Genomic DNA, 55,763 nt, shown 5'->3' with positions numbered 1-55,763 from the left:
CGGTCGGCGAGCTCACGAAGCACCCGCAGACGCTCGACATCCATGTAGAAAAACTACAGCAATGCTGCATCAATATTCGATTGTCCTGATGTTTCTTCTCGCTCACGATGGACTGCATGACCAACCGCGACCGCCTGATCGGCCTGACCGTCGCAGTGCTGTGGGGGTTGAACTTCCTCGCCATCCGCGTCGGCCTCGACCACTTCCCGCCCTTCTTCTTCGCGGCCCTGCGGTTCCTGGTCATCGCGATCCCGGTGATCCTGTTCGTGCCCCGCCCGAACGTGCCGGTCCGATGGCTGCTGCTCTACGGAGTCGGCTTCGGCGTGCTGCAGTTCGCGTTCCTCTTCTGGGCGATGAACACCGGCATGCCCACCGGCCTGGCGTCGCTGGTGCTGCAGTCGTCGGCGCCGTTCACCGTGCTGCTCGGCGCGGTGCTGCTCGGCGAGCGGGTCGGTCGCAGGCAGTCGCTGGGGATACTCGTCGCGCTGGTGGGGATGGCGACGATCGGCTGGGACCGCATCCACGTCGGAGGAGCCGCGACCGCGGCCCTGCTGCCGGTACTGCTCACGCTGCTCGGCGGGCTCGGCTGGGCGCTGGGAAACATCGGCAGCCGCCAGGCCAGGCCGGAGAACCCGATGCACCTCACGCTGTGGATGGCGGTGATCCCGCCGCTGCCGCTGCTGGCGCTGTCGGCTGTCGTGGAGGGGCCGACCGCGGGTGTGCACGCCCTGCGCGACTCGCTGAGCACGACCGGCTGGCCCGCACTGGCCGCCCTCGCCTACATCGTCGTGCTCGCGACCGTGGTCGGGTCCGGGCTGTGGACCTACCTGATGAGTCGCCATCCCGCCGGGCTGGTCGCGCCCTTCTCCCTGTTGGTGCCGATCGTCGGGATCGGGGCGGCCTGGCTGGTACTCGGCGAGCGGCCGAGCGCGTTGTCCCTGGTGGGCGCCGCGGTCGTGGTCGTGGGCTGCCTCGGCGGGATGTCTCGCCCGGCCGCCGCGCCCGCGCCGGCCCCGATGCCCGCGACGGCCGTCGTGACGACGCCCACGCCGGTGGCGGCGCGCCCCTGAGCGCCGACGGCCGGTGTGGAAAACTCTGCCCGTGGCACTTAGCGATCATGGGGCGAGCAGCCCGAACAATCTCGGGGCGACCCGCCCGGGTACCCGATTCTCCGCGCGCGGGCGCCTCGCGCTGCGCGCCGCCGCACTGGCCGCCTGGGCCTCGCAGAAGGCGGGTCGCGGTAAGGGCTCGATGATCGGCGGCCTGATCGCGCTCAAGATCGACCCCACGCTCATGGCTCAGCTCGGACGCGGCAAGCGCACCGTGGTGATCACCGGCACCAACGGCAAGTCCACGACCACCCGGATGACGGCCGCCGCGCTGGCCACCCTGGGCGAGGTCGCCACCCAGGCCGACGGGGCGAACATGGACGCCGGCATCGTCGCGGCGCTGAGTTCCCACGTCGACGCCACGCTGGCCGCCATCGAGGTGGACGAGCTGCACGTGCCGCACGTCTCCGACGCGCTCGGGCCGCAGGCGATCGTGCTGCTGAACCTCAGCCGCGACCAGCTCGACCGGGTCGGCGAGATCAACATGATCGAGCGCAAGCTGCGGGCGGGCCTCGCCCGGCACCCGCACGCGGTCGTGATCGCCAACTGCGACGACGTGCTCGTCGCCTCCGCCGCCTACGACGCACCGAACGTGGTGTGGGTGGCGGCGGGCGGCGGCTGGGCGGGCGACTCGGTCAGCTGCCCGCGCAGCGGCGAGCCGATCGTCTGGGAGGAGCGGACGGGCGACGCGACCGGCATCGCCTACAACCATTGGCGCAGCACCGGCACCGACTTCGAGCGGCCCACCCCCGACTGGTGGCTCGACGGCGAGAACCTGTACGGCCCAGACGGATTGAAGATCCCGATGACCCTCACGCTGCCCGGGAAGGCCAACCGGGGCAACGCCGCCCAGGCCGTGGCCGCCGCCGTGACGCAGGGCGCGCGGCCGGAGGACGCGGTCGCCGCCGCCGCCGCGGTCCGCGAGATCGCCGGCCGCTACGCCGCCGTGCAGGTGGGTCCGCACTCGCTGCGCATGCTGCTGGCCAAGAACCCGGCCGGCTGGCAGGAGGCGTTGTCGATGATCGACCCGACCGTCGACGGACTGGTGATCGCCGTCAACGGTCAGGTGCCCGACGGCGAAGACCTGTCCTGGCTGTGGGACGTGCGGTTCGAGCACTTCGAGGGCGTCAAGGTGGTGGCTGCCGGCGAGCGCGCCACCGACCTGGCGGTCCGGCTGACCTACGCGGGTGTCGAGCACACGCTCGAACCGGATCCGTTGCGGGCCATCGCGTCCTGCCCGCCGGGTCGTGTCGAGGTGCTGGCCAACTACACCGCATTCCGCGACCTGAACACCGCCATCGCGAAGGAGAACCGGGATGTCTGAGTCCACCGTGCGGATCGGCCTGGTGCTGCCCGACGTGATGGGCACCTACGGCGACAGCGGCAACGCACTGATCCTGCGTCAGCGACTGCGGATGCGGGGCATCGACGCGGAGATCGTCGAGATCACCCTCTCCGATCCGGTACCCGACTCGCTGGACGTGTACACCCTTGGCGGAGCAGAGGATTCCGCCCAGCGGCTGGCCACCCGGCACCTGATCCGCTATCCCGGACTGCAGAAGGCCGCCGAGCGCGGCGCGCCGGTGCTGGCGATCTGCGCGGCCATCCAGGTGCTCGGACACTGGTACGAGACGTCCGCGGGCGAACGGGTCGAGGGCGTGTCCATGCTGGACGTCACCACCTCCCCGCAGGCGACGCGATCGATCGGCGAGGTGATCACCCGACCGCTGATCGACGGCCTCACCCAGCCACTGACCGGGTTCGAGAACCACCGCGGCGGCACCGCTCTCGGGTCCGACGCGCGACCGCTCGGCGCGGTCACCCACGGCGTCGGAAACGGGGTCGGCGACGGGCACGAGGGCGTGGTGCAGGGCTCGGTGATCAGCACCTACATGCACGGCCCCGCGCTGGCCCGCAACCCCGAACTCGCGGACCTGCTGCTGGCCCGCGCGCTGGGCGTGGCTGCACTCGAACCGCTGCGGCTCGACGAGGTGGACCGGCTGCGCCGCGAACGGCTCGCCGTCGGGCGCTGACCCGGGGGGGCCACGAATTCGCACGGCCGGCGCACCCGGATCGGTGTAATTTCCGAAGTACAGTCGATCCGGGAGGACACATGGCAACACAGAGCCCGTGGCCCGTCATCCACGCCGAACGAATCTCGCTCGCCGACGATCTCGCTTCCCTCACCGAGGAGCAGTGGTCCACCCCGTCACTGTGCTCGCAGTGGTCCGTCTGGGAGACGCTCGGCCACATGACGGCGACGGCCAAGATGACGCCGCCGAAGTTCTTCCTGAAGATGGCCGGGACCGGCTTCCGGTTCGAGTCGTTCGGCGCGAAGAACATCGCCGCGGAAACCGCGGGCACTCCCGCCGACACGCTCGCGGAGTTCCGCAGGGTCGCCACCGCGACGAGTTCCCCGCCGGGGCCGGTCGACACCTGGCTCGGCGAAACCATCGTGCACGCGGAGGACATCCGCCGACCGCTCGGCATCGCGCACGCCTACCCGCCGGACGCGCTGGTCCGGGTGGCGGACTTCTACAAGGGGTCGAACCTGTTGATCGGGAGCAAGTCCCGGATCGCGGGGCTAAGCCTCCGATCCACCGACACCGCCTGGACGATCGGGGCCGGCCCGGAGGTCGCCGGCCCCATGCTGGCGCTGGTGCTGGCGATGACCGGCCGCGCCGCGGGTCTGGACGAGCTGTCCGGCGAGGGCGTCGCGACGCTGCGCGAGCGGATCTGACGGCTGCGCACGCCGGACCTCGTGGCAGTGCCGATCGACCGCTCGGATTCAACGCCCCCAGACAGGGGTTCGGCCGGGGATGTAGCGATTAATCGCATCCTCGGCCGGATCTCTGCTTCTCAAGTTGTTCAGACCGTTACCGACCTGCTTTCCTTGATCCGCATCCCTCACGGTACGCCCGGGTCGACCTCGTCGCAATAGTCCTGACCAGCAATTTCAGCATAATTTCGCGACTGTCGGGCGTCACCGGTGCCCGCCCCGAACCCAGCCGGACGGGCACCGGAGAGCCCCGGGTCAGGAGTCCTGGATCTCGGTGATCTGGAACTGCGCCCCGAGCGGATCGGCCACCGTCGCCAGCCTGCCGAACGGCGAGTCCTCCGCCGGCCGGACGACGGTCCCGCCGAGCTCGACGACCTTCGCCAGTGCGGCGTCGGTGTCCTCGACGGCGATGTAGAACTGCCAGAACGACGGCGCGCCCTCGGGCAGGAATCCGGCGGCGTCCATGACGCCGGCGATGTTGTCGCCGCCGAGCCGCGCCTGTGAGTAGCGGAAGTCACCGGAGTCGGCGAGCGTGTTGTAGGTCCAGCCGAAGGTCTTCTCGTAGAACGGCAGCGCCGCCTGGTAGTCGCGCGAGAGGGTCTCGAACCAGGCCGGGGTGCCGGGCTCGCCCCAGCGGCCGTACCCGCTGTGCTGGTCGGGCTGCCACACACCGATCACCGCGCCGGCGGGGTCACCGAGGATGGCCATGGTGCCCTGCTCGCCGACCTGCATCGCCGGCATCATCACCTGTCCCCCGGCGGCCGACGCCCGTTCCGCGGTCGCCGCGGCATCGGCGGACTCGAGATAGACGGTCCAGACGTCGCCGTACGGGTTGCCGGGCTGCTGCGGGCCGAGCCCGGCGACCGGGGCGCCATCCTTGCTGAAGATCGAGTAGCCGCCGTACTGCGGGTCTTCGTTGGTATCCGAGGCCCAGCCGAACACGCCGGCGTAGAAGGGGATGACCCGCGACGGGTCGGAGCTGGTGAGGTCGACCCAACAGGGTGCGCCGACCTGGGACTTGCGTTCAGGCACGTCTGACTCCTTTGGCGGATTGCTGAGGACTGGTGCGCCGATCAACCTACGCGCAGCCACCGACATCCACCGGGGACCCGCGGCACCGCCGGCACGGTCAGCACTCGCTCGCCGGGACCCCGCGGAGCCGCTGGTGAGCCACTCCAGCAACCCCGCGAACCCGGTGACGGCCGCGATGCCGTGTTCGCCGAACACCTCTCGACAGACCGCCCGCACACCGAGACCGCACTGCTCCGAGTACAGGTTGCGGGCGCCCTGTGCGGGGATCTAGAACTCCTGGGCGCCGTTGTAGATGTAGAGCGGTCAGCGTCGCCGTCGCGTAGGACGGGGCTCCCGACGCGTCGGTCGTCCTCACCTTGAACTGGCGCACCTCGCGTACGGGAGCGGCGATGAGGGGGGGCGGCCTGCGTCGTCACGTCCCTCGACTCGAGAACCTCACCGTTGCGCTTGTCGCCCAGCGCATTCGGCCACGAGCCGAAGAACGGGTCGCCGACCGCCGACGGCATGATCGCGAGCCGCAGCGCCTGTATCGCGGCCGGTTCCCCAGGGACGACGCACCAGGCACCGGAGCGCGCGGAGCCCGGCGATTGCGTGGGCGTGCCACGCAAATCGCCGGACTGCGTCAGGAGACGGGGACGGGAACCCGTACCTCGGTCGGCACCTCCGACTTGATGACCTCGGTCTCGATCTCGTCGGGCACGGGTGCCGCCAGGACGGTCGGCTCCTGCGCGTAGTGGAAGTGCGGCCGACGGTGGCCGAGGAACGATCCGAACCAGGACATCACCGCGACGTAGCGGTTGCGGAAGCCCACCAGGTAGACCATGTGCACGGCCAGCCACAGCACCCACGCGACGAAGCCGGTGAGCTCGACGCTTTTCACCTTCGTCACCGCGCGGAAGCGGTTGATGATCGCCATGCTGCCCTTGTCGCGGAACTTGAAGGGCGTGCCGCGCTTGGTCTTGCCGAGGACGGTCCGGGCGACGTGGCGGCCACCCTGCATCGCGACCGGCGACTGCCCGGGCAGGTTGTTCAGCGAGGTCATGTCGCCGACGGCGAAGATGTCCGCGCGACCGCCGACGGTGAGGTCCGGGTTGACCAGCAGCCGTCCGGCCCGGTCGGTCTCGCATCCGGTCCGCTCGGCGAGCACGCCCGCGAAGTCGTTGGCCTGCACGCCCGCCGACCAGACGATGGTCTCGGCGGTGCGCCGCACCCCGGTCTCGCTGCCGTGCGCCTTGAAGGTGGCGCCGTGTTCGTCGATGTCGGTGACGAGGGTGTTCAGCACCACCTCGACGCCCGACTTCTCCAGCGAGGCCTTCGTGTACTCGCTGAGCTTGCCGCCGTACGCGGGCATCGCGACACCGGCGCCCTCGACCAGGGTGACGGTGACGTCGTCGACGGTGATGCCGCGGATCGACTGCTCGAAGTAGCGGCCGGCGAGCTCCTTGATCTGACCGGCGAGTTCGACGCCGGTCGCACCCGCGCCGATCACGATGAAGCTGAGCAGGTTCTTGGCGCGCTCGGGGTCGGTGGTGGTGTGCGCCTCCTCGAAGCAACGCACGATCTGGTCGCGCAACCGCTTCGCGTCGTTGACGGTCTTGAGCGCGTAGGTGACGTCGGCGAACTCGTCGCGGCCGAAGTACGACTGGCGCGCACCCGTGGCGGCGATCAGGAAGTCGTAGCCGAGGGTGTGCCGCTCGCCCGCGGCCTCGTAGACGAGTTCCTTGGCGTCGGGGCGCACGTCCACGACCCGGCCGAGGCGGACGTCGGCGTTCGGGTACTGCGCGAGGATTGCGCGGATGGAGGGTGCGATCTCGCCAGCCGACAGTACGCCGGTGGCCACCTGGTAGAGCAGCGGCTGGAAGAGGTGCTCGGTGGTCTCGGAAATGAGCACGAAGGGGGTACCGGCCTTGGCCAGCTTCTTCGCCGCCGCCAGGGCACCGAAGCCCGAGCCGACGATGACGACCTCGGTACGGTCCAACACTGTCTCGCTCACCACGACCTCCTGCTCGATCACAATCAGATGTATGAAAGCCACGCTAAGGATCACGAAGTGGTTTCCGCTAGTCAGCTGGGATATTCGGAATACAGTTATCTGGTTTGCTCATAAGTAGGATGGCGGCATGGACTTCCGTCAGCTGCGGTACTTCCTGGCCGTGAGCGAGGAACTGAGCTTCAGCCGCGCCGCGCAGAAGTGCTTCATCTCGCAGTCTGCGATCAGCCACCAGGTGTCGCGGCTCGAGCAGGAACTGGGCGCGGCGCTGTTCGAGCGGTCGACGCGGGTGGTCCGGCTGACGGACGCGGGTTCGCGACTGGTGCCGATCGCGCAGGAGGTGCTCAGCCTCGAGACGCAGGCGTACGCGGTCGCCAAGCAGCCGCGGAATCGGATCCGGATCACCGCGAACATGAGCTTCGCTCCGCAGTCCCTTGACGCGGTGGCACGGGTCCGTGACCTGCATCCCGATCTCGACATCGAGTTCGTGATCAAGAGCTTCGCCGAACGCATCGACGCCGTGGCCGCGGGCGACGCCGACATCGCGCTGGTCCGGGGAGCGGTGGACCGGCCGGGGCTGGAGACCGTCGAACTGGGCGTCGAGGACCTGCTGATCGTCACCTCGAGCCAGCATCCGTTGTCCGCGTTCTCCACCGTCGAGCTCGGCGAGCTGGCGCCCTATCCCCTGTTGCTGCCGCCACGGCACAGTCAGGTGCTGATCCACACGGTCGTCGAGGACGCCTTCGTCGAGGTCGGACGGCGGGTGCAGCTCGGGCCGCCGATCGCGAGGGACCACACCGCGACCCTCGACGTCATCAACCATCCGCGGGCCTGGACCGTCTTGTACTCCAGCACGGTGACCGGGGTTCCCCGGGCCGGCCTGCGGATCATGCGGGAGGCGCGCGGCAGGCTCCGAGTGCCGGTGTGCGGGGTCGTGCGCAGCGGCGCCGCCGGCTCACCCGCGATGGCCCATCTGGTGAACTCGCTGCGCGAGACCATGAATCTCGAGGCCGCGCCCGGCTCGGCGACGGACCAGGCCGGCTAGTCGCGCCACGGGACTACGCTTCGTCCATGACCGGCGAAACGCGGCGCGCGCGGGTCGAGGACGTGCACCGACTCGCCCAGGGCATGCCGCACGTGACCGTCGTGCCGGGACCGCGCGGCAACCCGGTCTATCAGGTCGGCGGAAAGTCGTTCGTCTTCTTCCGCGGACCGCGGCCCGATGCGTTCGACCCCGACACCGGCGAGCGCTACGACGACGTGATCGTGATCTGGGTCGACTCCGAGTCCGACAAGAAGGCCCTGATCCAGGATCCCGAGTCGCCGTTCTTCACGACGCCGCACTTCGACGGCCACCTCTCGGTCCTGGTGCGGGCGAGCCGGCTCCGCGAACTGACCCGGCGCGAGGTGGCCGAGGTCGTCCAGGATGCCTGGCTGTCGCGGGCGTCGGAGCGCAGGCGCCGAACCTGGCTCGAGGAGCATCCCGTCGAATAGATCCGACGGCTGTTGCCCCGCAGGGAGTAGACCACCGCGCCCGGCCGGCAGGAGGAGCCACGGACGGGTCCGTCACTCATCCGACTGACTGGATGCCCCCCGGTGCATTACCCTCCCGATGACCAATCGACTGAAATGGCGTGAAGAATGACGAAGTTGGCGGCTGCCCGGCGGCCCAAGACCCTTCCCCTGCTGATCCTGACGGCCTCCGTCGGCGCGGCGCTCGTGACTGGCTGCTCGTCGAGCAGTGACCAGCCCAGCGACCAGGACCAGATCCGCGACGTCACCAAGCAGGTGAGCGAGGCGTACACCGCCAAGGACGTGGACCGCTGGACCGGCGGCCTGTGCACCGAGACCGCGGACAAGGTCCGGGCGAAGACGCTCGACGAGAACCAGCCCGGCATGAAGCTGGTGTCGGTCGATGCGATCACCGTCGACGGCGACAAGGCCACCGCGAAGGTGACCGTCGACGAGGGCGGCCAGAACGTTACCGGCAAGGTCGGCTACGTCCGCGAGAACGGCGACTGGAAGTTCTGCACCCAGGAACAGTGACGCAACGGTCCGGCTCGGCCGCTGATTCGTCAGCCCGAGCCGGACCGGTCACATCGTCCGTCGGCCCGACAGCGCCCGTCCGAGCGTCAGCTCGTCGGCGAACTCCAGGTCGCCGCCCATCGGCAGGCCCGAGGCCAACCGGGTGACCGTCAGTCCGGGGAAGTCCCGCAACATCCGCACCAGGTAGGTCGCGGTGGCCTCGCCCTCGGTGTTCGGGTCCGTCGCGATGATCACCTCGGAGACGTCCACGCCGTCGTCCTGATTGCCGATGCGCGCCAACAGCTCCCGGATCCGCAACTGGTCGGGTCCGATGCCGCTGAGCGGGTCCAGCGCACCACCGAGCACGTGGTAGCGGCCCTTGAACTCTCGGGTGCGCTCGACGGCCTGCACGTCCTTGGGCTCCTCGACCACACAGATGGTCGTGCGGTCCCGGCGCGAGTCCGAGCAGATCCGGCACATCTCCTTGTCGGAGACCGTCCCGCAGACGACGCAGAACTGCACCCCGTCCCGGATCTTCTGCAGCGCGTTCTGCAGCCGGTCGATGTCCGGCGGCTCCACGCTGAGCAGGTGGAACGCGATCCGCTGCGCACTCTTGGGGCCGACACCCGGCAGCTTGCCGAGCTCGTCGATCAGATCCTGGACCGGGCCTTCGTACACGTCCTCGCCTCTAGAACGGGAGTCCGGGCAGACCGCCACCGAGGCCGCCGGCGAGCGGCCCGAGCTTGCCCGCCGCTACCTCCTGCGCCTTGGCCGACGCGTCCGCGATCGCGCCGATCACCAGGTCCTGCAGCGTCTCGACGTCCTCGGGGTCGACGACCTTCGGGTCGATCGCCAACGCGATCACCTCACCGGTGCCCTTGACGGTGGCCGTCACGAGGCCGCCGCCGGCCTGGCCGGTCACCTCCGCCTGGGCGATCTCCGCCTGCGCCGCCATCAGCTGCTGCTGCATCTGTTGGGCCTGCGCGAGAAGTTGCTGCATGTCGGGTTGTCCACCAGGCTGCACGTCGATTGTCCTTTCTGCGTGTTGCACCGTCAGCGTAGACGCATCGGGCTACGGTGGGCGGCGTGCGAGCGACGATGCAGCTGCGCCTGCTGCCAGTCGTGGCGGCCGCGCTGACCTTGACCGGGTGCACCATCCCCACCGAGGGCGCCGCTGCGGCGGATCGTTCGGCCCCGGCGGTGCCCGCGCCCCTGCTCTCCGCCGTGCCGGTCGCCGCGACCGGACTGCACGGGCGGACGGTCTTTCTCGACCCGGGCCACAGCGGGTCGCACGACGCGGCGATCACCGCCCAGGTACCCACCGGCCGGGGCGGCACCAAGGACTGCCAGACCACCGGAACCAGCACCGACGACGGCTATCCCGAGCACACGCTCGCCTGGCAGGTCGTCGACCACATGCGCACCCAGCTCGAAAGCCTCGGCGCCCGAGTCGTTCTCAGCCGCACCGACGACACCTCGGTCGGCAGCTGCGTCGACGAGCGGGCCGCGATGGCCAACGCCTCCGGCGCGGACGCGGTGGTCGCGGTGCACGCCGACGGAGCCGCACCCCGCGAGCACGGATTCCACGTCTGCTACTCGGTACCGCCGCTCAACGCCGTCCAGACCGGTCCGTCGGTCGCCTTCGCCACCGCCATGCGCGACGCGATGACGGTGGCGGGATTCACGCCGTCGACCTACGTCGGCGACCGCGGCCTGCAGGGCCGCGACGATCTCGCCGGCCTGAACCTCGCGACCCGGCCGTCGGTGCTGGTGGAACTCGGCAACATGCGCAACCCCGACGAGGCCCGCGAGATGACCGGCGACGACGGTCGGGCCCGGTACGCCCGTGCCGTGGTCGCCGGCATCACCAGCTTCCTCGGTGGCTGACGCCCTCCGGACTACCCCAGTTCGCGAGCCAGGTTCGCCAGCACGGCGGCCTGGATCTTCTTGAGGCCCAGCGGCGCAAAGGTCCGCTCGAAGAAACCGCCGATGCCGCCCGCACCGTTCCATGCGGTGGTCGTGGCGACGGTGGACCCGGTCCCGTTCGGGGTCACGGTCCAGGTGGTGACGAGGCTCGAGTTCGCATCGGTCTCGGTGATCGTGTTGCCCGCGACGGTGACGGTCGCCTTGATGTTGCGCGAACGCTTCTCGGTGGCCTTCAGGGTCCACTGAGCGACAGTGCCCGCGCCCTGACCGCCCTCGAGCACCTGGTAGTCGAGGTACTGCTCGGTGAGGATGCGCGGTCGCACCGTCTGATAGTCGGCGAGCGCCGCCAGCGCCTGCTCCGGTGCCGCCGCAACCTCGACCGAACTGCTCGCGCTGACCTGTCCCACCGTGTATCTCCTTAGCCGTGCGGGGCGGCGCAACGCCGACCCGAGTCGTATGACGTTCCCGTCGCCACCATCGTGCCCGCTCCGCTGACGGCGCGGAAGTCCCGCCGCCGGGCGTGTGCCCTGGATCACGACGGCAGGCGACGAGGTCCGATCGGACGCGCTCGCAACATTTGCGTGACATTTCCCGATTCACTCGTGGCGTGCTGTCGCAGCGATCGCCCGTAGGCGATAGCGTCGAGGTGTGGCTGTCACTTCGAGTGCGTTGCGCAACCGACTTGGTCGACGATCGTCCACACCGCGCGAGGTCGGGGCGCAGGCCCACCGCGCGGGTGTCGAGCGTCTGCTGACGAGCTATCACGCCATCCCGCCGTCGGCGAACGTGCGCCTGGCCAAGAAGACGTCCAACCTCTTCCGTGCCCGGACCCGGACCGACGCACCCGGGTTGGACGTCTCCGGCCTGTCCGACGTGATCTCGGTCGACCCGGCGACGCGTACCGCCGACGTCGCGGGCATGTGCACGTACGAGGACCTGGTCGCGGCGACGCTCCCCTACGGACTCGCGCCGCTCGTCGTCCCGCAGCTCAAGACCATCACCCTCGGCGGCGCCGTCACCGGACTGGGCATCGAGTCCACCTCGTTCCGCAACGGGCTGCCGCACGAGTCGGTGCTCGAGATCGACGTCCTCACCGGCAGCGGCGAGATCGTCACCGCCACCCCGGACGGCGAGCACGCGGACCTGTTCTGGGGCTTCCCGAACTCGTACGGCACGCTCGGCTACTCCACTCGGCTGCGCATCCAGCTCGAGACGGTGAAACCCTTTGTCGCGCTCCGGCATCTACGCTTCGACGACCTCACCGAGCTGCAGGCCACGATGGATCGCATCGTGGAGTCGCGCAGCTACGACGGCATCGCCGTCGACTACCTCGACGGCGCGGTGTTCTCCGCGAAGGAGAGCTACCTGACCCTCGGCGCGGCGACCGACGAGCCGGGGCCGGTGAGCGACTACACCGGCCAGGACATCTACTACCGGTCGATCCAGCACGAATCGATCACGCACCCGAAGACCGACCTGCTCACCATCGCCGACTACCTGTGGCGCTGGGACACCGACTGGTTCTGGTGCTCGCGCGCCTTCGGCGCGCAGAATCCGCGGATCCGACGGCTGTGGCCGAAACGCTACCGCCGCAGCAGCTTCTACTGGAAGCTGATCGCCCTCGACCAGAAGTACGACATCGGCGACCGCATCGAACGCCGCAAGGGCAACCCCCCGCGCGAACGGGTCGTCCAGGACGTCGAGGTGCCGATCGAGCGCACCGCCGACTTCGTGCGCTGGTTCCTGCGGGAGATCCCGATCGAACCGCTGTGGCTGTGCCCGCTGCGGCTGCGTGAACCCGGCCCCGCGGGAGCGTCCGCCGTCCGTCCGTGGCCGCTGTACCCGCTCGAACCCAAACGCACGTACGTCAACATCGGCTTCTGGTCGTCGGTCCCGATCGTGGCCGGCGAACCCGAGGGCGCGGCGAACCGGCTGATCGAACGGACGGTCACCGAGTTCGACGGGCACAAGTCGCTCTACTCCGACTCCTACTACTCGAAGGACGAGTTCACCGCGCTCTACGGCGGCGAACGATACGACGAACTGAAGAAGCGCTACGACCCCGATTCACGTCTCCTCGACCTGTTCTCCAAGGCGGTGCAACGCAAGTGACGACATTCAAAGAAGACAAGACCTCGACCGGAAACGGCACCGGCAAGCTCTCCATTGCGGAGATCCTCGAAACCGTTGTCGGAGAAGACATCCCAGTTCGATTCACCGCGTACGACGGTAGCTCCATCGGCGCCGAGAACGCCGAGTACGGCCTCGATCTGAAAACGCCACGCGGCACCACCTACCTGGTGACGGCCCCGGGCGACCTCGGCCTCGCCCGTGCCTACGTGTCCGGCGACCTGGAGGCGTCGGGCGTGCACCCCGGCGACCCGTACGAGATCCTCCGCGTCCTGGGCGAGCAGCTGCACTTCAGCCGGCCGTCCGCGAAGGAGCTGGCGGCCATCACCCGGTCCCTCGGCTGGGAACTGCTCAAGCCCGTCGCACCGCCGCCGCAGGAGCACCTGCCGCGGTGGCGCCGCTTCGCGGAAGGCCTGCGGCACTCCAAGACCCGCGACGCCGAGGCGATCCACCACCACTACGACGTCTCCAACGCCTTCTACGAGATGGTCCTCGGTCCGTCGATGACCTACACGTGTGCGGCCTACGAGTCGCCGGACCAGAGCCTCGAGGACGCCCAGGACAACAAGTACCGCCTGGTCTTCGAGAAGCTGAACCTGAAGCCCGGCGACCGACTGCTCGACATCGGCTGCGGCTGGGGCGGCATGGTCCGGTACGCGGCCAGGCACGGCGTCAAGGCGATCGGCGCGACACTGTCGGCCGAACAGGCCGCGTGGGCGCAGAAGGCGATCGCCGACGAGGGACTGTCCGAACTGGCGGAGGTCCGCCATTCCGACTACCGCGACATCACCGAGACCGGATTCGACGCGGTCTCCTCGATCGGGCTGACCGAACACATCGGCGTGCACAACTACCCCGCGTACTTCGCGTTCATCAAGGGCAAGCTGCGCGAGGGGGGCCTGCTCCTCAACCACTGCATCACGAGGCCGGACAACAAGCACAACGCGAGGGCAGGCGGGTTCATCGACCGCTACGTCTTCCCGGACGGCGAGCTCACCGGGTCCGGGCGGATCATCACCGAGATCCAGGACGTCGGGCTCGAGGTGCGCCACGAGGAGAACCTCCGCGAGCACTACGCACTGACCCTGGCCGGCTGGTGCCGCAACCTCGTCGACAACTGGGATGCCTGCGTCGAGGAGGTCGGCGAGGGCACCGCGCGGGTGTGGGGCCTGTACATGGCCGGGTCACGACTCGGCTTCGAGCGCAACGGTATCCAGCTGCACCAGGTCCTCGCGGTCAACACGGACCGCAAGGGCAACGCGGACCTCCCGCTGCGTCCGTGGTGGAAGGGCTAGTACGCGACCGGCACCATCGGCTCGATCAGCGACCACTGGGCGTCGGACAGGTACTCGGTACGTGCCACGACGCCCAGTGGTCGCCGATGGGAGCTGTCGCCAATTGGGAGACACGCTCCAGCTGGCAATGCTGGGAAGGGCCTCCGGCCAGGCGAGGATTACCATCCAAAGATCGCGCGCACCACCGACCCCAACTGGTCGGGGAGGACGCGGATGGGACCGAGACAGCCGGGACCGTACGCCCCTTGCCACCCTTCCCAGTACCCAGAGCAGCTGCCGCCGCTGCCCGTTTCGCTGTCCGTGGCGCTGCCCGTGGGCTGTTGCGGTGGTGGAAAAATGGCGGTAGCGAGATCTGCGACGGAACCACCGCTGGGGTCGGCGGCGTTCTCCTGGGCCGACGCCGTGCCCCCACCGAAGACCAGTCCGCCGCCGAGCAGAGCCGTGGCGACCAGAACGGACGCGCCCCGCCGCGCCAGATTTCGAGACATGCAACTTCCTTCGTTCGACATGCGATGACCGGGGCGCCCACACCCGACGGAACGCCCCCCGACCGAGCCAGAATAGGGCGAATCGCCCAGGGCGGCAGCCGAATCGGACTCAACTTTCCGCAGGTCAAAGCGTTGAACACAACTGGGCCACACCGCGGCCGCGGCCCTCGGGTCCGAGGCCGAACGTCACGCGGAGGGGGCGGCCTGCCGAACACTGCGGGCGATCTCCGTCGCGGCGCTCTGCACCGCCGCGACCATCCGGCGGTCCGTGGTGATCCGGCCGAGGGGCCCGCAGATCGACACGGCGGCGGGCGTCGGGTGTCCGTGCGCGATTGTCGCGGCGACGCAACCGATCCCGGGCAGCGCCTCGCCGCGGTCGAAGGCGACACCCTCGACGTCGATCCGATGGAGTTCCGCCTCCAACGTGCGCCTGCCTCCGGACCCGCGCGCCGCGTCCCGGTTGAGCCGGTCGAAGTCCGGGCCGTCGAGGGCCTCCCGCGGAAGCGCGCTGAGCATCGCCTTCCCCACCGCGGATCGGTGCGCGGGGTACCGCCCACCGATCCGCGACGGGATCTTGGCCCCGAACGTGCCCGAGATCTTCTCCCAGTAGATGCCGTCCGACCCGTCGAGGAATGCGAGGTGGACGACCGCGCCGGTGGACCGGTGCAGCTCCTGCAGGATCGGCAGGGTGGTGCGGTGGAACCAGTGGCTCCGCACCGCCCTGGAGCCGAGCTCGAACAGCCGGACCCCGATCTCGTAGCGGGTTCCGACCCGGTTGAGCCACCGCTTCTCCACCATCTTCTCGAGCAGGCGGTGCGCCGAGGAGGTCGGTATCCCCGTCAGCCGGGCCGTCTCGCTGAGGCTGAGGTGCCCGCAGTCCTCGAAGGCCTCCAGGACGAGCTCGACCCGGTCGAACATCGACATGCCCTGGGTCTGCTGACGATCGTTCTCCACGGCCGCACCTCTCCTTCTTCGGCGGACTAGACGCCGAAGCCGCCTGATACAGAAATCTGCTGCCCCGTAATGTAGTTCGCCTCGTTCGAGGCCAGGAACACGCAGGCGGCACCGATGTCCGCGGGCTTGCCCCACCGCTTGAGCGGCACCAGCTTGTGGACCTCGCGCTCCCACTCCTCGTCGAAGACCCCCTGGGACTTGAGCTCGAGGAACATGCCGGCCTCGATCACGCCGACCAGCACCGAGTTTGCTCGGATGTTGTGCGCGCCCTCCTCCTTCGCGATCCCGCGGATCAGCGATTCGTTGGCACCCTTCGGGATCACCGACAGGCCGTCGAGCATCGGGAACCAGTGGTCGCCGGCGGAACCGAGGTGGACCACCGAACCCCCGCCGTGCTCGCGGAAGTGCGGCAGCACCGCGTGCACAGCGGTGAACATGCCCAGGGTCTCGATCTCGATCGACCGCCGGTACTGCGCGGGGGTCGTCTCGGCGACGGTGATCTGGTCGACCACCGGGCCCGCACCCCACACGACGGTGTGGATGCGCGTGTGCTCCTCGACCACCTCACCGAGCACCCGGGACACGTCCGCCTCGTCGCGGACGTCCACCTGGTGTGCGCTGGCCTTGACCCCGAGCGCCCGCAGCTCGGCCACGGTCGCCTCGGCGACCTCGCGCTTGGAGTTGTAGCAGACCGCGACGGCGCTTCCGGCCCGCGCGAACTCGCGCGCGACGCCACTGCCGATGCCACCGCTGCCGCCGAACACCAGCGCGGCGCCGTCCGGGAAATTCAAGGTCAGCATGCTTCTACTCCATTGGTGTCGGGTCCGAACACCGCCCCGCCGCCGAACGCGGCGCGGTGCGAGATCGGCTGGTTGCCGTCGACGTCGGTGACGCCGTAGTGCCGGGCCACCTCTGCGGTGACCAGCGTGTGGCCGGAGCGCGCGTTCAGATCGGGGTCGCCTGCGAGGGCGACGACGACGCGGCCAACGAACTCCGGCGACTCCGCGTCCGCGATGGGGAATCCCTCGATGTCGTCGACTCCCATGGCCATCACGAACTCCGTCTTGACCAGTCCGGGCCACAACGACAGGGTGCTCACCCCGGTGCCCTCGAGCTCGACGGCCATGTCGTGGGCCATCTTGTCGAGCCCGGCCTTCGACATCCCGTAGAGCACCGAGTGCAGGTATCCGCGGGTACCGAAGGACGAGATGTTCGCGATGGCACCGGAACCCGCCGGAACCATCAGCTTGGCGGCCTCGACGCTCGCCACGTAGTGGGCACGCAGACCGACGCCGATCAGCGAATCCCAGTCGCTCACGGGGCGCTTCCAGAACGGCTCCGTGAACCCGGCGAATCCGTCGGGGTTGGCCCACACGTTGTTGACCAACAGGTCCAGCCGGGCGTCCTGCTCCTCGCGAATGCGGGCGAACACGCCCGCGATCTGGGCGTCGTCCCGGTGATCGCACTGCACGGCGATACCCGTGCCACCCCGGTCGGTGACCGCGGCCGCGCTCGCGTCGAGCGGACCGCCGCCTCCGACCGGCCCGCGCCCGGTGACGTACACCGTCCAGCCGTCCGCTCCGAGGGCGCCCGCGATGCCCCTGCCCACTCCTCGACTCGCGCCGGTGACGAGCGCAACCTTGCTCATGCGCGTCACCTACTGCTCGACGAGGCAGTCGTCACCGAGCGGTCGCGTGATCGCCCAGGACCGCCGGAAGTGGCACTTGGACATCTTCCACTGGCCGTCTTCCACGACGTACTCGTCGTCGTACTCGCCCGACATCACGGTCTCGGTCCGCTCGACGAGGTTGACCTGCCGAAACCGGAGGGTCCACTGGCCGGACGCCGAACCGTGGTCGTGCACGGTGATGTCCGGGTGCATGCCGTGGTGCATGTCGAGGATCACGTGCCGGCCGTCCACCTGCTGCAGCGCGATCTGCGTGAAGACCTCGGCGATCTTGTCGGCGTCGTCGAACGCGCCGAGGGCGCCGTAGTCGATCGATGCGCCCGAGGCGATGAAGCACGCCCGGAACACCGTGGGGTCCTTCGCGTCACATGCCCGCCAGTACCTGTGCTTGAGAGCCTTGATCGCTTCGATTTCGGCGAACTGCTCCACCGACGACAAACCGTTGGGACGGCCCGTGGCGATTGACTGAGACACCGCGACTCCTGTTCTCCGATCGGCCCGAGACTGCTGTGCTCCAGGCCACACCGGGTGAACCTAGTGTCGACTTCCCCGACCGCCCATACTCTTTCCCTCGTCGCGGGAAACCGCAGGTCGCAGGCACCGGAAAACGCCGAAAGGCGCCCCCCGCTCGGTCGGACCGAGCGGGGGGCGCCTCGAGGCGGACGGGGCCTAGGCCTTCAGGGACGCCGGCGGGGTGAAGCGCTCGCCGTACTTCGCCGCGAGCTCCTCGGCGCGCTTGACGAAGCCGGCCTTGCCGCCCTTGTAGCCGACGACGTACTGGTGCACGCCACCGGTCCAGGCCGGGAAGCCGATGCCCATGATCGAGCCGATGTTGGCGTCGGCGCTGGTCATCAGGACACCCTCGTCGAAGCACTTCTGGGTCTCGATGGCCTCGATGAACAGCATCCGCTCGATGAGGTCCTTGATCGGGGCCTGGTTCGAGCCCGAGTTGAACTGCTCGCGCAGCCCCGACCACAGGCCGGTGCGCTTGCCGTCGACGTACTCGTAGAAGCCCGCCCCACCGAGGCGACCCTTACGGTCGTTGCCCTCTACGAGGAAGTTGATCACGTCGCCGGCCGGATCCGCGGGCAGCTCCTTGCCCTCGGCCAGCGCCGCGGCCTTGGACTCCGCGCGGATCTTCTGCATCAGCGTCAGGTTCAGCTCGTCCGAGAGCTGCAGCGGCGCCGCCGGGTAGCCCGCCTGCATGCCGGCCTGCTCGATGGTGGCCGGCTCGATGCCCTCGGCGACCATACCGATGGCCTCGTTGATGAACGTGCCGATGACGCGCGAGGTGAAGAAGCCGCGCGAGTCGTTGACCACGATCGGGGTCTTGCGGATGGCCTGCACGTAGTCGAACACCCGGGCCAGCGCCTCGTCCGAGGTCTTCTCACCGCGGATGATCTCCACCAGCGGCATCTTGTCGACGGGCGAGAAGAAGTGGATGCCGATGAAGTCTTCCGGGCGCTTGACGCCAGTCGCGAGACCGGTGATCGGCAGGGTCGAGGTGTTCGACCCCAGCAGCGCGTTCGGCTCGACGATGTCCTCGATCTCCTGGAAGACCTTGGCCTTGAGCTCGGGGCTCTCGAAGACGGCCTCGACGACGAAGTCGACGCCGGCGAAGTCCGCGGGGTCGGCGGTCGGGGTGATGCGCGCGAGCAGGGCGTCGGACTTCTCCTGCGTGGTCTTGCCGCGCGAGAGCGCCTTGGCCTCGATCTTCTCCGAGTACGCCTTGCCCTTGGTCGCCGCCTCGATGCTGACGTCCTTGAGCACGACCTCGAAGCCGGCCTTCGCCGACACGTACGCGATGCCGGCGCCCATCATGCCGGCGCCGAGGACACCGACCTTCTTGATCTCGCTCTTCGGGATGTCCTTCGGGCGCGAGGCGCCGGAGCCGATCGACTGCATGTCGAAGAAGAACGCCTGGATCATGTTCTTCGCGACCTGCCCGGTGACGAGCTTGGTGAAGTAGCGGGACTCGATGCGCAGCGCGTTGTCCACGTCGACCTGGCTGCCCTCGACCGCGGCGGCCATGATGGCGCGCGGGGCCTCCATCGGCGAGCCCTTGAGGGTCTTGCGCAGGTTCGCCGGGAAGGCGGGCAGGTTCGCCGCGAACGCCGGGGTGGCGGGGGTGCCACCGGGGATCTTGTAGCCCTTGACGTCCCACGGCTGCACGCCGGACTCGGGGTTGGCCTTGATCCACGCCTTCGCGGCGGGGACGAGCTCCTCGACCGAGGAGACGACCTCGTCGACGAGGCCGATCTCCTTGGCCTGCTGCGGTCCGCGCTGCTGGCCCTGCAGCAGCATCTGGGTCAGCGCCGTCATGATGCCGAACATGCGGACCGTGCGGACCACGCCGCCGCCGCCGGGCAGCAGGCCGAGGGTGACCTCGGGCAGACCGATCTTGACGCCCTTGACGTCCGCGGCGATCCGGTGGTGGGTGGCCAGCGCGATCTCGAGGCCGCCGCCGAGGGCCGCACCGTTGATGCAGGTGACGACGGGCTTGCCGAGGGTCTCGAGGCGACGCAGGTCCGCCTTGAGGGTGACGCTGTGGTTGAAGATCTGCTCGGCGTCCGCGGGACCGACCTTGATCATGTTCTTCAGGTCGCCGCCGGCGAAGAAGGTCTTCTTGCCCGAGGTCAGGACGACGCCCGTGATGGCGTCCTTCTCGGCGTACAGCCGGTCGACGGTGGCATTCATCGACGCGATGTACCGGTCGTTCATGGTGTTCGCGCCCTGGTTGGGGTCGTCGATGGTGAGCACGACGATTCCGTCGGCGTCCTGCTCCCAGTTGATGATGTTCTGCTCGCTCACTTCGTCTCTCCTGGTAGTCCGGGCCGCGTCAGACGCGCTCGATGATGGTGGCCACGCCCATGCCGCCGCCGATGCACAGCGTGACGAGGGCCCGCTTGGCGCCGCGGCGCTCGAGCTCGTCGACCATGGTTCCGGTGATCATGGCGCCGGTGGCACCGAGCGGGTGGCCCATGGCGATGGCGCCGCCGTTGACGTTGAGCTTCTCGTCCGGGATGTTCAGGTCCTTCTGGAACTTCAGGACGACGGACGCGAACGCCTCGTTGATCTCGAACAGGTCGATGTCGTCGACCGTGAGGCCGGCCTGGGCGAGCACCTTCTTCGTCGCCGGCGTCGGGCCGGTGAGCATGATGGTGGAGTCGGCACCCGAGGTGGCCGTCGCGACGACGCGGGCGCGCGGGGTCAGGCCCATCGCCTTGCCCGCCTCCTCGCTGCCGACGAGCAGCAGCGCGGCGCCGTCGACGATGCCGGAGCTGTTGCCGCCGTGGTGGACGTGGTTGATCTTCTCGACCCAGTGGTACTTCTGCAGCGCGACGGCGTCGAAGCCGCCCATCTCGCCGACCATCGCGAAGGCGGGGGCGAGGCCCGCGAGGCTCTCCACGGTGGTACCGGGGCGCATGTGCTCGTCGTTGTCGAGGATGGTGATGCCGTTGATGTCCTTGACCGGGACCACGGACTTGGCGAAGTATCCGCCGGCCCAGGCCTTCGCCGCCAGGTCCTGCGAACGGACGGCGTACGCGTCGACGTCGTCACGGCTGAAGCCCTCGATGGTGGCGATCAGGTCGGACGAGATGCCCTGCGGGACGACGTAGTTGTCGTAGTTGGTGGCCGGGTCGTTCACCCAGGGGCCGCCGTCGCTGCCCATCTTGACGCGCGACATGGACTCCACGCCGCCGGCGATGACCATCTCGTCCCAGCCGGAGCGGACCTTCTGTGCGGCCATGTTCACGGCCTCGAGGCCGGAGGCGCAGAAGCGGTTGATCTGCACGCCGCCGACGGTGTCGGGCAGGCCGGCGTCGGTGGCGGCGATGCGCGCGATGTCCATGCCCTGGTCGCCGAGCGGGGAGACCACACCGAGGATGAGATCCGAGATGCGGTCCTCGTCGAGGTCCGGGAAGCGCACGCGCAGCTCGTCGATCAGGCCGGTGACCAGCGAGATCGGCTTGACCGAATGCAGCGAGCCGGTGTTCTTGCCTCGGCCACGTGGGGTTCGGATGGCTTCATAAATGAATGCCTCTGTGGTCACGGTGTTCCTTCCTGTGCACGGCTGCGCCGCGTGCGAGCGGTTCGTCTTCGGATCCAACGTGTGGTCGGGCGCCGGTCACGGCACCGACCCGAGGCAGACACCCCGATGGACGCAATAGTAGAACGTGTTCCAAAATGGGGTCTAGGACCGAACCGAGCGAGGTCCGTGACCGATGTGATCAGCCCAGGCCGGCATCCCGAGCCAGCACGATGGCGGACGACCGGTCCGCCGCGCCGAGCTTGGCCAGGATGTTCGAGGTGTGGTTCCGGACCGTCTTCGGGCTCAGGACCAGGCGCCGGGAGATGGTGGCGTTGTCGTGACCGGCGGCGATCAGGTCGAGGATCTCCCGTTCCCGCACGGTGAGCGACGGAAACACGGTCGACGGCAGGCTCACCGAGGCCGCCATGAAGCCCATCGCCCGCTGCGCGACCGCGGCGCCCAGGATCAGCTCGCCGTTGGCCACCGCCCGCACCGCCCGCTCCACCTCCTCCGGACCCGCGCCCTTGACCAGGTAGCCCCGCGCCCCCGCGCGCACCGAGGCGACGAGCGAGTCGTCATCCTCGTGCATGGTCACCATCAGCACGAACAGTCCCGGCAGCCGCTCCACCAGTTCCTTGGTCGCCTCCACCCCGGATCCGTCACCGAGTTCGATGTCCATCAGCACGACGTCCACCTCGCCGGTCACCGCCTCCAGCGCCTCGGCCGCCGAGCTGGCCTCGGCCACGACCTCGATGCCGTCGAGAGTCGACAGCAGCGCGACCATACCGAGCCGGAACACGGGGTGGTCGTCGACGACGGCGACGCGGATGACTGTCATGACGGCGCCAACGGTAGCCGGGCGACGACCCGCGTTCCGTGCGGCGGCGACGAATCGATCACCAGGGTTCCGCCGAGGGCACGCGCCCGCTCGCCCATCGAACGGGTGCCGACGCCGGGAGCCCGCCCGGCGTCGAACCCGGCGCCGGCGTCCTGCACCGTGACGGTGAGATGTCGGTCCGTCGAATCGGTTGTCGTGCAGAGCGCCTCGACCCGACACCGGTCCGCGCCACTGTGCCTGCGCGCATTGGACACCGCCTCCACCACGATCCCGTAGGCGGCGGCCCCCGCGTCCGCGTCCACGCCCACCGGAATCTGGACACTCACCTCGACGGCGAATCCGCCGCGGGAATGCTGGGCGGCCAGCTCGTGCAGCGCGGCGGCCAGGCCCAGTTCGTCGAGGATCGACGGAAAGAGGTTGCGCGACAACGACCGGACGCCGTCCACCTGGTGATCGAGCTGCTCCTGCAGCGACTCCAGCAGTCGACCGGCCGCGTCCGGGTCGCTGCAGAGCAGGTTTCGCACCCCCTGCAGGCCCAACCTGATCCCGGCCAGCGACGGCCCGAGTCCGTCGTGCAGTTCCCGCCTGATCACCCGCCGCTCCTCGAGCCGCACCGAGGACAGGCGGGTCCTGGTGGCCTCGAGGTCACGCGAGGCCTGCACCAGCACCAGCCCGGCGGCCACCACGGAGGACAACTCCTGCAAGGACTTCCGTGCCCGCGCGCCCAGCGACTCACCCGGGGGTGCGGTAGCGGTCAGCCTGCCGACGGTGCCGCCGCGGTGAATCAAGTCGACCTCGACCGCCGGGCCGGTCGGATCCCCGCAGCGCGTGATCGGCTCCGCGTCGCCGTCCCGCCACACCGTCACCGACTCGAGGCGCAGGGCCGCCGCGACACCGCCCGCCAGTTCCGCGACCAACTCGTCCGAATCCGCCGAGGCGAACCGGGTGCCCAGGCTGCGGACCGCCCGGGCCGGGTCCAGCCCGTCGCCGTACACCAGGTCGTGCACCCGGCGCTGCAGCCACAGCCGCGCCGGCTGCACCGCCACCGCAACCGTGCCCGCCGCGACCGCCTGCGCGATCACCGAGTCCGTGGTCGGGAGCAGCCGGGCCAGGGCGGTCGCGACCGCCACGTACAGCCCGATCAGCACGACCGTCAGGGTGCCCGCGAGCACGGCCCGGCTGACCGCGAGGTCGAGCCCCCACATCCGTTGCCGCAGTATCGAAACCAGCATCGCGGCCGGGTAGAAGGTCTGCACCACCAGGTGGGTCAGCGGGGTCAGCACCCACAACCAGGGCCACGACGCGGGCAGCGCGAGCGGCACGAAGGACAGCGCCATCATCGCGGTGCCCAGGCACAGCCAGCCGAGGCCCACCCGTTCGGCCACCGGCCCGCGTCGCCACCGACGGGCGACGTCGGCCGCCGCGGCCAGTCCGACCGTCACCACGGGGACCACCAGCGCGGCCGGTGCGGTCTCGGCGTAGGTGCGGGCCGCGAAGAACCAGACCGTCGTCGCGACGCCGACCCCCAGTCCGACCTTGCCGACCGTGTCGAGCCGGTGGTCACGAATCAGCCAGGGCACCACCAGGAACAGCGCGAGTGTGCCCGGGATCCACGCGGTGTTCTGCAGCGGGTCGATCGCGGCGACCGCGGGCAGTCCCGGTCGGACGGTCGCCAGTTGAGTCCAGGCGTAGCTGAACGCGGCGAGACCGAGTCCGATCGCGGTGAGGCCCAGGATGACCGGAACCGGGTGCGCGCGGCGGGACAGCACCACCCCTCCGACGGTGCCGTAGACGCCCGCGCCCACCAGGTCCACGAGGAAGAACAGCTGGTTCGCATCGAGGGCCGGACTCGCGCCGAGGAACGCGACCAGCGCCAGCACCGCAAGCAGCCACGCGGTGAGCGCGAGCACCGCGGCGGGTACGGGCCATCCCCCGGCGCCCGCCACCACCTCGGATCGCTCGCTCACCCGCTCCCCTTCCCGTCTCCGGATCCGCATTCTCCGTCAGCGACGGTCGGCGCGCCCCGAGAACCACAGCCCGAGCGCGCAGACGAGCACCCAGACCGGTCCGGTGAACCCCGCCATGTACTGGAGCGGGGAGATCCCGAACAGGGCGGTCACCGCGCCGAGGACGGCGCTGGTCCACCCGATCCAGCGCGGCAGCGCGTCGTGCCGCAGCGCGGCGACGGCGACGGCCAGCGCGCTCACCCCGGCGCCCGCCCACAGCCACGGAATGGTGCCCAGCCAGTGCGCCCCGACCACCGCGAACTCGGGCACCAACTGTTCGTGCTCGGACAGCCCGAACACCAGCTCGGTGGTCAGCCCGGTCCCGATCAGACAGGCCGCCGCGGTGAGAAGCAGCCCGCCCGCCGCGACCGACGGCAGCAGGCTGCCCACGTCCACGCGCGCCGCGATTCGCCGCTGCAGGCCGGCGGCGAACACCAGCAGTGCCAGCGCCGCCACCGCGAAGGCGACGTGTTCGACGAGGATCGACGGACGCTGCTCGGCGAGTCGCGCGGTCATCGCGACGGCGTTGCCGGCGATGCCCTCCTCCGTGGTGACGGAGATCCTCGTGCTCGCTTGCGTCCCCACGATCCCGCCGATCCCGGCGAGGACGCCGATCAGCGTCCACCCCGACCGTTGCCGGGCGCCCACCCGGACCTCCGGCGCGGCCTGAAGCTCACTGGCTGTGCTCATCTACCCACCTCCTGCTCTGCCCCGCTGCGGTCGCGGCGCATTCGACTGCGGACGACGTTGCCGCGCCCGGTGTCCCGGCCGCCAGGGTCACCCGACCCGGGTGGCCGGGAATTCACGGGCGACGGATCGGATAAAGCGGACCGAATTGCCCGACATCCTGGAACGGTCCCGGATCGCGGTGTTCAATTGGTCGAGTACGACTCCGGGCACCACGACGCGGGCGGCGGATCCCGATCCCCAACGCCCCTGGGAGTTCTCATGGCGACGTTCTCGACACCCCGGCAACTCGACCTGCTTCGTGAGCTCGAACCGACGGTGGAGGCGAATCTCAACCGGCACCTGTCCATCGCCAAGAACTGGAATCCGCACGACTACGTGCCGTGGGACGAGGGCCGGAACTTCGCCGCGATGGGCGGCGAGGACTGGGAACCCGACCAGTCCAGGCTCTCGGAGGTCGCGAAGGCCGCGATGATCACGAACCTGCTCACCGAGGACAACCTGCCCTCCTACCACCGCGAGATCGCGGCCAGCTTCTCCCGCGACGGGGCATGGGGCACCTGGGTGAACCGGTGGACCGCCGAGGAGAACCGGCACGGCATCGTCATGCGCGACTACCTGACGGTGACCCGCGCGGTCGACCCCGTTCAACTCGAACAGTTCCGCCTCGAGCACATGACCAACGGCCTCGTCTCGCCGATGGAGGGATCGTTCCTGCACTCCGTCGCGTACGTGACCTTCCAGGAACTGGCGACCCGGCTCTCGCACCGCAACACCGGCAAGGCGTGTGCGGACGCCGTCGCGCAGCGGATGCTCGACCGTGTCGCGGCCGACGAGAACCTGCACATGGTGTTCTACCGGAATCTCGCCGGCGCCGCGCTCGACCTCGCCCCCGACTCAGCGATGGTGGCGCTCACCGACGTGGTCACCCATTTCCAGATGCCCGGCTTGACGATGCCCGACTTCCGGCGCAACGCGGTGCTGCTCGCCAAGCACGGCATCTACGACCTGCGCCAGCACCTCGACGAAGTACTGCTTCCCGTGCTGCGGATGTGGCACGTGTTCGAACGCACCGACTTCACCGGCGAGGGTGAACGTGCCCGCGATCGGCTCGGCGACTATCTCGAGACACTGCGGCAGTCGGCGACCCGGTTCGAGGAGTCCCGCGAGCGGATGCTCGCCCGGGAGGCGGCGCGCGCCTGACAGGTCGCTCCGAAAATGTGGAATTGATTCTGACCGATGGCCCGCGCGCTCGCGGCGCTCGCCCTATCGTATGCGTGACACTCTGTAACGACGAAGGGGTCGGTATGCGAACGGGCGAATCCACGGTGTGGCACTGGGACACCAGCCTTCGGGCTCACCTGGTCTCGGGTTTCGCGCGGTCGGTCGTCAAGCCGCTGTTCACGATCTGGCCGATCACCGACCGCGGGATCCTGGCGCTGACCCGGCTGGAGACCTACCTCGACCGGCTGCCCGCGCCGCCGAACACCGCCGTCGAGCCGCTGCTGCTCGGCGGGGTGCGCTGCGAGCGAATCACTCATCGTCGGCGCGCGACCGACCACCTCGACGGCGCGACCATCCTCTACCTGCACGGCGGAGCCTTCGTCTTCTGCGGTCTCGGCACCCACCGCGCGGCGTGCGGCCTGCTCGCCGAGCAGGCCGGGGTTCCGGTCGTCTCGGTCGACTACCGCCAGCTACCTTACGGTGGCGTCGGGACCTCGATCACCGACGCGATGTCCGCGTACCGGGCGCTGCTCGACTCCTGCGACGACCCGTCGAAGATCATCGTCGCGGGCGACTCAGCGGGCGGCTACCTGGCGATGAAGGTCGCCGAGATCGCGGCTCTGCAGGGTCTGCCCACCCCGGCCGCGGTGATCGGGTATTCGCCACTGCTGAACCTGCACCTGGGCCAGCACGATCCGAACTTCATGCGCAAGGACGCCTACCTGCCGATGAACAAGGTGCACAAGCTCGAGAACCGGTGGCTCGACGGCCCGGACGCCATCATCGGGGCGGAATCCCCGGTCGACGCCGACCCCGCCCTGTTCCCGCCGGTGTTCCTCGCCTCCGCCGAGCACGAGCTGATGCGCCCCGACGTCGAGATCCTCACCGAGCGTTTCGAGCGGGCCGGACGTCCCGTCGAGACCCACCTGTGGAGCGGTCAGATCCACGCGTTCCCGGTGCTCGGCCCCGTCCTGCCGGAGAGCCAGAAGATCGTCGAACTCAGCGTGGACTTCGTCCGGCGCAACGTCGGCGCACGGCTCGAGAAGTCCGCGTGACGAGGCGGACCCGCGCCGTCAGCCCCGCGGCGCGAGCCTGACGTTCGGCAGGTCCGGCGCGGGAATCGTCTCCTGCCACTCGGCGGGGAACGGACCGTACCTGCCGGTCTGCGGAGAGCTCTGGTCCTGCCGTTCGCGCTGCCAGTCCTCGCGATACTCCACGACCTCGTCATGGCTGCGTCCGATGAAGTTCCACCACATCACGATCTGCTCACCGAGCGGCTCGCCGCCGAGCAGAAGAATCCTGGCGGGCCCGTCCGGCGAGGCAGCGATGTCCACGCCGCCCGCGCCGAGCGGCAGGTAGACCAGCTGACCGGATTTCGCCTCCGCGCCGCCGGCGGACACGATCCCGGTGTCGACCATCACGCCGTGCTCGTAGTCCGCGTCCAACGGGACCGCGAGGGTCTGCCCCGGCCGCAGCGTGATCTCAGCGCCGAGCAGTCGGGTGAAGGTGCGCACCGGCGACGACTGCCCGAACAGGCTGCCGAGGAACACCAGCACCTCGGCGCCGTCGATGTCGAGGACCGGCGGTTCGAAGTGCTCGAAGGCGGGTTCCGTGAAGCGGCCCGCGTTCGGCAGGGCAACCCACAGTTGGACGCCGTGCAGGACGGTGGTGTCGGGGGTCGAGAACTCGGAGTGCGCGATCCCTGAGCCCGCCGTCATCAGGTTGATCTCACGCGGGCGGACGATCGCGTGGGCACCGGTGGTGTCCCGATGCTCGATCTCGCCGCGGAACAACCAGGACACGGTCTGCAGGCCCGTGTGCGGGTGCCCGGCGACGCGCATGCCGCCGCTGTCCGCGACGTTGTCCGGACCGTAGTGGTCGAGGAAGCACCAGGCCCCGATCAGCGACTGCCCACGCTGGGGCAGCGATCGGCGCACCGTCATCGCACGAGGACCGCCGAGTGGCACCTCGCGGTAGTCCAACACCCGCGGGCTGTGGCCGTCGCGGCCGGCGCAGACGACCTCGTCCGGGTTGGGGTCGAGATTGCTCATGGGTACTCGATTCTCAGGTCCGGTTTCCAGACACCGACGACGGCATCCCGCCTCGAAACTATCCCCCGTCGAACCGGCGCGCATGGTTACCGGCGCTGCGGCATAGTGGCCACATGACGGACGAACGAGGCTCGACCGCGCAGTCCCCCACCGTTCACGACGCCGGAGATCGCTACGCGATCCGGCTCGGCGACGAACTCGCCGGCTTCACCGAATACCTCGACCACGACGGTCGGCGAATCTTCTTCCACACCGAGATCGACGACCGGTTCGCCGGCCAGGGCCTGGCCGGCATCCTGGTGCACGAGGCGCTCACCGCGACCGTCGCCGCCGGCAAGCGGATCGTCCCGATCTGTCCCTACGTGGCGAAGTACCTCGGCAAGCACGACGACTTCGCCGCCAGCGTCGACCCGGTCACCCCGGCGGCGTTGGAGGCGGTGCGGTCGGCCCGCCGGTGACCGCCCACAAGCGGATTCCGATCGACAAGCAGTCGCCGTCGATCTACCAGGCGATGACGGCGGTGGCGGTCGAGGTCGGCGCGCGGGCCGTCGACGCCGGGCTCGACCGCTCGATCATCGAGCTGGTCAACATCCGTGTCTCGCAGCTGAACCGGTGCGCCTTCTGCCTCGACCTGCACACCAGGCGCGCCCTGACCGGCGGCGAGTCGACGCGTCGGCTCGCCGTGTTGCCGGCCTGGCGCGAGGTCACCGTGTTCGGCGATCGCGAGCGCGCGGCGCTGGAACTGGCCGAGGCGGTCACGCTGTCGTCGCAGGAGCACCTCGACGATCGCACCTACGCCGCGGTCCGCTCCCACCTGACCGACGACCAGGTCTCGGTGCTGACCTGGGCGGCCATCGCCATCAACGCGTTCAACCGGGTGTCGATCGCCAGCCTGCACCAGATCCGGCCGTCGCCGAAGCCGTCCTAGCCGTCGATCCGCTTGGCGCCCAGTTCGGTCTCGAGCAGTTCGATCGCCATCTCCTCCGGATCCCGGCGAACGGACGGGTCGGACGGCTGCGCCGCCTGCGCCATCATCTCCTCCTCGTCCTCCGCGGTCACCGATTCCGGTGCCGCCGGCTCGACCGGGGGCGGCGGGCCGGGATCGTCCGGGTAGTCCGGGTAGTCCGGCGGCGGGATGTCGTCGACGGGCGGTCCCGGCGTCGGCTCGGATCGCGGCTGCGTCGCAGGCACCGGCGGCGCGGCAGGCGCCTGCTGGGCCTGCCCCTGACTCGGCCGCGAGAACCGCGGTCCGCCAGTCGACTTCGGCTGCTGACGAGGAGTCTGCGGTCGGGACTGCTCGACCGGTTCGGCGGTGCCGACCTCGCAGTCGACCGCCCAGTCCACCCCGAACACCTCGCGCAAGGCATCCCGGATCACCTCGGCGTTGCGCGGTTCCACCAGCCGCTTGGCCAGCGGGGCCGAGGCGTGGCTGAGGATCAGGCGACCGCCCTCCACCGCGCGGACGGTGGCGCCGGACAGCATGACCTCCACCGTGCGGCTGCGCTCACGAACCTTCGCGCGCACCTCGGACCACACCGTTCGCACGGCCGCGGCATCCGGCTGGCAGGAGGCCGCCGCGGGCACCGGCTCGGGCTCGGGCTCGGGCTCGGGAAGTGCAGCGAATTCCGCCACCTCCGGGACCGCGGCCACGGGCTCGGGTCGAACGGTCTCGGCGGCAACGGGTTCCGGCGCCGCCAGCGGCTCGGGCGCTGCCGGCTCGGGCGAGCTCACCGGCTCGGCCACGACGGCCTCGACCGCGGGCGGCGCCTGCACCGGCTCCACCGCGACGGGTTCCGGCGCGACAGGCTCCGGCGGTGCAGCAGGTTCCACTGCGACGGGCTCCGGCGCGACGACGGGCTCCGGCGGAGCAGCGACGGGCTCCGGGCTCGCGGGCACCTGGCCGGCCTGCTGCGCGGCCGCTGCCGCGCGTTGCGAGGGTCGTTGGTACATCGGCGCCGGGCCGGCATCGGCCGGAGCGCCGAGGCCCTGCGCCGGCTCGACGGACGGGGTCGATCGCGCCGCAGTCGCCTGCCCGCCCGGGAGCACGCCGGTGTCCACGCGTCGTTCGAGCCGCTCGAGTCGTTGCAGCACAGCGGATTCCGCATCCGTCGCCGACGGCAGCAGCATCCGCGCGCAGATCACCTCGAGCAGCAACCGCGGCGCGGTCGCGCCGCGCATCTCACCGAGCCCCGCATGCAGCAGCTCCGCGTACCGAGCGAGCGTCGCCGGGCCGATCCGCTCCGACTCCTCACGCATCCGTTCGAGCACGTCACCCGGCGCGTCGACCAGGCCGCGTTCGCCCGCGTCCGGCACGGCGCGCATCAGGATCAGGTCGCGGATGCGCTCGAGCAGATCCACCGCGAACCGGCGCGGATCATGGCCGGCGTCCATCACCTTGTCCACGGTGCCGAACAGCGCCGCGCCGTCCGCCGCCGCCAGGGCGTCCACCGCGTCGTCGATGAGGGCGACGTCGGTGACCCCGAGCAGCGTGAGCGCCCGGGCGTAGGTCACACCCTCGGGCCCGGCACCGGCCAACAGCTGGTCCAGGACACTGAGCGAGTCGCGTGGCGAGCCGCCACCCGCGCGGATGACCAGCGGGTACACCGCCGGCTCGACGGTCACGCTCTCCTGCGCGCAGATCTTCTCCAGCAGCCCGCGCATGGTGTTGGGCGCGAGCAACCGGAACGGGTAGTGGTGGGTGCGCGAACGGATGGTCGGCAGCACCTTCTCCGGCTCGGTGGTCGCGAACACGAAGATGAGGTGCTCCGGCGGCTCCTCCACGATCTTGAGCAGGGCGTTGAAGCCCTGCGTGGTGACCATGTGCGCCTCGTCCACGATGAAGATGCGGTAGCGGGACTCCGCGGGCGCGTAGAACGCGCGGTCCCGCAGCTCGCGGGTGTCGTCGACGCCGCCGTGGCTGGCCGCGTCCAGTTCGATCACGTCGAGGTTGCCCGGACCACCGGGGCCGAGCGCGACACAAGAGTTGCAGACCCCGCACGGCGTGGAGGTCGGACCCTCGACGCAATTGAGCGAGCGGGCGAGAATGCGGGCGGACGACGTCTTGCCACATCCGCGCGGACCCGAGAACAGGTACGCGTGGTTGATGCGTCCGGCGTCGAGCGCCGTGCTCAGGGGCTCGGTGACGTGCTCCTGCCCCACCACTTCAGCGAAGGTCGCCGGTCGATACTTCCGGTAGAGGGCCACGCGGTGAGGGTACCGGCGAACCCCGACACCGCGCCGACAGACCCGAACCGTCGTGTGCCACACGTCACACCCGTGATCTAGTGGGCAACGATGACTTCGGAGCGCCTCGACGGTCTCCACTTCCGTACACCCCGAATCCGACAAGAGGAGCGAGACCCATGCGCATCGTGATCAGCGAGTTCATCAGCGTGGACGGCGTCGTGCAGGCCCCCGGCGGCCCCGACGAGGACACTGCCGGCGGATTCGCGCACGGCGGCTGGTCGCACCCGTTCTTCGATCCCGAGGTGGTCGGCGGGGCGTTCGACGACGCGCTGTCCAAGGCGGAATCGTTGCTGTTCGGACGTCGCACGTGGCAGACGATGGCCGCGGCCTGGCCCGAACGCGCGGGCGACCCGTTCGCCGACCGGATGAACGCGATCCCGAAGTACGTCGTGTCCGAGACGCTCGGCGAGCAGGATCTGACCTGGGACAACACCACGCTCATCCCGGGCGGCGACGCCGTCGCCGCGATCCGGAAGCTCCGCGCGAGCGACGGCGGCGACCTGCTCGTGATGGGCAGCCCGACGCTCGTGCGCACCCTCCTGAGCGAGGGCCTGGTCGACGAGCTCCGCCTGATGGTCATGCCGGTGCTGCTCGGCGGCGGCAAGACCATCTTCCCCGAGGACGGTGGGCTGCACACCCTCGAACTGGTCTCGACGGCCATCAGCAGCACCGGCGTGCACGTGTGCACCTACCGTCCGGCGACCGCGGAGTAGGGCGCCGCACCGGGCCGATCGTCGCCCCGGAACGGCTTCCGCGACGGCGATCGGCCCTGCACTCGCGACGAATCGGGCACGGTGAGGATCGCGAAACACAGCTGCAACACGCCTGCAGTGCCGCGGAAACCCCGAGCCGCCATCGTCAATCCTCGGCGCGGCCCGGTCCGCGCGTGAGGAGAGTTGACGTGCATTCGATCGACACCGGAGACACCGCCTGGCTGCTGGTGAGCACCGCACTGGTCCTGCTGATGACGCCCGGCCTCGCCCTGTTCTACGGCGGCATGGTGCGCTCGAAGGGCGTGCTCAACATGATCATGATGAGTTTCGTCGCGATCGCCCTGGTCACGGTGGTGTGGCTGGTCGCCGGGTACAGCCTCGCCTTCGGCGACGACCTCGGCGGCGGTCTGCTCGGCGGCTTCGAACACCTCGGCATGGCCGGCATCGACCCGAACTCCGTGCACGGGACCGTCCCGGAGTTCCTGTTCGCGACCTTCCAGCTCACCTTCGCGATCCTCACAGCCGCACTGATCAGCGGTGCGATCGCGGACCGCGCCAAGTTCTCGGCGTGGATGGTCTTCGTCCCGGTGTGGGCGCTGGTCGTCTACGTCCCGGTCGCGCACTGGGTGTGGGGACCGGACGGCTGGATCGCCAAGCTCGGCGCCCTCGACTACGCGGGCGGACTGGTCGTGGAGATCGTCTCGGGCGCCTCCGGCCTCGCCCTGGCCCTCGTCCTCGGCCCGCGGATCGGCTTCCGGTCCGAGCCGATGCGCCCGCACAACCTGCCGTTCGTGCTGCTCGGCGTGGGACTGCTGTGGTTCGGCTGGTTCGGTTTCAACGCGGGCTCCGCACTGTCCGCGAACGGCACCGCGGCCGCGGTGTTCCTCAACACCCTCGTCGCCGGCTGCACCGGCATGCTCGGCTGGGTGCTGGTCGAGTCCCGCCGCGACGGACACCCCACCACCTTCGGCGCCGCCTCCGGCGTGGTCGCCGGCCTCGTCGCGATCACCCCGTCCTGCGGCTGGGTGACCGTCCTCGGCGCCGCGGTCGTCGGCACGGTCGCCGGCGTCGCCTGCTCCTTCGCCGTCGGCTGGAAGTTCCGCTTCGGCTACGACGACTCCCTCGACGTGGTGGGCGTGCACCTGGTCGGCGGCATCGTCGGCACCGTCCTCATCGGCCTGCTCGCCGCCAAGGTGATGACGCACGGGGCGGCGGGGCTGCTGTTCGGCGGCGGGCTGGGACAGCTCGGCAAACAGGCCCTCGCGGTCGCGGTGGTCGGGCTCTACGCCTTCGGTGTCACCTACGGCCTCGGCAAGCTCCTCGACCGCTACCTCGGGTTCCGGGTGACGGCGGAGGAGGAGATCACGGGCGTCGATCTGGCCCTGCACGCCGAGTCGGCCTACGAGCACGCCGTCCTCGCACACGGTGCGCCGACCGGACACTTCTCCCTGGAGCACGAGCGGCAGCGTCAGCGCCCGGAGACGGAAACCGACGGGGTCTGACGGCCACCCGTACAGGCCCGCGAGCAGCACCGACCTCCGGGTACCCGACGGTCTCACGCGCAACCTCACTCCGCAGCGGTGAACGGCGCTACGGTGGTCTGAGTCGCCGTTCCGGAGGAAGAGGTGCGTCGTGACGCCGTTCCCAGCTCTCACCCACATCGCGGTCACGGTGTCCGACATGGCCGTCAGCACGGAGTGGTACCAGCGCCTGTTCGGATCGCCGCCGGTCCTCGACGAGGACGAGGAATCCGGCGCCTTCCATCACGCCGTCTTCGTACTCGGCGGCGGCACGATGTTCGGCCTGCACACCCACACGGGCGAGCCTCCGAACGCGGAGTTCGACGAACGACGGATCGGCCTCGACCACGTCGCATTCGCCTGCACCACCGGCGAACTCGAATTCTGGCGCGACCGCCTCGACGAGCTCGGCATCACCCACGGCGGCATCACGACCGCCGCGTACGGTTCCGGCCTGTCGTTCCGCGACCCGGACAATATCGCGCTCGAGTTCTTCGCACCGCCGGCGCTTTGACAAGAGGTGCGCCGCCTGCGAGCGATTTGCAGCGGTGTCCCCTCTACTTCCCCTTCGCGGCCTTCGCCGCCGCCTTCGCGGCCTTCTTGAACTCGCGCACCTCGGCCAGCGTCTGGTCGTCGACCACGTCCGCGATCGACCGCCTCGATCCCTCGTCGCCGTAGGCGCCCGCCGCCTCCCGCCACCCGGGCAGCTGGACGCCGATCTGCTTGCCCAGCAACGCCAGGAAGATGCGGGCTTTCTGGTCCCCGTACCCGGGCAACGCCTTCAGGCGTTTGAGGACCTCCTTGCCGTCCGGCTCACCCTCGGTCCAGATCGCCTCGGTCCGGCCGTCGTAGTGCTCGACCAGATACACGCACAGGTCCTGGATGCGTTTGCCCATCGATCCCGGGAACCGGTGCACGGCGGGCGGGGTCGCGCACAACGCGAGGAACGCCTCGGGGTCCATCTCCGCGATCGTGTGCACGTCCAGCCCGCCGAGTCGATCGTCGAGCTTCTTCGGACCGGTGAACGCGACCTCCATGGGAATCTGCTGGTCGAGCAGCATCCCGATGAGCAGCGCCAACGGATTCGCGGCGAGCAGCTCGTCCGCGTCGGGGGTTCCGGCGAGATGCAGCGTGAGTGCCATGCACCCGATCCTGCCATTCACCTCGGCGAACGTGCGCGGGAACCATCGCGCCGCACCGCCCGTTGAGTTCGGTACACCGTACGGAAGCGAGGAATCCTTGACCGCCACTCCGACCGATATCGAGTTCGACCGCCAGATCACCGCACTCACCGAGGCGGGCTGTCCCGGGCTGACCGGGCTCTCCGACGCCGACTTCGCGGCCGCGCTGGAACCGCTGCGCGCGGCGGTGCTCACGCACCCGGAGAGCGCCGCCGACCACGGCGAGGACCACATCCCGTTCGTCCTGGTCGTGGCCCGTACCGCGCTCGGCGCAGCCATCGACGCACACGAGGCGATGTCGCACACCGCCCTCGGCACCCAGCAGGGTTTCGCGGACCTCGAGCCCGCCGACCTCGCCCGGTTCCGGCCGATCGAGTCCGTCGAGGTACCGGACGGACTCGGCTACGCGCTACTGAACATCGACACCGGGAGCGAGTACCTGAACGTCACGCCCGAGACCGCGCTGGCGTCGCTGACCGCGGTGGGCCGCACCGGGCTCACCGTCGAGGAGGGCATCGCGCTCGTCACCGTGCGCCCCGACATGCTGCGCAAGAACAAGTGCTTCTCGCTGCTGTCGACACGTTGCGGCGACAAGCGAGTGCCCGCGCTGTGGATCAGCCGGCGCCGACCGAAACTGGGCTGGTGCTGGAACGGCAACCCGCACACCTGGCTCGGCTCGGCGTCCACCGGCGGACGGCTGCCACTGCCCTGACGGCGGGCGGCCGGCGTGACGGAACCGGGCCCTGGCCTAGAGGTTGTCGAGCGCGTGCTCGGCGGCGGCCAGCAGCACGCAGGTCGCGACGCCGTCCATCGCCGTCTCGAGGTCCTCCATCGAGGGGAAGCTCGGTGCCAGCCGGATGTTCTTGTCGTCGGGATCGGTGCCGTACGGGAAGGCGGAACCCGCCGCGGTCAACGCGATCCCGGCGTCCTTGGCGAGCCCGATGACGCGCTTCGCGGTGCCCTCGACCACGTCGAGGCTGATGAAGTAGCCACCCTTGGGTTCGGTCCAGGACGCGACCTTCGACGCGCCGAGGCGATCCTCGAGAATCCGCAGCACCGCCGCGAACTTCGGGGCGAGGATCTCGCGGTGCTTGGCCATGTGCGCCCGCACGCCGTCGGCGTCGCCGAAGAAACGGAGGTGCCTGAGCTGGTTGACCTTGTCCGGACCGATGCTCTTCTTACCCACGTGCGACTGGTACCAGGCCAGGTTCGCATCGGAGCTGCCGAAGAAGCTGACGCCCGCGCCCGCGAAGGTGATCTTGGAGGTGGACGCGAAAACGTACGGCCGGTTGGGGTTTCCGGCCTCGGCGGCGATGCCGAGGATGTCGTAGGCGGGCACGAACTCGTCCGCGAGCGGATGCACCGCGTAGGCGTTGTCCCAGAACAGCCGGAAGTCGGGCGCCGCGGTCGGCATCGCGGCCAGCGCGCGGACGACCTCCTCCGAGTACACCGCGCCGGTGGGGTTCGAGTACGTCGGGACCGCCCACATGCCCTTGATCTGCGGGTCCGTCGCGACGAGGCGCTCGATCGCGTCGACGTCCGGGCCGTCGTACCGCATCGGCACGGCAATCATCTCGATGCCGAAGGACTCCGTGATCGCGAAGTGCCGGTCGTACCCGGGGCTCGGGCACAGGAACTTGACCTTCGATTCCTGCGACCACGGCCGCGGCGAGTCGACGCCGCCGTGCAGCAGGGAGAACACGATGAGGTCGTGCATGATCTCGAGGCTCGCGTTGTTGCCGGCGAGCAGGTTCGCGGTCGGGATGCCGAGCAGCTCACCGAAGATCGCACGCAGCTCGGGCAGACCGGTCAGGCCGCCGTAGTTGCGGCAGTCGGTGCCTGCGCCGTCGCGGTAGTCGTGGTCACCGGGGAGGGACAGCAGCGCCGCGGACAGGTCGAGCTGCTCGGGGGCCGGCTTGCCGCGGGTGAGGTCCAGCACGAGCTTCTCGGCCTTCAGCTGCGCATACTTGGCGGACTGCCGTTCGTGCTCGGAACGGAGTTCCTCGTGGCTCATCAACCCAATCTGGGTTTGGGTAGGCATGCCGGAAGACCTTTCACACCGTGGCAGCGGGGGTGGAACCGAGAAGAAATTAAGGGGACCCCGCGCACCCGGCAGAGCCCATTGACCCTTGCTGCCTTCCGGCCCTGGGGGAGTTCACAGGATGCGCGCCGCGCGGGATCCACCATGAGTGTAGCGAGCGCCCGCGGCGGGTGAACACCGGGCCGGGTTTCCACGGCCGCGAGGCCCCGTTTTCGTCCTGCGCCGGCGAGCCGGTATGCTCGCCCACGGAGGATTCGCCTAGTGGCCTATGGCGCTCGCCTGGAACGCGGGTTGGGTTAACGCCCTCAGGGGTTCAAATCCCCTATCCTCCGCCACAGACGGCCCCCGAACTTCGAGTTCGGGGGCCGTCGTCGTCTCCGCCGTTCGGTCATACGCGGCTACCGCGGAACCACTCCCGCCGCAACCCGGGTCCCGGCCGTTGGGAGCCGGTTAACCGAACAGAAACCTCTCCTGACCTGCGGCGAAACTCCCCGTGCGCGCGTCACCGACACCGGCTACAGTCCCCGTGCGCCGATCCCCGGCCGCACCACCGTCCGTCTACGTGAGAGGCCACCATGGCAAACCTCGGCTCCAGCAACATCCCCGACACCGTCAACGGCACGACGTCCGGCATCGCCGACATCATCAACGTCACCGCCAAGGCGCTGTCCAGCATCGTGAACAACATCAGCCTCAGCTGAGACCTCGCGCCTGAGCGGCCCCACCCGAACGGTCCGGTCGGGGCCGCTCTCGCATTCGAACGCTCGTGTCGCGAATCTCCAAGACCGCCAGTTCCCCCGCAGCGCACGATGAAGTGATGAACACCACAGAAACCGCCGCGCGCTACCGCCGGCTCGCCGAAACCCTGACTCGGACCGTCGAGGCGGTGCCCGCGGACGGTTGGGAGCGCCCGTCGCCCTGCGAGGGCTGGACCGCGCGCGATGTGCTGCGGCATGTCATCGACACCCAGACCTACCCGCTCGACCCCGTCGGCCTGACCCTTCCTCCGGTGCCCGATGTCGACTCCGACCCCGTCGGCGCCTGGGCGCAGACCCGGGACGCGGTCCTCGACATCCTCGACGATCCCGAGCGCGCCGGACTCGAGTACGACGGCAGCCTCGGTCGCACCTCCGTCGCGGCGACCTTCGGCTCATTCTTCTGTTTCGACCTGGTGGTGCACCGCTGGGACCTTGCCCGCGCCACCGGACTCGACGAGTCCATCCCCACCGAGGACCTCGTCCTGGTGACCGGGTTCGCCGACCGGATGGGTGAGCAGATCCGTACTCCCGGCGTGTGCGGTCCGGCCGTCGAGGTGCCCGCCGAGGCCGATGCGCAGACCCGACTCCTCGGCAGGCTCGGCCGGCGCGCCTGATGGGCCGCGGAAACCGTTGCCGAACAGCAGTTTTCCCGTTCAGCGAGACGCTGTTCACGCGGCGGACGCCGGGCTGTCATCCTCGCCTCCTACGGTTTCGCGCGCGCGGATTTCAACCCGTGCACACGTCGACCCGTTCGGCTACGTTTCCTTTGCACAACGAACCTGACACTTCACGGAGGACCCCATGGCAGACACCACCCCGAAGCCCTTTCCGACGACCGGCAGCACCGGAGCGGATGTCACCGGCACGCTCCTGACGAGCTTCGCCCAGATCTTCGGCAAGCTGGTCGGCGGCTTCAGCAGCTAGTCTGCACTGCTTCCTCCGACGGCCCCCGACCCTGACAGTCGGGGGCCGTTGCCGCGTCCGGCCTCCACTACGCGGATCGCCTCGGGAATCGAGCGCACTAGGAATCGAGCGCGGCATCCTCGGCCTCCAGCGCACGGTCCACGACCGTGCGCACCACCAGCGGCAGTCCCATCGCGATCTTGCGACCGGCGACGAACCCGAACAGGCTCGCGAGCGGCCCGCTGAAACGGACGCCGTGGGTGACCCGGATGCCCTCCGCGAGCTGCTCGATCGCGTGCGGAAACGACAGCGTGGCGCCGGGCAGCCCGATCTCGAAGTTCATCGCCCGCCCGGGCGTCAGCTCCGTGAAGGTGATGCGCTGCGCCGGCCCGCCCGTCTTCACCTTGCCGGTCGCGCCCACCCGCACCGGCCCGTCGACCCGCACCCAGTCGAGGTCGGCGTCGTCCTCGGCCCAGGTGCCGATGTCCGTCCACCGACGATAGACCGACTCCGCCGACGCCGCGGTGACGACGCTGTAGCTGCGGTACCACTCCATACGACTCTCCCTCCCGTGCTGTGACGCCGTCATGCGACCACAGCGCGCAACGCCGCCAGACACTCGTGCGAGGCCCGCTCCCCGGCACGAACAGCGCCGTCCATGTATCCGGCCCATTCCGTCGCGGTCTCGGTGCCTGCCCAGTGGATCGGTCCGACAGGTTCGGCCAGAGTTCGCCCGTAGCGGGTGAGCACTCCCGGCGGCACCACGGCCGTCGGTCCACCGCCGACCCACGGCTCGGCGGCCCAGCGCTGATCCACGAATGCCGTTGCCTGCAGGGCATCGTCGCCGAACATCGACGCGAGCGAGGACAGCGCGCGCAGCCGTCGCTCGTGGTCGGGCAGTCGATCGAACTCGCGCGCGTAGTCGCCGCCGATGAATCCGAGCAGAATGCCCGGACCGTCCGGGGCGGGGCTGGTGTCGAACGTCGCGAAGATCGGACCGGCGTCGGAGAGGATCTGCCCGTTGAGCCCGCGGTCCCGCCAGAACGGGCGCTCGTAGGCGGCGTAGATCTTCGTCAGCACACCCTGCGGCCACCGCTGGCCCAGGCTCCGATGTTCTTCCGGCAATGCCGGTTCGAAGGCGATGGACGCGCGCATCGCGGGCGGCACCGCGACGACCACGGCACGGCAGGTGAGCGATTCGGTGTCGGTGTGCACGACCGCGCCGCCGTCGTGCCACTCGATCCTGCGCACCGGAGAGCCGACCGTGACCCGCTCGCCCAGCTCGGCCGCCATCCGGACGGAGATGGAGTGCGCGCCGCCGGGGAAGTGCTCCTGCTGCGCGCCGCCCTCGGTGTCGAGCATCCGGTCCAGGCCGCCGCAGCCGCGAATGTAGTCCAGCGCGTACAGCATCGAGATCTCGTCCGGCTCGCATCCCCAGGTGGTCTTCGCGACGATCGCGAACAGCGCGTGGGTCGAGGCCAGGGCGCGGCGGGACCGCAGCCAACTGGCCAGGGTGTGCGAATCGAGTTCCGCCGCGTTCTTCGTCTCCCACGGTGCACCGGCCCGCATGCCTGCGACGAGGCGCCCCACGATCAGCTGCAGTCGGCCGATGTCGGCCAGTTCCAGGGCGCCGAGCGCCGGAATGGTGCCGTCGTACCGGCGCATCGTGCCGCGCCACGAGATGGCGCTCTGCCCGCTCGTGTGGGTGCGGTGGTAGTCGCAGCCGGTCTCGTGCGCCAGGGCGATGATGCGGTCCTGGCCGGGCCCGACGAAGGTGCCACCGAGATCGACGTTGACTCCGGCGAGTTGGTGGTTGCGGGTGCGCCCGCCGACCTGCTCGCCCGCCTCGAGCACCCGGACCGCGTGCCCGCGTGCCGTCAGGCTCCGCGCCGCGGCCAGCCCGGACAGCCCGGCGCCGACCACCACGACGTCGACCGCCGGTGCGCTGGACTTCCTCATCGGATCGCCGCGGTGTGGGTGTCGACGAACGCGCGCAGGCTGTCGAGGTCGAAGTCGCCGTGGTCGCTGCCGAGTCCGGTGGCGACCTGTGCCGCTGCGGCGCAACCGAATTCGGCCGCCTGGGCGGCCGTCATGCCGAGCCCGAGGCCGCGCACGAAGCCCGCGGAGAACGCGTCGCCGCACCCGGTCGTGTCGACGACCTCGACGGGATAGGCGGGAACGGCGGTGTGCGAGTGGGCATCCGCCACGACCGCCCCGTCCGCGCCCGCGGTGGCGGCCACGCAGCCGACCCCCCGTTCGAGCAGTGCTCGGCAGCCGTCGAGCAGGGTGTCGGCGCCCGTGAACCCCAGCACCTGCTCGTCGTTGGGCAGCAGGTAGTCCAGATGCGGCAGGGCCGGCGCGATCCACTCGAGCAGTCCGGGGTTGCCCTCGGCCAGGATGTCGGCGGAGGTGGTCACCCCGTTGGCCCTGGCGTGCGCGAGCACCGTCGCCGCGGCCTCGCCGCCGAGGAACTCCGGCGCGCCGAAGTGCAGGTGCGTTGCACCGGCCACGAGGTCCATCGGGACGTCCGCGAGCGTGTACCCCGCGGTGGCGCCGACGACGTGGAACGCCGGACGGTCGCCGTTCGGCCGAATGGGCAGCACCGTCGCGGAGGTCTGCAGGTCGGGCTTGCGCACCAGGTGCTCGCAGGAGATGCCGTGGTCCTCGAGCATCATCGTCAGCATCCGGCCCGCGTTGTCGGCTCCGATCGCGCCGACGGAGTGGACCTCGGCTCCGAGCTTGGCCAGGGTGATCGCGGTTCCGCCCGCGGCGCCGGCGGCAGTGATCTTGATCTGCTCGACGAGCTGAGATCCCTGCCCCTCCGGGATCTCGGCGACGGGCCGGGCCAGGACATCGAGGATGTGCACTCCCAGCGCAACAACTTTCACGATCTTGCTCCAGTGTGGTCGTAGGGTTTCAGGACGGTCGGGTGCTGCCGTACTTCGATTCGACCGCCGCCCGGATCACGGCGGCCTGCGCCTCCTCGTCGAGGGCCCGCACCTCGCCCATGGACCGGGCGCGCCAGTAGACCGTCGCCGCCCACTCGAGCAGGCGCGTCGCGTCCATGGCGGCGGCGAGGTCGGCGCCGTAGGTGACGGTGCCGTGGTTGGCCATCAGCGCCGCGGTCTTCCCCACCAACGCCTCGGCCACGTGGTCGGCCAGTTCCGCACTGCCGAACGGCGCGAACGGCGCGACCTTGACCGCGCCGCCGAAGGTCAGCATCTGGTAGTGCACGCAGGGCAGTTCGTCGGTGACGCAGGTGACCGCGACGCAGGTCGGCGCGTGCGTGTGCACGACCGCGCCCGCTCCGTACCGGCGGTAGATCCCGAGGTGCAGGTCGAGTTCGGAGGTGGGAACGAGATCGCCGTCGACGATCCGCCCGTCGAGGTCGACGAGGGTGACGTGTTCCGGGCCGAGCGCCTCGAATCGCGCCCCCGTCGCGGTGACCGCGATCCCCTCGTCGAGCCGGACACTGATGTTGCCCGCCGAGCCGAGCACCAGACCGTCGTTCGACAGTTGGCGCGCGGCGTCGGCAACGGCCGTCCGCGCCTGCTCGAACGTACAGTTGGACATCCGTCCAAAATAGTGGACGCGGACGCGACCCGTGCATGCTTTCGCGGCCTAATTCCTGAGCCTCGATAGGGTGGGCGCCATGAGTCAGTGGGTGTCGGGTGCCGGACGATTCGCACCCAGCCCGTCCGGCGACCTGCACCTGGGCAACCTGCGCACCGCGCTGCTCGCCTGGCTGTTCGCCCGCTCCACCGACCGCCTCTTCCTGATGCGCGTCGAGGACCTCGACCGCGTCCGGCCCGGCGCCGAGGCGCGGCAACTCGACGACCTGGCCGCCCTCGGGCTCGACTGGGACGGCGAGATCGTCCGCCAGTCCGCGCGACTCCCGCTGTACGCCGCGGCCCTCGACACCCTGACCAACGCGGGCCTGACGTACGAGTGCTTCTGCACGAGAAGGGAAATTCAGCAGGCCGCGACCGCACCGCACGGCCCCGACGGGCACTACCCGGGCACCTGCCGCGACCTCACCGAGGCGCAGCGTCAGGCCAAGCGGGACGCCGGACGACCGCCCGCGATTCGGCTGCGGGCCGCGGCGAGCGAGTTCACCGTCGAGGACGACCTGCACGGCGAGTACACCGGCGCGGTCGACGACGTGGTGCTCCGGCGCGGCGACGGCGTCCCCGCCTACAACCTCGCGGTGGTCGTCGACGACGCCGACCAGGGTGTCGACCAGGTGGTCCGCGGCGACGACCTGCTCAGCTCCGCTCCCCGGCAGGCCTACCTCGCGAGCCTGCTCGGGCTGCCCGTGCCGCGGTACGCGCACGTCCCGCTCGCGCTGAACCACGAGGGCAAGCGACTGGCGAAACGGGACGGCGCAGTCACCCTCGCCGACCAGCACGCGGCCGGTCACGATCCGGACGAGGTGCGGGCCGTGCTCGCCCGTTCGCTCGGAATGGCAGCCGACGGCGAGACCCCGGCGTTGCCGGACCTCCTGTCCCGCTTCGACCCGGCCGAACTTCCCCGCGGCCCCTGGGTCTTTCCCGCCCCGTGACGGGTGTGGGCAACCCGACGTCGAGTTAGCCGCGTGTTGTCTGGCAAACGTCGGCGACCACCCCTAGCCTTCGCGAGGCACTACCGACGTGCGGAGTGAGAAGAGGGGAAACATGACCACCGGGGGACCGACCAACCCACAGGATTCCGAGTACGGCGGGGCACCGACGTACGGCATGGCACCGACGCCGCCCGAGTACACCCAGCCGGCCGCACCGTATCCGGGGCCCGGGTACGGATATCCCGGCCCGCCGAACCAGGCCCCGCCGCATCCCGGCCCGGCCGGGTTCGGGGCATATCCGCCGGCACCGCCCGCCGGTGGCGGTGCCGGACAAATGGGCGCGGGATTCTTTTCCGCGCTGTTCGACTTCAACTTCAACAGCTACGTGACGCCGAAGGTCGTCAAGGTCCTCTACATCCTGATGACGGTGATCGTGGGCCTGTACACGGCGGCTGGTGTGTTCGCCGGCATCGCCGGGCTGGCCAACGGATCCGCGGTGGGACTGCTCGTCCTCGTCGGCGCGCCATTGATCGGCCTGATCGTGCTGGCGTTGATGCGCATCAGCCTCGAGTTCTACGTGGCCGTGATCAAGGTCGCCGAGGACGTCAAGGAGATCAAGTCGCGCGGCTGACCCGATCGCATTTCGCGCCTCGCGCGCCCATTCGCCCACGGGTATTCACGCGAAGTTAATAGTCGTGGCCGAATTGGTACGAATCACCTGTTCGTGAAGGTGTGCAGCGACCCGAACGCACGTAGTGTCGTCGCAGCACTGCCAAAATGGCGACCATTTTCGACCATGACGGAAGTACGAGGGAAACCAAGTGAGTGAGAACCCGCCCCCCGGAGGTTCCGGACCCGGGCAAACCCCGGACCCGAATTACCCGCAGAATCCCCAGCAGCCGCCCCATCCCCCGCAGCCGCCGAATCCGGCGCAGGGATACCCGCCGCCTCCGCCTGCCGGCGGCCAGCCCGGCTATCCCCCGCCGCCGCCCGGCTACGGCCAGCCGCCGCAGCAGGGCGGGTTCCCCAACCAGCCCGCCGGATACCCGCCGCCGCCTGGCTACGGGCAGCCGCAGCCCGGCGGATACCCGCCGCCGCCCCCGCCGCCCGGCGGGTACAACGCGCCGAACTACCCGGGACCCGGCTACGGCGGACCCACCGGCCCGCAGCAGCTGAGCGTCGGGAACGCCATCAGCTACGCGTGGAGCAAGTTCAGCGCCAACGCGGGCGTGTGGGTGGGCATCCTGCTGATCGCGGCGGTCATCGAGGGTGTGGTCAATCTCCTCTTCGGCGGGTTCTCGTCCAGCTCGGACTTCTCGGACCTGTACTCACCGCTCCGGATCATCGGCTCGCTGGTCATCGCCGTGGTCGGATACCTCGTCGGTGCCGCCCTGGTCCGCGGCGCGCTGCACGAGGTGGACGGCAACCGCCCGGGATTCGGCTCGTTCTTCCAGTTCGCGAATGTCGGGGCGATCATCATCGCCAGCCTGATCGTCGGCGTCCTCACCTGGATCGGCTTCCTGCTGCTGTTCGTCCCGGGCCTGATCGTGGCCTTCCTGACCTGGTGGACGATCCAGTTCGTCGTCGACCAGGAACAGGACGCGGTGACCGCGATCAAGTCCAGTTACAAGGCCGTCTCCTCGAACGTCGGCACCCTGGTGCTGCTCGCGCTGGCCCTGTTCGGCCTCAACATCATCGGTTTCGTCCTCTGCCTCGTGGGCCTGCTCGTCACGATCCCGATGTCCGTGATCGCCACCACGTACGCCTACCGGGTCACGATCGGCGGCCGGGTCGCGGCCTGATCGGACAATCCTCGCGAAAGCGTCGGGCGCGCACCCCTCCCACCAGGGTCGGGTTCGCGCCCGACGTCGTGTCGGTGCTTGGATGGCCGACGTGACAGTGTCAGAACCGGTCGAGAAGAATCCCGAGACCACCGTCTTCGCCCACGCGGGACGCGGTTACTACCCGACCTTCGTGGCGCTCTTCACCGCCACGCTGCTGATCTCCAATATCTGCGCCACCAAGGGGGTGGCGTTCTTCGCGGACTCCGACCTCAGCGTCGGCCCGTTCCAGGTCCTGCCGATCATCACCGACGGCGGGTTCTTCCTGTTCCCGCTGGCCTACGTCCTCGGCGACGTGCTCAGCGAGGTGTACGGGTTCAAGTCCACCCGGCGCGCGATCTACCTGGGCTTCGGCGCCATGATCCTGGCGTCGGCCTGCTTCTGGGTGCTCATCGCACTGCCCTCGGCCGACTTCTACGAGCACCAGGACGCGCTGTCCGCGGTGGTCGGGGTGTACCCGCGGCTGCTGCTCGCCGGCCTGGCCGGTTACCTCGTCGGGCAGATGCTGAACTCGCTGGTGATGGTGGCGATCAAGGAGCGCACCAAGGAGAAGCACCTGTGGGCCCGGCTGATCGGGTCCACGATCGTCGGCGAGTTCGCGGACACCCTGATCTTCTGCTCCATCGCGGCGGGCGCCATCGGCATCAGCAGCTGGGACGACTTCGTCAACTACGTGATCGTCGGTTTCGTGTGGAAGACGCTGGTCGAGGTGCTGGTCATGCCGATCACCTACCGCGTCATCGCCTACGTGAAGAAGCGCGAACCGACCTACGTCATCCGTTGAATGGGGGTTCAGTGGCCATCCGCTGCGGAGAACTGACCGCTGAACCCCCGTTCAACGCTTGGGGGGCGGATGGTCAGGCGCGGGCGGTGGCGTAGAACCGGCCGAGGGTCTCCGACTTCAGCTCGTCGAAGTATCCGCCGTCGATGCTGTCCCTGATCCGGTCCACCAGCCGGATGGTGAATCGCTCGTTGTGAATCGTCGCGAGCGTGGACGCGAGCATTTCCTTCGCCTTGAACAGGTGGTGCAGATACGCGCGCGAGTAATTGCGGCAGGTGTAGCAGTCGCAGTTCTCGTCGATCGGGTTGAAATCGCGACGGAAACGCGCGGTATTGACGTTGAACCGCCCGTTCGCGGTGTACATCGCGGCATTTCTCGCCACCCGCGACGGATTGACGCAGTCGAAGGTGTCGGCGCCGTTCTCGATGGCGGTGAACAGGTCGTCCGGTTCACTGATGCCGAGCAGGTGCCGGGGCTTGTGCTCGGGCAACTCCTCGTTGCACCAGCGGACGATGGTGCCGAGGTTCTGCTTCTCCAACGCGCCGCCGATGCCGTACCCGTCGAACCCGCGGCCGGACTCCCCCACGATCGACTCGAGCCCGCGGCAGGCCTGCCGGCGCAGGTCCTCGTACTGCGCGCCCTGCACCACCCCGAACAGTGCCTGGTAGGGCCGGTGCGTCCGCTCGGCGGTGAGCCGCTCGTGCTCCGCGATGCACCGCACCGCCCAGGCCTGGGTGCGCTCGACGGACTCCTCCTGGTAGCCACGGGTGTTGAAGAGGGTGGTCAGCTCGTCGAAGGCGAAGATGATGTCGGCACCGAGCTGGTGCTGGATGCCCATCGAGATCTCCGGTGTGAACCGGTGCCGGGAGCCGTCGCGATGCGACTTGAAGGTCACGCCGTCGTCGTCGACGTGCGCGAGACGTTCCTTGCCCGCGGCGATGACGTCGTCCGACTGCACGCCGACCGAGTTCATCGACAGCACCTTCTTGAAGCCGACGCCCAACGACATCACCTGGAACCCGCCGCTGTCGGTGAAGGTCGGCCCGGGCCAGTTCATGAATCGTCCCAGCCCGCCCGCCTCGTCGACGACATCGGAACCCGGCTGCAGGTACAGGTGGTAGGCGTTCGCCAGAACCGCCTGCGTGCCGAGGTCTTTCATCGTCTCCGGCAGCACCGCCTTGACGGTGGCGTTGGTGCCGACCGCGATGAACGCGGGGGTGGCGATGTCGCCGTGCGGGGTGTGGATGGTGCCGGTGCGCCCCAGCTGACCCGGCAGCCGGGTGCCGACCGTGAAGAACGGGTCGGACGGGGTGGGCACCGGCACTGCGTCGTCGGTCGTTCCTGGCACGTCACTCATCCAATCAGTTCGCTCACGCTGGGGCCGCGACCGGCCCGACGAACTGGCTGTTGTAGAGCTCGAAGTACGCACCGCGGTGCGCGAGGAGCTCGTCGTGGGTGCCCTGCTCGACGATGTGACCGTCCTCCATGACCACGATCAGGTGAGCGTCGCGAATGGTCGAGAGCCGGTGCGCGATCACGAACGCGGTGCGGTCGCTGCGCAGGGCCGCCGTGGCGTGCTGGACCAGCAGTTCGGTGCGGGTGTCGACGGAACTCGTCGCCTCGTCGAGGATCAGGATCGACGGTTGCGACAGGAACGCCCGCGCGATGGTGATCAGCTGCTTCTCGCCCGCACTGACGTTGTTGCCCTCCTCGTCGATGACAGTGTCGTATCCGTCGGGCAGCGAGTGCACGAATCGGTCGACGTAGCTCATCCGGGCCGCGGCGACGATCTGCTCCTCGGTGGCGTCCGCCATCCCGTAGGCGATGTTCTCGCGAATGGTCCCGCCGAACAGCCAGGTGTCCTGCAGCACCATGCCGATCCGGGACCGCAGATCGTCGCGGGTCATCTGCGCGATATCGGTGCCGTCCAACAGGATCCGACCGGAATTGACCTCGTAGAACCGCATGAGCAGGTTCACCAGCGTGGTCTTTCCCGCGCCGGTGGGCCCGACGATCGCAACCACCTGACCGGGGTGCGCGGTCAGCGACAGGTTCTCGATCAGTGGCTGGTCCTCCTTGTACCGGAAGGACACCCGGTCGAAGTCGACGCGGCCGCGCCGGGTCGCGGGCGTCGTCGCCGGCACCCGGTCCGGGCTCTGCTCGTCCTCGTCGAGCAGCTCGAAGACCCGTTCGGCGGACGCGACCCCGGACTGCATGAGGTTCGCCATCGAGCTGACCTGCGTGAGCGGCTGGGTGAACTGGCGCGAGTACTGGATGAACGCCTGCACGTCACCGAGGGACATCGTGCCGGAGGCCACCCGCATGCCGCCCAGCACCGCGATCGCGACGTAGTTCAGGTTGCCGAGGAACATCACCGCCGGCATGACCATCCCGGAGATGAACTGCGCCTTGAACGCCGACTGGTAGAGGTGTTCGTTCTTCTGGTCGAACTCTGCCTCGACCTCACGCTGGCGCCCGAACACCTTGACCAGCTCGTGCCCGGTGAAGGCCTCCTCGATCTGGGCGTTGAGCGCGCCCGTCGTCTGCCACTGCGCGACGAAGTGCTTCTGCGACCGCTTCGCGATGACCGCCGTGACCGCGACGGTCGCGGGCACGGTCAGGATCGCGATCAGCGAGAGCAACGGCGAGATCCAGAACATCATCGCCAGGATGCCGATCACCGTGAGCAGGGAGGTGAGCAGCTGGCTGATGGTCTGCTGCACGGTCTGCGCGACGTTGTCGATGTCGTTGGTGACCCGGCTGAGCAGGTCACCACGCTGGTTGGTGTCGAAGTACTTCAGCGGAAGCCGGTGGATCTTCTCCTCGACGTCGGTGCGCAGTCGCCGGATGGTGCCCTGGACGATGTTGTTGAGCAGGTAGGCCTGCAACCAGCCGAACAGCGACGACAACAGGTAGAGGCCGAGCACCAGGGCCAGGACGCGGGTCATCGCGCCGAAGTCGATGCCGGCGCCGGGCACCACGTCCATCCCGGACACCATGTCGGCGAGCGTGCCCTGGCCCTGTTCGCGCAGCCCGGCGACCGCCTGGTCCTTGGTCAGGCCGGCAGGCAGCTGCTTGCCGACGATGCCGTCGAAGATGATGTTGGTGGCGTGGCCGAGGATCTTCGGGCCCACGACGCTGAGCACCACGGAGACCGTGGCGAGCACGACGACCACCACGAGCTCGATCTTGTGCGGCGCCAGCCTGGCAAGCAGCCGCCTCGCGGACGGCCCGAAGTTGATCGCCTTCTTGGTCGGGCCGGCGGCCTGCGCCATAGGACCTCGCATCGCGCTCATGACGCCTCCTGCGCGGAGAACTGGGAAGCGACGATCTCCATGTAGGTCTCGCAGCGTTCGAGTAGTTCGTCGTGGGTGCCGGCGCCGACGATCCGGCCGTCGTCGAGGACCAGGATCTGGTCTGCGTCGACGATGGTGGAGACGCGTTGCGCGACGATGATGACGCAGGCGTCGCGGGTGACGGGCCGCAGTGCGGCCCGCAGCCGGGCGTCGGTGCCGAGGTCCAGGGCGGAGAAGGAGTCGTCGAACAGGTAGATCTCCGGCTCCCGGACCAGGGCCCGCGCGATCGCCAGTCGCTGCCGCTGGCCACCCGAGACGGTGGTGCCGCCCTGCGCGACCGGGGTGTCGAGGCCCTCGGGCATCGCGCGCACGAAGTCGGCGGCCTGTGCGATCTCGAGACATCGCCACAGTTGCGCGTCGGTGGCGTCGGGTTTGCCGTACCGCAGGTTGCTCGCGATCGTCCCGGAGAAGAGGAACGGCTTCTGCGGGACGAGTCCGATCGACGCGCGCAGGCGGTCGGGGTCGACGGCGCGGACATCCGCCGCGCCGACCCGGACCTGACCGTCCGTGACGTCGATCAGTCGGGGGATCAGGTTCAGCAGGGTCGACTTGCCCGAGCCGGTGCCGCCGATGATCGCGGTCGTCAAACCCGGTTCGGCGAGGAAGCTGACGTCGCGCAGGACGGGCTCGTCGGCGCCGGGAAAGGCGAACGTCGCCCCCCGCATCTCCACGATGCCGCGTTCGCGCCAGCCGGCCAGCAGCCAGGTGGGGGTCTGCACCGTCGGCACGGTGTCGAGGACCTCGGTGATGCGCTCGGCGCAGACCGACGCGCGCGGCAGCAGCACCGTCATGACGGTCACCATCATCACGGACATCAGGATCTGCATGATGTAGGACAGCACCGCGGTGAGGGCGCCGATCTGCATCTGTCCGTTGTCGATCAGGTGCGCGCCGAGCCACAGCACCGAGACGCTGGTGAGGTTCGCGATGAGCATCACCGCGGGGCCCATGAACGCCATCAGCCTGCCGACCCGCAGCGACGTGTTCACCAGCTGGTCGTTGGCGCCGCCGAACCGCTCGGTCTCCGCCCGCTCCTGGACGAACGCGCGCACCACGCGGATACCGGTGATCTGCTCGCGCAGCACCCGGTTGATGGCGTCGATGCGGACCTGCATGGACCGGAACAACGGCACCATCTTCCGGATCACCAGGAACATCGTCAGCGCCAGGACCGGTACCGCGACGGCGAGCACCCAGGCCAGGCCCTGCGACTGCTCGATCGACATGATGATGCCGCCGACACACATGATCGGCGCCGAGACCAGGATCGTGCAGCTGATCACGACGACCATCTGGATCTGCTGGACGTCGTTGGTGTTGCGGGTGATCAGGGACGGCGCACCGAAGAACCCGACCTCGCGGGCCGAGAAGTCACCGACCTTGTGCATCACCGCGGCCCGCAGGTCGCGGCCGAGGCCCATCGCGGCCCTGGCGCCGAAGAAGACGGCCCCGATGCTGCACGCGATTTGCAGAATGGTGACCAGCAGCATGATGCCGCCGGTGGAGAGCACGACGCCGGTGTCGCCCTTCGTGACTCCCTTGTCGATGATCTCCGCATTGAGGCTGGGCAGATAGAGCGAGGCGATCGTGGAGATGAACTGGAGCACGATCACACCTGCCAGATCGGCCCGGTACGGCCGCAGGTATGTGCGCAACAGTGAGTACAACATAGTGACCGAGGCTACCAACCAGGTGATTTACCTGCCGTCGGCGCGCGGCGACTCGATCAGCGGCGACGCCAGGCCTGCGGATCGGCGGTCAGTTCGCCGACGAACTCGGGCAGCTTCCCGGCCGCGATGTCGGCGACCGTGACCGACTCGAGGACGGCCCGCAGATTCACCCGGACCGCGATCCACACGTCCAGCAGGGGCTCGGCCGCCCCGGAGTAACGGACCTCCTCCGGGCGCTGGCCGCGGACCGACGCGAGCGGACCCTCGACGGCGCGGATGACGTCGGCGACCGCGATCTCGGCGGCCGGGCGGGCCAGCCAGTAGCCGCCGTCGGGCCCACGGCGGCTGCGGACCATGCCCGCGCGACGCAGGTCGCCGAGCACGGCCTCGAGGAACTTGTGCGGGATGGTCTGTGTGACGGCGAGGTACTCGGCCTTGACGGGGGCCGCGCCCTCGGCGGCGGCCAACTCGACGAGCGTCCGCACGGCGTAGTCGACCTTCGCGCTGATGTGCACGTCGCGCCCCCTTCGCTGCCGATACCGTCCGGCGCTAATTCCTATCACCAGGGTATGAAATCGACAAGGAATACGTTGACAGGTCTTTCGCTCGCTGCGAACCTGAACTTATGTCCAGCAACGCTGCGCTCACGGTGCGACGCCACGTCGACCTGCTGCGCGTTGCCGCGGCCCTGTGTCGATAGCGGCCCCGCCGCCCCTTCCCCGCCCCACCGCACCGAATTCCTCTCGGCGCGCTGCCAATTGCGGCCATGTCACCGCCCCGACACCTCGGAGACACTCATGAGCGTCGATCTGCACTGGTTCCTGCCCACCGCCGGCGACGGCCGCGGCATCGTGGACAACTCGAACTCCTCCACCGCGGATCCCCGGACCGCGGGCAACCGCGAGCCCACCCTCGAGTACCTGACCCAGGTCGCCCGGGCCGCTGAGCACGCCGGCTTCACCGGCGTACTGACCCCGACCGGCACGCACTGCGAGGACGCCTGGCTCACCACCGCCGCGCTGATCCCCCTGACCGAGCGGCTGAAGTTCCTGGTCGCGTTCCGGCCCGGCGTCATCTCCCCCGTCCTCGCCGCGCAGATGGCCGCGAGCTACCAACGTCTCTCGGGCGGGCGCCTGCTGCTCAACGTGGTGACCGGCGGCGACTCGATCGAACAGCAGAGCTACGGCGACTGGCTGACCAAGGACCAGCGCTACGCCCGCACCGGCGAGTTCCTGCAGGCGCTGCGCGGCACGTGGGGCGAGGCGCCGTTCGACTTCGACGGCGAGCACTACAGACTGCGCGGGGCGACCACCTCCGCACCACCGAACCCGTTGCCGCCCATCTACTTCGGCGGATCCTCCGCGGCGGCACTGCCGGTGGCCGGCGCGCACGCCGACGTGTACCTCACCTGGGGCGAGCCGCCCGCCGCGGTGTCCGCCAAGATCGCCGCAGTCCGTGAGCATGCCGAACGTGCTGGGCGCACAATCCGATTCGGCATCCGACTGCATGTGATCACCCGCGACACGTCCGCCGACGCGTGGGCGGTGACCGAGAGGATGCTCGCCGGCCTGGACCCGGACGCGATCGCCGACGCGGCGGCCCGGTTCGCGAACGCCGAGTCCGAGGGACAGCGCCGGATGACTGCCCTGCACGGCGGCAGCACCGCGAACCTGGAGATCGCTCCGAACCTGTGGGCGGGTGTCGGACTGGTGCGCGGCGGCGCCGGCACCGCGCTGGTCGGCAGCCACACCGAGGTCGCCGACCGGATCGAGGAGTACCACGACCTCGGCATCGACGAGTTCGTCCTGTCCGGGTACCCGCACGTCGAGGAGGCGTACTGGTTCGGCGAGGGCGTGCGCCCGATCCTCGCGCGCCGCGGCCTGCTCAGCGCGGACCGCACTCCGGCGAACCTCTGAGGGCGCCCGGTCAGGTGCGCGCGCTGTCGGCGGTTATCCGTCCTCGCCGAGGCGCGGTGGTGCGGTCCGGTAGGTCGGTGGGGTCCGGTCGAGGCGGATCGGGTTGGCGACCTGCCGAACCGGCGTGTCGCGTCGGGGGTCGTCGATCTGCACCGTCGGGGTGAGGCCGAGTCGGTCGGCGAGCGCGACGGCGTCGGCGAGGTCGTTGAGCGGTCCGCACGGAACCCGCCGCGCGGCAAGTCGTTCGAACCACACGTCCGCGGAGTTCGGGGCGAGGGCGTCGGCGATCGTCGCCACGAGCTCCTCGCGGTGCGCGACCCGGGCGGAGTTCGTGGTGTAGCGGTCGTCGGAGGCGAGTTCCGGAATGCCGAGAACCGTGACGAGAGAGGCGAACTGGCGGTCGTTGCCGACCGCGAGCACGAGTGGTCGGTCGGCGGTGTCGAACACCTCGTAGGGTGCGATGCTCGGGTGGCGATTGCCCATGGCGTGTGGCACGACTCCGGCGGAGACGTAGCCGGCGGACTGGTTCGCCAGCGCGGACAGCAGCGAGGACAGCAGGTTCACCTCGACGCGTTGTCCCTCGCCGGAACGGTCTCGGTGCCGCAGTGCGGCGAGAATGCCGACCGCGGCGTGCAGACCCGTGATCACGTCGACCACCGCGACACCGACCTTCGTCGGGGTCGTCGGGTCGGGCCCGGTGATGCTCATCAGCCCGCCGACCGCCTGGACGAGCAGATCGTAGCCGGGCAGATCGTTGTGCCTGCCGAATCCGGTGACCGAGCAGTACACCAGGCCCGGGTTGAGCTCACGGGCCGCGTCGTAGCCGAGGCCGAGTCGGTCCATGGTGCCGGGCAGGAAGTTCTCGACGACGACGTCGGCTCGTGCGACGACTGCCCGTGCCGTCGCGAGGTCGTCCGGATCCGTCAGGTCGAGCGCGACCGACTTCTTGTTGCGGTTGACGCCGAGGAAGTACGACGACTCGTCGCCGACCCACGGCGGACCCCAGTGCCGGGTGTCGTCGCCGCGGCCGGGGTGTTCGATCTTGACCACCTCGGCACCGAAGTCGGCAAGCAGCATCGTCGCGTACGGCCCCGCGAGTACCCGCCCGAAGTCCGCGATGACGAGGCCGTCCAGCGCGCCCGTCACCGGAACGCGGACTCGCCGGTCAGGGCCTGGCCGATGGTCAGCTGGTGCACCTCGGAGGTGCCCTCGTAGGTGAGGACGGACTCGAGGTTGTTGGCGTGCCGAAAGACGGGGTACTCGAGGGTGATTCCGTTGGCGCCGAGGATCGTTCGGCACTCACGCGCGACCGCAATGGCCTCGCGGACGTTGTTCAACTTGCCGGTGCTGACCTGCTCGGGGGTGATCTCGCCGCGGTCCTTGATGCGGCCGAGGTGGTAGGCGAGCAGGTGTCCCTTCCCGACCTCGAGCGCCATGTCGGCGATCTTCGCCTGGGTGAGCTGGTAGCCGGCGAGGGGCTTGTCGAACACCTCGCGGGACCGGGCGTAGTCGATGGCGGTCTCGAGGCAGTCGCGGGCGGCGCCGATCGCGCCGAACACGATGCCGAAGCGGGCCTCGCCGAGACTGGTGAGCGGTCCGCGCAGGCCCCTCGCCTCCGGCAGCACGGCGGTGGCCGGCAGGCGGACGTCGTCGAGGACCAGCTCGGAGGTGACCGATGCGCGCAGCGACATCTTCGAGTGGATCTCCGGCGCGGAGAACCCGGGGGTGTCGGTGGGGACGACGAACCCGCGGATCCCGCCGTCGGTCTGCGCCCACACCACGGCCACGTCGGCGACCGAACCGTTGGTGATCCACATCTTCGTGCCGTTGAGGACCCAGTCGTCCCCGTCGCGCTTGGCGTTGGTACGCATCCCGGCGGGGTTCGAGCCGAAGTCGGGTTCGGTCAGGCCGAAGCAGCCGATCGCCTGTCCGGCGGCCATCCGCGGCAGCCACTCCTGCTTCTGGTCCTCGCTCCCCCAATGGTGGATCGAGAACATCGCCAGCGACCCCTGGACGGAGACGAGGCTTCGGATGCCGGAGTCGACCGCCTCGAGTTCGAGGCAGGCCAGGCCGTAGGCGGTGGCGCTCATGCCCGCGCAGCCGTAGCCGTCGAGGTGCATGCCGAGAACGCCGAGCGCGCCGAGCTCCTGAGCCAGTTCCCGCACCGGGATACGGGCCTCCTCGAACCACCGGGCCACGTGCGGCCGGATGCGGTCGTTCGCGAACGTCCGGACGGTGTCGCGAATCTCGATCTCCTCCGGCTCGAGCAGGGAGTCCAGGGCGAAGAGCTGGGTCAGGGACTGGGCGTTGGACACGGTTCCTCCGGGTGTGATCGGGCCGGATCGGCGCGATCGAGACAGCGCAATCGTTTGCGAGAACGATTGCGCGAACGTTTGCGTGCGCTACGCTAGGCGCCGACTCGACGTCCGTCAACCGCTGGCGGGAGGGCGAGGTCGGACGCGATAGGAAGGCACGAGCGGCGCATGCATCGACCCCCGACGCTGAAGGAGATCGCAGAGCGGGCCGGTGTCCACGTCTCGACCGCCTCCCGGGTGCTCCGTCAGCCCGAACCCGTCGACGGGTGGTCGGTCTCCGCGCTCCGGGTGCGCGAGGTGGCGGCGGAACTGGGCTACCGACCGAACATGTGGGCGGCCAGCCTGCGGACCCGCAAGACCACCACCGTCGGGGTCGTGATGCCGCGCCTGACCGACGGCGTGGTGGCCACGACCTATCAGGGCATCGAGGAGGCCGCGACCCGCGCCGGGTACTCGGTGCTCCTGTCGAGCCCGCCGGACGACCTCGAGGCGCAGCGTCGGGCGATCGAACTGCTCGTCGGACGCCAGGTCGAGGGCCTGCTGCTCAGCAGCCTCCACATTCCCGGCCGGCCGTTCGTGGAGTCGCTGTCCGTCGGGTCGCTACCGATCCTCACCCTCACCCGTCACGCGGAGGCGGGCCTGCCGTTCGTCGGCGGCGACGACCGGCACGGCGGCTACCTCGCCGCCCGCCACCTGATCGACCGCGG

At 69.5% G+C, this 55,763-nt stretch carries 57 protein-coding genes, 1 tRNA gene and 1 other RNA gene (2 of these 59 only partly in view); 29 read left to right on the top strand and 30 right to left on the bottom strand.

Translation table 11 applies throughout. The annotated features are described in order from the left end of the window. Window positions 1–44 carry the 5' end (the start) of a LysR family transcriptional regulator gene (locus ACFVH2_RS02570; protein ID WP_378421237.1) on the bottom strand. Its footprint begins 856 nt before the window's first position, so only the first 44 of its 900 coding nucleotides appear in the window; the start codon lies at window positions 42–44; its stop codon lies off the left edge, out of view. A 72-nt stretch (window positions 45–116) separates the two neighbouring features. Between ACFVH2_RS02570 and ACFVH2_RS02565 the strand changes: the two genes are divergently transcribed. From ACFVH2_RS02565 to ACFVH2_RS02550, 4 genes are all read left to right on the top strand, one after another. Beyond that, entirely contained in the window at window positions 117–1,070 is a 954-nt protein-coding gene (locus ACFVH2_RS02565; protein WP_378421235.1) for an EamA family transporter, read from the top strand. Between the two features lie 121 nt (window positions 1,071–1,191). Further along, window positions 1,192–2,433 carry a MurT ligase domain-containing protein gene (locus tag ACFVH2_RS02560; RefSeq protein WP_378421407.1) on the top strand — a complete coding sequence of 414 codons (1,242 nt, stop codon included), beginning with the start codon at window positions 1,192–1,194 and terminating at the stop codon, window positions 2,431–2,433. Further along, window positions 2,426–3,142: a type 1 glutamine amidotransferase gene (locus ACFVH2_RS02555; protein WP_378421233.1), complete on the top strand. Its 717-nt coding sequence runs from the start codon at window positions 2,426–2,428 to the stop codon at window positions 3,140–3,142. The genes ACFVH2_RS02560 and ACFVH2_RS02555 overlap by 8 nt, the downstream gene beginning before the upstream one ends. Before the next feature lie 80 nt (window positions 3,143–3,222). Further along, window positions 3,223–3,849 (top strand): maleylpyruvate isomerase family mycothiol-dependent enzyme, encoded by a 627-nt coding sequence (locus ACFVH2_RS02550; RefSeq protein ID WP_378421231.1) that lies wholly within the window; start codon window positions 3,223–3,225, stop codon window positions 3,847–3,849. Between the two features lie 294 nt (window positions 3,850–4,143). On the opposite strand, the gene ACFVH2_RS02545 is transcribed toward ACFVH2_RS02550, so the two are convergent. Next, complete coding sequence (locus ACFVH2_RS02545; RefSeq protein WP_378421229.1) at window positions 4,144–4,920, bottom strand: VOC family protein; 777 nt, start codon at window positions 4,918–4,920, stop codon at window positions 4,144–4,146. 622 nt (window positions 4,921–5,542) lie between these two features. Beyond that, window positions 5,543–6,898, bottom strand: a complete 1,356-nt coding sequence (locus ACFVH2_RS02540; RefSeq protein ID WP_378421405.1) for an NAD(P)/FAD-dependent oxidoreductase — start codon at window positions 6,896–6,898, stop codon at window positions 5,543–5,545. Between the two features lie 142 nt (window positions 6,899–7,040). Here ACFVH2_RS02540 and ACFVH2_RS02535 point away from each other — a divergent pair, with 142 nt between their 5' ends. The 3 genes from ACFVH2_RS02535 to ACFVH2_RS02525 all read left to right on the top strand — a co-directional run bounded on the left by ACFVH2_RS02535 (window position 7,041) and on the right by ACFVH2_RS02525 (window position 8,956). Further along, complete coding sequence (locus tag ACFVH2_RS02535) at window positions 7,041–7,955, top strand: LysR substrate-binding domain-containing protein (RefSeq protein WP_378421228.1); 915 nt, start codon at window positions 7,041–7,043, stop codon at window positions 7,953–7,955. A gap of 26 nt (window positions 7,956–7,981) precedes the next feature. Continuing rightward, window positions 7,982–8,404 (top strand): MmcQ/YjbR family DNA-binding protein, encoded by a 423-nt coding sequence (locus ACFVH2_RS02530; RefSeq protein ID WP_378421226.1) that lies wholly within the window; start codon window positions 7,982–7,984, stop codon window positions 8,402–8,404. A 147-nt stretch (window positions 8,405–8,551) separates the two neighbouring features. Beyond that, on the top strand, window positions 8,552–8,956 hold the full coding sequence (locus ACFVH2_RS02525; RefSeq protein ID WP_378421224.1) for a hypothetical protein: 405 nt from the start codon (window positions 8,552–8,554) through the stop codon (window positions 8,954–8,956). Between the two features lie 48 nt (window positions 8,957–9,004). Here the strand turns inward: ACFVH2_RS02525 and recR are convergent, their stop codons facing one another. Beyond that, entirely contained in the window at window positions 9,005–9,613 is a 609-nt protein-coding gene (gene recR, locus ACFVH2_RS02520; protein ID WP_378421222.1) for a recombination mediator RecR, read from the bottom strand. A 10-nt stretch (window positions 9,614–9,623) separates the two neighbouring features. Then, window positions 9,624–9,935, bottom strand: coding sequence for a YbaB/EbfC family nucleoid-associated protein (locus ACFVH2_RS02515; RefSeq protein ID WP_378421220.1), 312 nt, complete (start codon window positions 9,933–9,935; stop codon window positions 9,624–9,626). Between the two features lie 98 nt (window positions 9,936–10,033). On the opposite strand from ACFVH2_RS02515, the gene ACFVH2_RS02510 reads away from it, so the two are divergent. Next, window positions 10,034–10,822, top strand: a complete 789-nt coding sequence (locus ACFVH2_RS02510) for an Rv3717 family N-acetylmuramoyl-L-alanine amidase (RefSeq protein ID WP_378421403.1) — start codon at window positions 10,034–10,036, stop codon at window positions 10,820–10,822. 11 nt (window positions 10,823–10,833) lie between these two features. On the opposite strand, the gene ACFVH2_RS02505 is transcribed toward ACFVH2_RS02510, so the two are convergent. Continuing rightward, on the bottom strand, window positions 10,834–11,268 hold the full coding sequence (locus tag ACFVH2_RS02505) for an SRPBCC family protein (RefSeq protein WP_378421218.1): 435 nt from the start codon (window positions 11,266–11,268) through the stop codon (window positions 10,834–10,836). 262 nt (window positions 11,269–11,530) lie between these two features. Between ACFVH2_RS02505 and ACFVH2_RS02500 the strand changes: the two genes are divergently transcribed. Both ACFVH2_RS02500 and ACFVH2_RS02495 read left to right on the top strand, forming a co-directional pair. After that, window positions 11,531–12,973, top strand: coding sequence for an FAD-binding oxidoreductase (locus ACFVH2_RS02500; RefSeq protein WP_378421401.1), 1,443 nt, complete (start codon window positions 11,531–11,533; stop codon window positions 12,971–12,973). Further along, entirely contained in the window at window positions 12,970–14,286 is a 1,317-nt protein-coding gene (locus ACFVH2_RS02495; RefSeq protein ID WP_378421216.1) for a class I SAM-dependent methyltransferase, read from the top strand. The genes ACFVH2_RS02500 and ACFVH2_RS02495 overlap by 4 nt, the downstream gene beginning before the upstream one ends. 674 nt (window positions 14,287–14,960) lie before the next feature. On the opposite strand, the gene ACFVH2_RS02490 is transcribed toward ACFVH2_RS02495, so the two are convergent. The 9 genes from ACFVH2_RS02490 to ACFVH2_RS02450 form a co-directional block, all read right to left on the bottom strand. Next, window positions 14,961–15,728 (bottom strand): IclR family transcriptional regulator, encoded by a 768-nt coding sequence (locus ACFVH2_RS02490; protein ID WP_378421214.1) that lies wholly within the window; start codon window positions 15,726–15,728, stop codon window positions 14,961–14,963. Between the two features lie 26 nt (window positions 15,729–15,754). Beyond that, entirely contained in the window at window positions 15,755–16,528 is a 774-nt protein-coding gene (locus ACFVH2_RS02485) for an SDR family NAD(P)-dependent oxidoreductase (protein WP_378421212.1), read from the bottom strand. Next, window positions 16,522–17,376 (bottom strand): SDR family NAD(P)-dependent oxidoreductase, encoded by an 855-nt coding sequence (locus tag ACFVH2_RS02480; protein WP_378421211.1) that lies wholly within the window; start codon window positions 17,374–17,376, stop codon window positions 16,522–16,524. The genes ACFVH2_RS02485 and ACFVH2_RS02480 overlap by 7 nt, the downstream gene beginning before the upstream one ends. Before the next feature lie 9 nt (window positions 17,377–17,385). Then, window positions 17,386–17,889 carry a nuclear transport factor 2 family protein gene (locus ACFVH2_RS02475; RefSeq protein ID WP_378421209.1) on the bottom strand — a complete coding sequence of 168 codons (504 nt, stop codon included), beginning with the start codon at window positions 17,887–17,889 and terminating at the stop codon, window positions 17,386–17,388. 195 nt (window positions 17,890–18,084) lie between these two features. After that, entirely contained in the window at window positions 18,085–20,226 is a 2,142-nt protein-coding gene (locus ACFVH2_RS02470; protein WP_378421207.1) for a 3-hydroxyacyl-CoA dehydrogenase NAD-binding domain-containing protein, read from the bottom strand. A gap of 28 nt (window positions 20,227–20,254) precedes the next feature. Further along, window positions 20,255–21,469 (bottom strand): acetyl-CoA C-acetyltransferase, encoded by a 1,215-nt coding sequence (locus tag ACFVH2_RS02465; protein WP_378421205.1) that lies wholly within the window; start codon window positions 21,467–21,469, stop codon window positions 20,255–20,257. Window positions 21,470–21,647: 178 nt separating this feature from the next. Next, window positions 21,648–22,286 carry a response regulator gene (locus ACFVH2_RS02460; RefSeq protein ID WP_378421203.1) on the bottom strand — a complete coding sequence of 213 codons (639 nt, stop codon included), beginning with the start codon at window positions 22,284–22,286 and terminating at the stop codon, window positions 21,648–21,650. Next, window positions 22,283–24,283, bottom strand: coding sequence for a histidine kinase (locus ACFVH2_RS02455; protein ID WP_378421201.1), 2,001 nt, complete (start codon window positions 24,281–24,283; stop codon window positions 22,283–22,285). Before ACFVH2_RS02455 ends, ACFVH2_RS02460 begins: the two co-directional genes overlap by 4 nt. Before the next feature lie 6 nt (window positions 24,284–24,289). Next, on the bottom strand, window positions 24,290–24,982 hold the full coding sequence (locus tag ACFVH2_RS02450; RefSeq protein ID WP_378421199.1) for a hypothetical protein: 693 nt from the start codon (window positions 24,980–24,982) through the stop codon (window positions 24,290–24,292). 258 nt (window positions 24,983–25,240) lie between these two features. Here ACFVH2_RS02450 and ACFVH2_RS02445 point away from each other — a divergent pair, with 258 nt between their 5' ends. Together ACFVH2_RS02445 and ACFVH2_RS02440 are read left to right on the top strand one after the other, a co-directional pair. Continuing rightward, a complete protein-coding gene (locus ACFVH2_RS02445) occupies window positions 25,241–26,182 on the top strand; it encodes an acyl-ACP desaturase (protein WP_378421197.1) in 942 nt (313 codons plus the stop codon). Between the two features lie 104 nt (window positions 26,183–26,286). After that, entirely contained in the window at window positions 26,287–27,258 is a 972-nt protein-coding gene (locus ACFVH2_RS02440; protein ID WP_378421196.1) for an alpha/beta hydrolase, read from the top strand. A gap of 18 nt (window positions 27,259–27,276) precedes the next feature. Here the strand turns inward: ACFVH2_RS02440 and ACFVH2_RS02435 are convergent, their stop codons facing one another. Next, a complete protein-coding gene (locus ACFVH2_RS02435; protein ID WP_378421194.1) occupies window positions 27,277–28,254 on the bottom strand; it encodes a pirin family protein in 978 nt (325 codons plus the stop codon). 113 nt (window positions 28,255–28,367) lie between these two features. On the opposite strand from ACFVH2_RS02435, the gene ACFVH2_RS02430 reads away from it, so the two are divergent. Continuing rightward, a complete protein-coding gene (locus ACFVH2_RS02430) occupies window positions 28,368–28,712 on the top strand; it encodes a GNAT family N-acetyltransferase (RefSeq protein WP_378421192.1) in 345 nt (114 codons plus the stop codon). 53 nt (window positions 28,713–28,765) lie between these two features. Next, the gene (locus tag ACFVH2_RS02425; RefSeq protein ID WP_378421399.1) at window positions 28,766–29,182 is read left to right on the top strand and encodes a carboxymuconolactone decarboxylase family protein; all 417 of its coding nucleotides are present in this window, start codon (window positions 28,766–28,768) and stop codon (window positions 29,180–29,182) included. On the opposite strand, the gene ACFVH2_RS02420 is transcribed toward ACFVH2_RS02425, so the two are convergent. Next, window positions 29,179–31,458, bottom strand: coding sequence for a DNA polymerase III subunit gamma and tau (locus ACFVH2_RS02420; RefSeq protein WP_378421190.1), 2,280 nt, complete (start codon window positions 31,456–31,458; stop codon window positions 29,179–29,181). The two genes, ACFVH2_RS02425 and ACFVH2_RS02420, sit on opposite strands and share 4 nt — an antisense overlap. A 158-nt stretch (window positions 31,459–31,616) precedes the next feature. On the opposite strand from ACFVH2_RS02420, the gene ACFVH2_RS02415 reads away from it, so the two are divergent. The 3 genes from ACFVH2_RS02415 to ACFVH2_RS02405 all read left to right on the top strand — a co-directional run bounded on the left by ACFVH2_RS02415 (window position 31,617) and on the right by ACFVH2_RS02405 (window position 34,247). Next, entirely contained in the window at window positions 31,617–32,213 is a 597-nt protein-coding gene (locus ACFVH2_RS02415) for a dihydrofolate reductase family protein (RefSeq protein WP_378421188.1), read from the top strand. 188 nt (window positions 32,214–32,401) lie between these two features. Beyond that, window positions 32,402–33,715, top strand: coding sequence for an ammonium transporter (locus ACFVH2_RS02410; RefSeq protein ID WP_378421186.1), 1,314 nt, complete (start codon window positions 32,402–32,404; stop codon window positions 33,713–33,715). Window positions 33,716–33,845: 130 nt separating this feature from the next. Then, window positions 33,846–34,247, top strand: a complete 402-nt coding sequence (locus tag ACFVH2_RS02405; protein ID WP_378421184.1) for a VOC family protein — start codon at window positions 33,846–33,848, stop codon at window positions 34,245–34,247. Between the two features lie 43 nt (window positions 34,248–34,290). Here ACFVH2_RS02405 and ACFVH2_RS02400 read toward each other — a convergent pair whose 3' ends face one another. Beyond that, entirely contained in the window at window positions 34,291–34,875 is a 585-nt protein-coding gene (locus ACFVH2_RS02400; protein WP_378421182.1) for an HhH-GPD-type base excision DNA repair protein, read from the bottom strand. Window positions 34,876–34,972: 97 nt separating this feature from the next. Between ACFVH2_RS02400 and ACFVH2_RS02395 the strand changes: the two genes are divergently transcribed. After that, the gene (locus ACFVH2_RS02395; RefSeq protein WP_378421179.1) at window positions 34,973–35,626 is read left to right on the top strand and encodes a DUF5701 family protein; all 654 of its coding nucleotides are present in this window, start codon (window positions 34,973–34,975) and stop codon (window positions 35,624–35,626) included. Window positions 35,627–35,662: 36 nt separating this feature from the next. Here ACFVH2_RS02395 and ACFVH2_RS02390 read toward each other — a convergent pair whose 3' ends face one another. Both ACFVH2_RS02390 and ffs read right to left on the bottom strand, forming a co-directional pair. Next, a complete protein-coding gene (locus ACFVH2_RS02390) occupies window positions 35,663–36,955 on the bottom strand; it encodes an aminotransferase class I/II-fold pyridoxal phosphate-dependent enzyme (protein WP_378421178.1) in 1,293 nt (430 codons plus the stop codon). 49 nt (window positions 36,956–37,004) lie between these two features. Further along, window positions 37,005–37,099: signal recognition particle sRNA small type (gene ffs / locus ACFVH2_RS02385), an RNA gene on the bottom strand. Between the two features lie 103 nt (window positions 37,100–37,202). Here ffs and ACFVH2_RS02380 point away from each other — a divergent pair. From ACFVH2_RS02380 to ACFVH2_RS02365, 4 genes are all read left to right on the top strand, one after another. Then, window positions 37,203–37,290: transfer RNA gene (locus ACFVH2_RS02380), tRNA-Ser, on the top strand. Between the two features lie 240 nt (window positions 37,291–37,530). After that, on the top strand, window positions 37,531–37,656 hold the full coding sequence (locus ACFVH2_RS02375; protein WP_378421176.1) for a hypothetical protein: 126 nt from the start codon (window positions 37,531–37,533) through the stop codon (window positions 37,654–37,656). 113 nt (window positions 37,657–37,769) lie between these two features. Further along, window positions 37,770–38,327 (top strand): TIGR03086 family metal-binding protein, encoded by a 558-nt coding sequence (locus ACFVH2_RS02370; RefSeq protein WP_378421174.1) that lies wholly within the window; start codon window positions 37,770–37,772, stop codon window positions 38,325–38,327. Between the two features lie 187 nt (window positions 38,328–38,514). Beyond that, window positions 38,515–38,637 (top strand): hypothetical protein, encoded by a 123-nt coding sequence (locus tag ACFVH2_RS02365; RefSeq protein ID WP_378421172.1) that lies wholly within the window; start codon window positions 38,515–38,517, stop codon window positions 38,635–38,637. Window positions 38,638–38,734: 97 nt separating this feature from the next. Here ACFVH2_RS02365 and ACFVH2_RS02360 read toward each other — a convergent pair whose 3' ends face one another. Genes ACFVH2_RS02360 through ACFVH2_RS02345 form a run of 4 tightly spaced genes read right to left on the bottom strand, consistent with a single transcriptional unit; the run spans window position 38,735 to window position 42,189 of the window. Continuing rightward, window positions 38,735–39,172, bottom strand: coding sequence for an SRPBCC family protein (locus ACFVH2_RS02360; protein WP_378421170.1), 438 nt, complete (start codon window positions 39,170–39,172; stop codon window positions 38,735–38,737). 29 nt (window positions 39,173–39,201) lie between these two features. Beyond that, window positions 39,202–40,575 carry a flavin monoamine oxidase family protein gene (locus ACFVH2_RS02355; protein WP_378421168.1) on the bottom strand — a complete coding sequence of 458 codons (1,374 nt, stop codon included), beginning with the start codon at window positions 40,573–40,575 and terminating at the stop codon, window positions 39,202–39,204. Next, window positions 40,572–41,504 (bottom strand): carbohydrate kinase family protein, encoded by a 933-nt coding sequence (locus ACFVH2_RS02350; RefSeq protein ID WP_378421166.1) that lies wholly within the window; start codon window positions 41,502–41,504, stop codon window positions 40,572–40,574. The genes ACFVH2_RS02355 and ACFVH2_RS02350 overlap by 4 nt, the downstream gene beginning before the upstream one ends. A gap of 28 nt (window positions 41,505–41,532) precedes the next feature. Next, window positions 41,533–42,189 (bottom strand): class II aldolase/adducin family protein, encoded by a 657-nt coding sequence (locus ACFVH2_RS02345; RefSeq protein WP_378421164.1) that lies wholly within the window; start codon window positions 42,187–42,189, stop codon window positions 41,533–41,535. Window positions 42,190–42,268: 79 nt separating this feature from the next. Here ACFVH2_RS02345 and gluQRS point away from each other — a divergent pair, with 79 nt between their 5' ends. The 4 genes from gluQRS (at window position 42,269) to ACFVH2_RS02325 (ending at window position 45,802) form a co-directional block, all read left to right on the top strand. Beyond that, a complete protein-coding gene (gluQRS, locus tag ACFVH2_RS02340; protein WP_378421162.1) occupies window positions 42,269–43,177 on the top strand; it encodes a tRNA glutamyl-Q(34) synthetase GluQRS in 909 nt (302 codons plus the stop codon). A 112-nt stretch (window positions 43,178–43,289) separates the two neighbouring features. Next, complete coding sequence (locus ACFVH2_RS02335) at window positions 43,290–43,808, top strand: DUF4282 domain-containing protein (protein WP_378421160.1); 519 nt, start codon at window positions 43,290–43,292, stop codon at window positions 43,806–43,808. Between the two features lie 190 nt (window positions 43,809–43,998). Further along, window positions 43,999–44,979, top strand: coding sequence for a hypothetical protein (locus ACFVH2_RS02330; protein WP_378421158.1), 981 nt, complete (start codon window positions 43,999–44,001; stop codon window positions 44,977–44,979). An 82-nt stretch (window positions 44,980–45,061) separates the two neighbouring features. Next, on the top strand, window positions 45,062–45,802 hold the full coding sequence (locus ACFVH2_RS02325) for a queuosine precursor transporter (protein ID WP_378421156.1): 741 nt from the start codon (window positions 45,062–45,064) through the stop codon (window positions 45,800–45,802). Window positions 45,803–45,875: 73 nt separating this feature from the next. Here the strand turns inward: ACFVH2_RS02325 and tgt are convergent, their stop codons facing one another. Genes tgt through ACFVH2_RS02305 form a run of 4 tightly spaced genes read right to left on the bottom strand, consistent with a single transcriptional unit; the run spans window position 45,876 to window position 51,340 of the window. Continuing rightward, on the bottom strand, window positions 45,876–47,147 hold the full coding sequence (tgt, locus tag ACFVH2_RS02320; RefSeq protein WP_378421154.1) for a tRNA guanosine(34) transglycosylase Tgt: 1,272 nt from the start codon (window positions 47,145–47,147) through the stop codon (window positions 45,876–45,878). Between the two features lie 22 nt (window positions 47,148–47,169). Further along, window positions 47,170–49,095 carry an ABC transporter ATP-binding protein gene (locus ACFVH2_RS02315; RefSeq protein WP_378421152.1) on the bottom strand — a complete coding sequence of 642 codons (1,926 nt, stop codon included), beginning with the start codon at window positions 49,093–49,095 and terminating at the stop codon, window positions 47,170–47,172. Beyond that, window positions 49,092–50,825: an ABC transporter ATP-binding protein gene (locus ACFVH2_RS02310; RefSeq protein ID WP_378421150.1), complete on the bottom strand. Its 1,734-nt coding sequence runs from the start codon at window positions 50,823–50,825 to the stop codon at window positions 49,092–49,094. Before ACFVH2_RS02310 ends, ACFVH2_RS02315 begins: the two co-directional genes overlap by 4 nt. Before the next feature lie 56 nt (window positions 50,826–50,881). Next, the gene (locus ACFVH2_RS02305; protein WP_378421149.1) at window positions 50,882–51,340 is read right to left on the bottom strand and encodes an RrF2 family transcriptional regulator; all 459 of its coding nucleotides are present in this window, start codon (window positions 51,338–51,340) and stop codon (window positions 50,882–50,884) included. 110 nt (window positions 51,341–51,450) lie between these two features. Here ACFVH2_RS02305 and ACFVH2_RS02300 point away from each other — a divergent pair, with 110 nt between their 5' ends. Together ACFVH2_RS02300 and ACFVH2_RS02295 are read left to right on the top strand one after the other, a co-directional pair. Continuing rightward, window positions 51,451–51,525 carry a putative leader peptide gene (locus ACFVH2_RS02300; RefSeq protein WP_378421397.1) on the top strand — a complete coding sequence of 25 codons (75 nt, stop codon included), beginning with the start codon at window positions 51,451–51,453 and terminating at the stop codon, window positions 51,523–51,525. 97 nt (window positions 51,526–51,622) lie between these two features. Then, entirely contained in the window at window positions 51,623–52,741 is a 1,119-nt protein-coding gene (locus ACFVH2_RS02295; protein ID WP_378421147.1) for an LLM class flavin-dependent oxidoreductase, read from the top strand. A gap of 33 nt (window positions 52,742–52,774) precedes the next feature. On the opposite strand, the gene ACFVH2_RS02290 is transcribed toward ACFVH2_RS02295, so the two are convergent. Further along, window positions 52,775–53,887, bottom strand: coding sequence for a CaiB/BaiF CoA transferase family protein (locus ACFVH2_RS02290; protein ID WP_378421145.1), 1,113 nt, complete (start codon window positions 53,885–53,887; stop codon window positions 52,775–52,777). Next, window positions 53,884–55,056 carry an acyl-CoA dehydrogenase family protein gene (locus tag ACFVH2_RS02285; protein WP_378421144.1) on the bottom strand — a complete coding sequence of 391 codons (1,173 nt, stop codon included), beginning with the start codon at window positions 55,054–55,056 and terminating at the stop codon, window positions 53,884–53,886. Before ACFVH2_RS02285 ends, ACFVH2_RS02290 begins: the two co-directional genes overlap by 4 nt. Before the next feature lie 168 nt (window positions 55,057–55,224). Between ACFVH2_RS02285 and ACFVH2_RS02280 the strand changes: the two genes are divergently transcribed. Beyond that, on the top strand, window positions 55,225–55,763 hold the 5' portion of the coding sequence (locus ACFVH2_RS02280; RefSeq protein WP_378421141.1) for a LacI family DNA-binding transcriptional regulator. It continues 460 nt past the right edge of the window; only the first 539 of its 999 coding nucleotides appear in the window; the start codon lies at window positions 55,225–55,227; its stop codon lies beyond the right edge, outside the window.

It is taken from the genome of Rhodococcus sp. NPDC127527 (assembly GCF_042672245.1).
Lineage (GTDB): Bacteria > Actinomycetota > Actinomycetes > Mycobacteriales > Mycobacteriaceae > Rhodococcus_G.
Note: the sequence above shows the minus strand (reverse complement) of the source record. Positions and strands in the feature narration are given on the sequence as shown.

Bases quoted from the DNA above. Each gene is read 5' to 3' on its own strand.
- ACFVH2_RS02565 (WP_378421235.1), top strand. From the start codon at position 117: ATGACCAACCGCGACCGCCTGATCGGCCTGACCGTCGCAGTGCTGTGG.
- ACFVH2_RS02555 (WP_378421233.1), top strand. From the start codon at position 2,426: ATGTCTGAGTCCACCGTGCGGATCGGCCTGGTGCTGCCCGACGTGATG.
- ACFVH2_RS02550 (WP_378421231.1), top strand. From the start codon at position 3,223: ATGGCAACACAGAGCCCGTGGCCCGTCATCCACGCCGAACGAATCTCG.
- ACFVH2_RS02535 (WP_378421228.1), top strand. From the start codon at position 7,041: ATGGACTTCCGTCAGCTGCGGTACTTCCTGGCCGTGAGCGAGGAACTG.
- ACFVH2_RS02530 (WP_378421226.1), top strand. From the start codon at position 7,982: ATGACCGGCGAAACGCGGCGCGCGCGGGTCGAGGACGTGCACCGACTC.
- ACFVH2_RS02525 (WP_378421224.1), top strand. From the start codon at position 8,552: ATGACGAAGTTGGCGGCTGCCCGGCGGCCCAAGACCCTTCCCCTGCTG.
- ACFVH2_RS02515 (WP_378421220.1), bottom strand. From the start codon at position 9,935: ATGCAGCAACTTCTCGCGCAGGCCCAACAGATGCAGCAGCAGCTGATG.
- ACFVH2_RS02510 (WP_378421403.1), top strand. From the start codon at position 10,034: ATGCAGCTGCGCCTGCTGCCAGTCGTGGCGGCCGCGCTGACCTTGACC.
- ACFVH2_RS02485 (WP_378421212.1), bottom strand. From the start codon at position 16,528: ATGCTGACCTTGAATTTCCCGGACGGCGCCGCGCTGGTGTTCGGCGGC.
- ACFVH2_RS02480 (WP_378421211.1), bottom strand. From the start codon at position 17,376: ATGAGCAAGGTTGCGCTCGTCACCGGCGCGAGTCGAGGAGTGGGCAGG.
- ACFVH2_RS02460 (WP_378421203.1), bottom strand. From the start codon at position 22,286: ATGACAGTCATCCGCGTCGCCGTCGTCGACGACCACCCCGTGTTCCGG.
- ACFVH2_RS02455 (WP_378421201.1), bottom strand. From the start codon at position 24,283: ATGCGGATCCGGAGACGGGAAGGGGAGCGGGTGAGCGAGCGATCCGAG.
- ACFVH2_RS02450 (WP_378421199.1), bottom strand. From the start codon at position 24,982: ATGAGCACAGCCAGTGAGCTTCAGGCCGCGCCGGAGGTCCGGGTGGGC.
- ACFVH2_RS02445 (WP_378421197.1), top strand. From the start codon at position 25,241: ATGGCGACGTTCTCGACACCCCGGCAACTCGACCTGCTTCGTGAGCTC.
- ACFVH2_RS02440 (WP_378421196.1), top strand. From the start codon at position 26,287: ATGCGAACGGGCGAATCCACGGTGTGGCACTGGGACACCAGCCTTCGG.
- ACFVH2_RS02435 (WP_378421194.1), bottom strand. From the start codon at position 28,254: ATGAGCAATCTCGACCCCAACCCGGACGAGGTCGTCTGCGCCGGCCGC.
- ACFVH2_RS02430 (WP_378421192.1), top strand. From the start codon at position 28,368: ATGACGGACGAACGAGGCTCGACCGCGCAGTCCCCCACCGTTCACGAC.
- ACFVH2_RS02425 (WP_378421399.1), top strand. From the start codon at position 28,766: ATGACGGCGGTGGCGGTCGAGGTCGGCGCGCGGGCCGTCGACGCCGGG.
- ACFVH2_RS02415 (WP_378421188.1), top strand. From the start codon at position 31,617: ATGCGCATCGTGATCAGCGAGTTCATCAGCGTGGACGGCGTCGTGCAG.
- ACFVH2_RS02400 (WP_378421182.1), bottom strand. From the start codon at position 34,875: ATGGCACTCACGCTGCATCTCGCCGGAACCCCCGACGCGGACGAGCTG.
- ACFVH2_RS02390 (WP_378421178.1), bottom strand. From the start codon at position 36,955: ATGCCTACCCAAACCCAGATTGGGTTGATGAGCCACGAGGAACTCCGT.
- ACFVH2_RS02375 (WP_378421176.1), top strand. From the start codon at position 37,531: ATGGCAAACCTCGGCTCCAGCAACATCCCCGACACCGTCAACGGCACG.
- ACFVH2_RS02365 (WP_378421172.1), top strand. From the start codon at position 38,515: ATGGCAGACACCACCCCGAAGCCCTTTCCGACGACCGGCAGCACCGGA.
- ACFVH2_RS02360 (WP_378421170.1), bottom strand. From the start codon at position 39,172: ATGGAGTGGTACCGCAGCTACAGCGTCGTCACCGCGGCGTCGGCGGAG.
- ACFVH2_RS02355 (WP_378421168.1), bottom strand. From the start codon at position 40,575: ATGAGGAAGTCCAGCGCACCGGCGGTCGACGTCGTGGTGGTCGGCGCC.
- ACFVH2_RS02345 (WP_378421164.1), bottom strand. From the start codon at position 42,189: ATGTCCAACTGTACGTTCGAGCAGGCGCGGACGGCCGTTGCCGACGCC.
- gluQRS (WP_378421162.1), top strand. From the start codon at position 42,269: ATGAGTCAGTGGGTGTCGGGTGCCGGACGATTCGCACCCAGCCCGTCC.
- ACFVH2_RS02335 (WP_378421160.1), top strand. From the start codon at position 43,290: ATGACCACCGGGGGACCGACCAACCCACAGGATTCCGAGTACGGCGGG.
- ACFVH2_RS02325 (WP_378421156.1), top strand. From the start codon at position 45,062: ATGGCCGACGTGACAGTGTCAGAACCGGTCGAGAAGAATCCCGAGACC.
- ACFVH2_RS02315 (WP_378421152.1), bottom strand. From the start codon at position 49,095: ATGAGCGCGATGCGAGGTCCTATGGCGCAGGCCGCCGGCCCGACCAAG.
- ACFVH2_RS02310 (WP_378421150.1), bottom strand. From the start codon at position 50,825: ATGTTGTACTCACTGTTGCGCACATACCTGCGGCCGTACCGGGCCGAT.
- ACFVH2_RS02295 (WP_378421147.1), top strand. From the start codon at position 51,623: ATGAGCGTCGATCTGCACTGGTTCCTGCCCACCGCCGGCGACGGCCGC.